This is a genomic window from Chryseobacterium sp. (assembly GCF_041914225.1).
In the GTDB taxonomy this organism is placed as follows: domain Bacteria; phylum Bacteroidota; class Bacteroidia; order Flavobacteriales; family Weeksellaceae; genus Chryseobacterium.
Map to the genome: position 1 here is coordinate 1 of NZ_JAYSDT010000009.1, position 57,671 is coordinate 57,671.

51 protein-coding genes (1 of these 51 running past the window's edge) are annotated in these 57,671 nt (G+C 38.5%); 26 read left to right on the plus strand and 25 right to left on the minus strand.

Going from position 1 to position 57,671, the window contains the following annotated elements:
* The 4 genes from ACE3RB_RS06175 to ACE3RB_RS06190 all read left to right on the plus strand — a co-directional run.
* Window positions 1-151, plus strand: a 151-nt coding sequence (locus tag ACE3RB_RS06175) for a DUF4293 family protein (RefSeq protein ID WP_374463513.1), incomplete at its 5' end; no start/stop codon positions are given.
* A gap of 143 nt (window positions 152-294) precedes the next feature.
* A complete protein-coding gene (locus ACE3RB_RS06180) occupies window positions 295-1,215 on the plus strand; it encodes a M28 family peptidase (protein WP_374463433.1) in 921 nt (306 codons plus the stop codon).
* Window positions 1,216-1,451: 236 nt separating this feature from the next.
* Window positions 1,452-3,290: an ABC transporter ATP-binding protein gene (locus tag ACE3RB_RS06185; protein WP_374463434.1), complete on the plus strand. Its 1,839-nt coding sequence runs from the start codon at window positions 1,452-1,454 to the stop codon at window positions 3,288-3,290.
* Between the two features lie 18 nt (window positions 3,291-3,308).
* Entirely contained in the window at window positions 3,309-3,656 is a 348-nt protein-coding gene (locus ACE3RB_RS06190; protein WP_374463435.1) for a DUF1801 domain-containing protein, read from the plus strand.
* Window positions 3,657-3,729: 73 nt separating this feature from the next.
* Here the strand turns inward: ACE3RB_RS06190 and ACE3RB_RS06195 are convergent, their stop codons facing one another.
* The 5 genes from ACE3RB_RS06195 to rsfS form a co-directional block, all read right to left on the minus strand.
* Window positions 3,730-4,386: a phosphatidylserine decarboxylase family protein gene (locus ACE3RB_RS06195; RefSeq protein ID WP_374463436.1), complete on the minus strand. Its 657-nt coding sequence runs from the start codon at window positions 4,384-4,386 to the stop codon at window positions 3,730-3,732.
* 4 nt (window positions 4,387-4,390) lie between these two features.
* Window positions 4,391-5,263 (minus strand): phosphatidate cytidylyltransferase, encoded by an 873-nt coding sequence (locus ACE3RB_RS06200; protein WP_374463437.1) that lies wholly within the window; start codon window positions 5,261-5,263, stop codon window positions 4,391-4,393.
* 24 nt (window positions 5,264-5,287) lie between these two features.
* Window positions 5,288-5,869, minus strand: coding sequence for an LUD domain-containing protein (locus ACE3RB_RS06205; RefSeq protein WP_374463438.1), 582 nt, complete (start codon window positions 5,867-5,869; stop codon window positions 5,288-5,290).
* A 135-nt stretch (window positions 5,870-6,004) separates the two neighbouring features.
* Window positions 6,005-8,026 carry an ATP-dependent zinc metalloprotease FtsH gene (gene ftsH / locus ACE3RB_RS06210; RefSeq protein WP_374463439.1) on the minus strand — a complete coding sequence of 674 codons (2,022 nt, stop codon included), beginning with the start codon at window positions 8,024-8,026 and terminating at the stop codon, window positions 6,005-6,007.
* Window positions 8,027-8,047: 21 nt separating this feature from the next.
* Entirely contained in the window at window positions 8,048-8,413 is a 366-nt protein-coding gene (gene rsfS / locus ACE3RB_RS06215) for a ribosome silencing factor (protein WP_002982704.1), read from the minus strand.
* Window positions 8,414-8,500: 87 nt separating this feature from the next.
* Between rsfS and ACE3RB_RS06220 the strand changes: the two genes are divergently transcribed.
* Window positions 8,501-9,214: a biotin--[acetyl-CoA-carboxylase] ligase gene (locus ACE3RB_RS06220; RefSeq protein WP_374463440.1), complete on the plus strand. Its 714-nt coding sequence runs from the start codon at window positions 8,501-8,503 to the stop codon at window positions 9,212-9,214.
* On the opposite strand, the gene ACE3RB_RS06225 is transcribed toward ACE3RB_RS06220, so the two are convergent.
* The 4 genes from ACE3RB_RS06225 to ACE3RB_RS06240 all read right to left on the minus strand — a co-directional run bounded on the left by ACE3RB_RS06225 (window position 9,208) and on the right by ACE3RB_RS06240 (window position 12,613).
* The gene (locus ACE3RB_RS06225; RefSeq protein WP_374463441.1) at window positions 9,208-10,320 is read right to left on the minus strand and encodes an LptF/LptG family permease; all 1,113 of its coding nucleotides are present in this window, start codon (window positions 10,318-10,320) and stop codon (window positions 9,208-9,210) included. The genes ACE3RB_RS06220 and ACE3RB_RS06225 overlap by 7 nt on opposite strands.
* A gap of 6 nt (window positions 10,321-10,326) precedes the next feature.
* A complete protein-coding gene (gene tgt / locus ACE3RB_RS06230) occupies window positions 10,327-11,457 on the minus strand; it encodes a tRNA guanosine(34) transglycosylase Tgt (RefSeq protein WP_002982698.1) in 1,131 nt (376 codons plus the stop codon).
* 65 nt (window positions 11,458-11,522) lie between these two features.
* Window positions 11,523-11,924, minus strand: coding sequence for a DUF4296 domain-containing protein (locus ACE3RB_RS06235; protein ID WP_374463442.1), 402 nt, complete (start codon window positions 11,922-11,924; stop codon window positions 11,523-11,525).
* A complete protein-coding gene (locus tag ACE3RB_RS06240) occupies window positions 11,897-12,613 on the minus strand; it encodes a polyprenol monophosphomannose synthase (protein WP_374463443.1) in 717 nt (238 codons plus the stop codon). Before ACE3RB_RS06240 ends, ACE3RB_RS06235 begins: the two co-directional genes overlap by 28 nt.
* Before the next feature lie 242 nt (window positions 12,614-12,855).
* Between ACE3RB_RS06240 and ACE3RB_RS06245 the strand changes: the two genes are divergently transcribed.
* From ACE3RB_RS06245 to ACE3RB_RS06275, 7 genes are all read left to right on the plus strand, one after another.
* On the plus strand, window positions 12,856-13,527 hold the full coding sequence (locus ACE3RB_RS06245; protein WP_374463444.1) for a DUF4271 domain-containing protein: 672 nt from the start codon (window positions 12,856-12,858) through the stop codon (window positions 13,525-13,527).
* A 12-nt stretch (window positions 13,528-13,539) separates the two neighbouring features.
* Window positions 13,540-14,280, plus strand: coding sequence for a uroporphyrinogen-III synthase (locus ACE3RB_RS06250; protein WP_374463514.1), 741 nt, complete (start codon window positions 13,540-13,542; stop codon window positions 14,278-14,280).
* A gap of 168 nt (window positions 14,281-14,448) precedes the next feature.
* The gene (locus tag ACE3RB_RS06255; protein WP_374463445.1) at window positions 14,449-16,491 is read left to right on the plus strand and encodes a S9 family peptidase; all 2,043 of its coding nucleotides are present in this window, start codon (window positions 14,449-14,451) and stop codon (window positions 16,489-16,491) included.
* A 7-nt stretch (window positions 16,492-16,498) separates the two neighbouring features.
* Window positions 16,499-16,840: a hypothetical protein gene (locus ACE3RB_RS06260; RefSeq protein WP_374463446.1), complete on the plus strand. Its 342-nt coding sequence runs from the start codon at window positions 16,499-16,501 to the stop codon at window positions 16,838-16,840.
* Window positions 16,841-17,380: 540 nt separating this feature from the next.
* Window positions 17,381-18,268, plus strand: coding sequence for a hypothetical protein (locus ACE3RB_RS06265; RefSeq protein ID WP_374463447.1), 888 nt, complete (start codon window positions 17,381-17,383; stop codon window positions 18,266-18,268).
* Between the two features lies 1 nt (window position 18,269).
* Window positions 18,270-19,109, plus strand: a complete 840-nt coding sequence (locus ACE3RB_RS06270) for a hypothetical protein (protein WP_374463448.1) — start codon at window positions 18,270-18,272, stop codon at window positions 19,107-19,109.
* A gap of 1 nt (window position 19,110) precedes the next feature.
* Window positions 19,111-19,938: a hypothetical protein gene (locus tag ACE3RB_RS06275; RefSeq protein ID WP_374463449.1), complete on the plus strand. Its 828-nt coding sequence runs from the start codon at window positions 19,111-19,113 to the stop codon at window positions 19,936-19,938.
* 80 nt (window positions 19,939-20,018) lie between these two features.
* On the opposite strand, the gene ACE3RB_RS06280 is transcribed toward ACE3RB_RS06275, so the two are convergent.
* Entirely contained in the window at window positions 20,019-20,504 is a 486-nt protein-coding gene (locus tag ACE3RB_RS06280) for an SRPBCC domain-containing protein (RefSeq protein WP_374463450.1), read from the minus strand.
* 200 nt (window positions 20,505-20,704) lie between these two features.
* Between ACE3RB_RS06280 and ACE3RB_RS06285 the strand changes: the two genes are divergently transcribed.
* The 5 genes from ACE3RB_RS06285 (at window position 20,705) to ACE3RB_RS06305 (ending at window position 26,971) form a co-directional block, all read left to right on the plus strand.
* Complete coding sequence (locus ACE3RB_RS06285) at window positions 20,705-22,249, plus strand: sensor histidine kinase KdpD (RefSeq protein ID WP_131437199.1); 1,545 nt, start codon at window positions 20,705-20,707, stop codon at window positions 22,247-22,249.
* A 154-nt stretch (window positions 22,250-22,403) separates the two neighbouring features.
* On the plus strand, window positions 22,404-23,090 hold the full coding sequence (locus ACE3RB_RS06290) for a response regulator transcription factor (protein WP_002982671.1): 687 nt from the start codon (window positions 22,404-22,406) through the stop codon (window positions 23,088-23,090).
* Between the two features lie 78 nt (window positions 23,091-23,168).
* The gene (locus ACE3RB_RS06295) at window positions 23,169-23,813 is read left to right on the plus strand and encodes a hypothetical protein (RefSeq protein ID WP_374463451.1); all 645 of its coding nucleotides are present in this window, start codon (window positions 23,169-23,171) and stop codon (window positions 23,811-23,813) included.
* Between the two features lie 19 nt (window positions 23,814-23,832).
* Complete coding sequence (locus ACE3RB_RS06300) at window positions 23,833-24,195, plus strand: hypothetical protein (RefSeq protein ID WP_374463452.1); 363 nt, start codon at window positions 23,833-23,835, stop codon at window positions 24,193-24,195.
* Window positions 24,196-24,265: 70 nt separating this feature from the next.
* Entirely contained in the window at window positions 24,266-26,971 is a 2,706-nt protein-coding gene (locus ACE3RB_RS06305) for a TonB-dependent receptor domain-containing protein (RefSeq protein WP_374463453.1), read from the plus strand.
* 248 nt (window positions 26,972-27,219) lie between these two features.
* Here the strand turns inward: ACE3RB_RS06305 and ACE3RB_RS06310 are convergent, their stop codons facing one another.
* The 12 genes from ACE3RB_RS06310 to ACE3RB_RS06365 all read right to left on the minus strand — a co-directional run bounded on the left by ACE3RB_RS06310 (window position 27,220) and on the right by ACE3RB_RS06365 (window position 47,920).
* Window positions 27,220-27,717, minus strand: coding sequence for a phosphoheptose isomerase (locus tag ACE3RB_RS06310; protein WP_374463454.1), 498 nt, complete (start codon window positions 27,715-27,717; stop codon window positions 27,220-27,222).
* 22 nt (window positions 27,718-27,739) lie between these two features.
* On the minus strand, window positions 27,740-30,022 hold the full coding sequence (locus ACE3RB_RS06315) for a GH92 family glycosyl hydrolase (RefSeq protein WP_374463455.1): 2,283 nt from the start codon (window positions 30,020-30,022) through the stop codon (window positions 27,740-27,742).
* Between the two features lie 21 nt (window positions 30,023-30,043).
* Entirely contained in the window at window positions 30,044-30,904 is an 861-nt protein-coding gene (locus ACE3RB_RS06320; RefSeq protein WP_374463456.1) for an ROK family protein, read from the minus strand.
* 122 nt (window positions 30,905-31,026) lie between these two features.
* On the minus strand, window positions 31,027-33,435 hold the full coding sequence (locus ACE3RB_RS06325; RefSeq protein ID WP_374463457.1) for an endo-beta-N-acetylglucosaminidase H: 2,409 nt from the start codon (window positions 33,433-33,435) through the stop codon (window positions 31,027-31,029).
* Window positions 33,436-33,493: 58 nt separating this feature from the next.
* On the minus strand, window positions 33,494-35,647 hold the full coding sequence (locus tag ACE3RB_RS06330) for an endo-beta-N-acetylglucosaminidase H (protein WP_374463458.1): 2,154 nt from the start codon (window positions 35,645-35,647) through the stop codon (window positions 33,494-33,496).
* Window positions 35,648-35,755: 108 nt separating this feature from the next.
* Window positions 35,756-37,183, minus strand: coding sequence for a glycoside hydrolase family 125 protein (locus ACE3RB_RS06335; RefSeq protein WP_374463459.1), 1,428 nt, complete (start codon window positions 37,181-37,183; stop codon window positions 35,756-35,758).
* A gap of 32 nt (window positions 37,184-37,215) precedes the next feature.
* Complete coding sequence (locus ACE3RB_RS06340; RefSeq protein WP_374463515.1) at window positions 37,216-39,450, minus strand: GH92 family glycosyl hydrolase; 2,235 nt, start codon at window positions 39,448-39,450, stop codon at window positions 37,216-37,218.
* 126 nt (window positions 39,451-39,576) lie between these two features.
* Entirely contained in the window at window positions 39,577-40,548 is a 972-nt protein-coding gene (locus tag ACE3RB_RS06345) for a glycoside hydrolase family 130 protein (protein WP_142726383.1), read from the minus strand.
* Between the two features lie 33 nt (window positions 40,549-40,581).
* Complete coding sequence (locus tag ACE3RB_RS06350) at window positions 40,582-41,880, minus strand: MFS transporter (protein WP_374463460.1); 1,299 nt, start codon at window positions 41,878-41,880, stop codon at window positions 40,582-40,584.
* Between the two features lie 173 nt (window positions 41,881-42,053).
* A complete protein-coding gene (locus tag ACE3RB_RS06355) occupies window positions 42,054-43,679 on the minus strand; it encodes a SusD/RagB family nutrient-binding outer membrane lipoprotein (RefSeq protein ID WP_374463461.1) in 1,626 nt (541 codons plus the stop codon).
* Between the two features lie 17 nt (window positions 43,680-43,696).
* Entirely contained in the window at window positions 43,697-46,657 is a 2,961-nt protein-coding gene (locus tag ACE3RB_RS06360) for a SusC/RagA family TonB-linked outer membrane protein (protein ID WP_374463462.1), read from the minus strand.
* Window positions 46,658-47,041: 384 nt separating this feature from the next.
* Window positions 47,042-47,920, minus strand: coding sequence for an AraC family transcriptional regulator (locus ACE3RB_RS06365; RefSeq protein WP_374463463.1), 879 nt, complete (start codon window positions 47,918-47,920; stop codon window positions 47,042-47,044).
* Between the two features lie 201 nt (window positions 47,921-48,121).
* Here ACE3RB_RS06365 and ACE3RB_RS06370 point away from each other — a divergent pair, with 201 nt between their 5' ends.
* The 6 genes from ACE3RB_RS06370 (at window position 48,122) to fabF (ending at window position 53,239) form a co-directional block, all read left to right on the plus strand.
* Window positions 48,122-48,988, plus strand: a complete 867-nt coding sequence (locus tag ACE3RB_RS06370; RefSeq protein WP_374463464.1) for a helix-turn-helix domain-containing protein — start codon at window positions 48,122-48,124, stop codon at window positions 48,986-48,988.
* Window positions 48,989-49,074: 86 nt separating this feature from the next.
* The gene (locus ACE3RB_RS06375) at window positions 49,075-49,494 is read left to right on the plus strand and encodes an OsmC family protein (protein ID WP_002982623.1); all 420 of its coding nucleotides are present in this window, start codon (window positions 49,075-49,077) and stop codon (window positions 49,492-49,494) included.
* 180 nt (window positions 49,495-49,674) lie between these two features.
* Complete coding sequence (locus tag ACE3RB_RS06380; protein ID WP_374463465.1) at window positions 49,675-50,280, plus strand: TetR/AcrR family transcriptional regulator; 606 nt, start codon at window positions 49,675-49,677, stop codon at window positions 50,278-50,280.
* 10 nt (window positions 50,281-50,290) lie between these two features.
* Window positions 50,291-51,559: an acetyl-CoA C-acetyltransferase gene (locus tag ACE3RB_RS06385; protein WP_374463466.1), complete on the plus strand. Its 1,269-nt coding sequence runs from the start codon at window positions 50,291-50,293 to the stop codon at window positions 51,557-51,559.
* Between the two features lie 10 nt (window positions 51,560-51,569).
* Entirely contained in the window at window positions 51,570-51,995 is a 426-nt protein-coding gene (locus ACE3RB_RS06390; RefSeq protein ID WP_047427123.1) for a PaaI family thioesterase, read from the plus strand.
* Between the two features lie 2 nt (window positions 51,996-51,997).
* The gene (gene fabF / locus ACE3RB_RS06395; RefSeq protein ID WP_374463467.1) at window positions 51,998-53,239 is read left to right on the plus strand and encodes a beta-ketoacyl-ACP synthase II; all 1,242 of its coding nucleotides are present in this window, start codon (window positions 51,998-52,000) and stop codon (window positions 53,237-53,239) included.
* A gap of 142 nt (window positions 53,240-53,381) precedes the next feature.
* On the opposite strand, the gene ACE3RB_RS06400 is transcribed toward fabF, so the two are convergent.
* The 3 genes from ACE3RB_RS06400 to ACE3RB_RS06410 are packed head-to-tail and all read right to left on the minus strand — an operon-like array spanning window position 53,382 to window position 55,642.
* Window positions 53,382-53,861: a hypothetical protein gene (locus tag ACE3RB_RS06400; RefSeq protein WP_374463468.1), complete on the minus strand. Its 480-nt coding sequence runs from the start codon at window positions 53,859-53,861 to the stop codon at window positions 53,382-53,384.
* 21 nt (window positions 53,862-53,882) lie between these two features.
* A complete protein-coding gene (locus tag ACE3RB_RS06405) occupies window positions 53,883-54,302 on the minus strand; it encodes a Dabb family protein (protein WP_374463469.1) in 420 nt (139 codons plus the stop codon).
* Window positions 54,303-54,313: 11 nt separating this feature from the next.
* Window positions 54,314-55,642 carry a hypothetical protein gene (locus ACE3RB_RS06410; RefSeq protein ID WP_374463470.1) on the minus strand — a complete coding sequence of 443 codons (1,329 nt, stop codon included), beginning with the start codon at window positions 55,640-55,642 and terminating at the stop codon, window positions 54,314-54,316.
* A 237-nt stretch (window positions 55,643-55,879) separates the two neighbouring features.
* Between ACE3RB_RS06410 and ACE3RB_RS06415 the strand changes: the two genes are divergently transcribed.
* The 3 genes from ACE3RB_RS06415 to ACE3RB_RS06425 form a co-directional block, all read left to right on the plus strand.
* On the plus strand, window positions 55,880-56,566 hold the full coding sequence (locus tag ACE3RB_RS06415; RefSeq protein WP_374463471.1) for a response regulator transcription factor: 687 nt from the start codon (window positions 55,880-55,882) through the stop codon (window positions 56,564-56,566).
* A complete protein-coding gene (locus ACE3RB_RS06420; RefSeq protein ID WP_374463472.1) occupies window positions 56,563-56,784 on the plus strand; it encodes a hypothetical protein in 222 nt (73 codons plus the stop codon). Before ACE3RB_RS06415 ends, ACE3RB_RS06420 begins: the two co-directional genes overlap by 4 nt.
* Window positions 56,785-56,876: 92 nt before the next feature.
* A protein-coding gene (locus tag ACE3RB_RS06425; protein ID WP_374463473.1) for an ATP-binding protein crosses the window boundary here: on the plus strand, window positions 56,877-57,671 show its 5' portion. It continues 264 nt past the right edge of the window; the window shows 795 of its 1,059 coding nt (coding positions 1-795); its start codon is at window positions 56,877-56,879; the stop codon falls past the right edge of the window.

The window sequence follows — 57,671 nt, forward strand, 5'->3', positions numbered from 1 at the left end:
CTGGTTACTAAACTTATCCGGAGGAATTCAGTTTCCTGAGAAGGGTATTGAGCCGATTTTCCCATTGATGGCGGTGGTCTGTCTGCTTATTGCAAACGTTTACATCCGCAAAGATGAGAGGCTCGTAAAATCTGTAGACAGACTTCGATAGCCTTACAACGATTTTTTGAGTGAGAACAGCTTCTTTTAGGAGCTGTTTTTTTATTTTCTATACTTTCTTATTTAATTTATGTAAATTCATTGCAACTTTTTAGTCAGGAACACGACAGATCATATAACTTTTAATAAAAGACAATGAAAAAGCTAACGTATTTTACTTTATCACTATTCTCCGTATTCACCTTTGCACAGGAAGTTTCCAGGGAAAGAGTAAAAACAGTTCTTTCCACTCTCGCTTCAGATGAAATGAAAGGGCGTGAAATCGGAACCCAGGAAAATGAAAATGCAGCCCATTATATCGCTAAACTTTTTAAAGAAAACAACCTGGAATATTGTACGGGAAATTCTTATCTGGTGCCATTTGACTACAATGGGAAAACAGTATACAACGTTTGTGGAATCAAAAAAGGAAAATCTGATCAGTATCTTGGTTTTTCAGGGCATTTCGACCATATCGGGACCAGTGATAAAAGCGGTGATAATATTTACAACGGAGCAGATGATGATGCCAGCGGAATCACTACACTCGTAGGTATTGCCGATTATTTTAAAAATAAAAAGCCGGGATTCTCCATGGTGTTTATGGCATTTAATGGAGAAGAGAAGGGAATGCTGGGTTCAAGAGCTATTTCAACAGATTCTAAACTGGATCACATTTATAATAAAATGACTGCTCTTTTTAATTTTGAAATGGTAGCTACAGAATCCCAATGGGGCAAAAATGCATTATATATGACAGGAGACGGATTCTCAGATCTTGATGAGCTTTTCAATAAAAATGCAGTAAACGGATTAAAAATTAATGCTGATCCTTATGCAAAACAGCAGCTGTTTTACCGTTCGGATAATGTAAGCTTTGTAAAAAAGAAAATTATTGCCCATTCATTCTCTACGGTTGATATGACAAAGGCATCTCATTATCACCATGAAAATGATGATATCAATATTGTTGATTTTGATAATATGACACAGATCATCAATAATTTTGGAAAAACACTGAATAAGCTGAATCCTAAAAACTTTAGCCCAAAATATAACGATCAGGTGAAGTTTTAATTAAACCACTATAAAAAGGAACCGCTGAATAAGCGGTTTTTTTTATTAAACTGCTTTGTTGTTTTACCTTCTGTTCCTGTGTTATATTTCCGTTTATTTATTTTAAAAATAAAGTTTAACAGCCCTGAGTTGTAACAAAAAAACGATTTTTGAAACATATCCGTTAAAGTAAAACAGGATTAAGAACGTCTTATCTTTTAATTTTACGTAATTTTGCTATCCAATTTTTTCATTGAATGAACGAATATAAAAAAATCTTAAAGTTCGCAAGGCCGCATCAAAAATATATCTACGGGAGTTTATTTTTCAATATCCTGTATTCTGTATTTCAGATTGCTTCCTTAGGGACTATTCTACCGGTTCTGGGAATGCTTTTTGGCACCATAAAACCCGAAAAATATGAAAAAGCGCCAGTATACTCCGGTGATATTGTTGATTTTTTCTCCTATGTAAAAGAATATTCCAATTATTATGTACAGACGCTGGTGAGTAATTACGGGGCACTTACTGTCCTTGCCTGGCTGTGCATCATTACTGCATTTATGTTCTTTTTGAGAAATGCATTCCGATATTTCGGTTCTTTATTACTGATCAATTACCGTGTGGGAGTAACCAAAGACCTACGTGGAGCGATGTACAGAAAAATACTTTCTCTTCCTGTTTCATTTTTCACAGAGAGCAGAAAAGGAGACATGATGTCCCGTATGTCCAATGACGTAGGAGAAGTGGAAGGAAATATTTTAGGAAGCCTGATTGAACTGATAAACGCACCTTTTATGCTGATCAGTACATTGGTTACCTTATTTTTCCTGAGTCCTGAAATGACTCTTTTCTCGCTATTGGTTCTTCCTGTGATGGGAACAATGATTGCCTTGATCGGAAAAAGCCTTAAAAAAGACTCACATGAAGCACAAAGTGAGCTGGGAACTATTTTCTCTATTGTGGATGAAACATTGAAGTCTTCAAAGGTCATTAAAATATTCAATGGGGAAAAAATCATGAATAACAGATTCATGTATTCTATGAATAAATGGATCTCAAGTTCTATCAATTTGGGTAAAAAGAAAGAACTGGCGTCTCCAATGAGCGAATTCTTAGGTTCTATTACCTTCCTGATTATTGCCTGGTACGGTGGGAAACAAATTATTGTTGAGCAGAGTATTTCTCCGGCAGATTTTCTTGTATTTTTAGGAATGTTCTTCCAGATCCTTCCTCCTGCAAAAAGCTTATCTACTTCTATTTCCAATGTACAAAAGGGAGAAGCTTCCCTGAAAAGAGTATTGGAAATCCTTGAAGCAGATGTGAAAATTGAGGAAATTGCAGAGCCTGTTTCTATTACAACGCTTCAGAACAATATTGAATTCAAGGATATTGGATTCTATTATGACAAAGCGAATCTTATTCTTAAAAACTTCAACTTAACCATTCCAAAAGGAAAAACAGTTGCTTTGGTAGGGCAAAGCGGAAGTGGTAAAACAACCATTGCCAATCTTTTAGCGAGATTCTATGATGTTTCGGAAGGAGAAATCCTTATTGACGGGACAAATATTAAACATTTAAAATTACAGGAATACCGCCAGCTGCTGGGAATGGTAACACAGGAGTCCGTACTATTCAACGATTCTGTGTATAACAATATTCTGATGGGTAAGCCTGATGCCACCAAAGAGGAGGTAATTGCCGCTGCAAAAATTGCCAATGCGGATTCTTTTATCTCCAACCTTTCTGAAGGGTATGATACCAATATCGGTGATGATGGAAACAAACTTTCCGGAGGTCAGAAACAAAGGGTTTCTATAGCAAGAGCTGTATTGAAAAACCCACCAATTATGATTCTGGATGAAGCTACATCCGCCCTGGATACAGAATCCGAAAGATTCGTTCAGGATGCTCTGGAAAAGATGATGGAAAACAGGACTTCTTTAGTGATTGCCCACCGTCTTTCAACGATTCAGAAAGCAGACTGGATTGTAGTGATGGAAAAAGGTGATATTGTGGAACAGGGAACCCACCACGACCTGATTGCAAAAAGAGGAATGTATCATAAGCTTGTTGAACTACAAAACTTTGACTAATATTTTAATTGAATCAAAATGAACCCCATACAAGAGTATTTCTACAGAATCGAAGAGCCTGAAAGAAGTACTCTTTTGTTTTTACGTGATAAGATCCTGGCTTCAGATCCGGAAAATATTACAGAAACTTTCAGCTTTGGACTTCCGTTCTTCAAATACAAAAAGAAAATGCTGTGTTACTTCTATTACAGCAATAAATATCAAAAGCATTATCTGAGCTTTTATCACGGTGACAGACTTGATTATCCTGAACTGATTCAGGATGGCAGAAAGAAGTTTAAAATCCTCTTAATTGACCCCGAAGAAGACATTCCTGTGGAATTCATATTAAATCTGACAGAAGAGATTAAAACATATATAAAATAGTTTAATTATTAGACTCTCAGGCAAATAAAAAGAGAGCCATAACAGCTCTCTTATATTTTACATTTGATAATGATTAATTTTCTTTCAGTTTGGCAATCACATCCAGACCTCCTTTTGTAATATCTCCGATCTTACAGATAATTTCAGTATCCAGAGGCAGAAAGACATCCATTCTGGACCCGAATTTGATAAATCCGAACTCATGCCCGGCTTTTGCTTTATCTCCTTCATTACAGTAGAAAACAATCCTTCTTGCCACATATCCGGCAATCTGTCTGAAAACCACTTTATGATTGGTTAAAGTTTGTACTGCTACCGTAGTCCTTTCATTCTCTGTAGAAGACTTTTCATGCCATGCTACCAGATATTTTCCCGGATGGTATTTTTTGTAAATCACTTCTCCTGAAACCGGATATCTGCAGATATGAACATTCAGTGGAGACATGAAAATGGAAACCTGGATTGCTTTTCCTTTTATAAATTCATCTTCTTCCACTTCTTTGATAATGACCACTTTTCCGTCCACAGGGGCAATCACGTTTTCTCTGTGGTCAAGAATAGTACGGTCCGGAACTCTGAAAAACCAGAAAACTAAACTGTAAATAACCAGCAAAGGCATAATGATCAGCAGGGACCATATTTTAAGGAAATAAATCGCTAGGGCTCCCAGAATGATGAAAAGTATGGTAGCAACGGTAATCGTTCCTTTTGATTCTCTATGTAATTTCATGAGACTAAATAAATTTTTCTAAAATAAAGTACAAATATACGACAGGAACGCAGATAATAAAACTATCCAGCCTGTCTAAAACTCCTCCGTGCCCCGGAATGATGTTTCCGCTGTCTTTCACACCGAAGTTTCTCTTCAACTGGCTTTCTACAAGATCCCCTAATGGAGCAAAAGCTGCAACCAGAAATCCTACGATCATCCAGTTTCCTCTCAATTCAGGCTGGTAATGTTCAATAAAGTAAGATAAAACCAGTGTTAAAACAACACCGCCTGCATAGCCTTCCCAAGTTTTTTTAGGAGAAATTTTAGGAGCCATTTTATGTTTACCGAAGAATTTCCCTACCAGATAAGCGAAAGTATCGCTGCTCCAGATCAGAATAAACAGAAACAGCACCTCGAGAGAAAAACTTTCATTATAGCTGGAGAACTTTGGCAAACCTAAAGCAAAGCTGAACGGAAGCGCCACGTAAATAACGGTAAAAATAAGTTTCCCGCTGTCGAAGTATAATTCGTTAGGATATTTGAATAAAGTCACCACAGCAATCCCAATCAGGGCGAGTGCCAATATTTCACTAAGCCTGAAATCAAAAAAGAAATCGTGGTTAAAATATCTTTTGGAGAAAATATAAAAGATGAAGATGACCAGTGGATAGACTACCCATTTTTCATAACCGTTTCCAAATTTCATGATTTTGACACATTCCCAGGTTCCTACGATCAGGAGTAAGCTCATCAACCCATGATAAAGATATTGCTGTTTGACCAAACCAGGGGCAATATTGTTCAGCAATTGTGCTCCCAAGGGAGTAGAACAAAGAATAATGATGGCTACATAAACGATACCTGATACGGTTCTTTGAATGAGATTTTTGTCCAAAATTTAAAATTTAGAAGTGGTTGCTTAATCTTCAAGCAGCAATAAAAACAGTTTTGTATTGGAATTGGAAGAACTGTCCATTTTAGACTGGCTTCCGCTGATGGAAGTAAGGTTCTTGATATTTCCGTTTCTTTTTATTTTTCCCATAGCATCATTCAGGTTGTTTACAATCTGAGAAACATTGGCAATAATGATAATTTTATCAGGAAGCATGGAAGAATGATAGTGAAGGATATTATTATGAGAAAGCATGATTCTGCCGTCGTAGGCAATGAGGTATTCACAGGTAATGAATGCAGCATCATTAGACTGCTGCAGTTCTGAGGTATAAGAAGTCTTCACAACGTTCAAAAAGTTCTGGAGTTCTTTATCCCAGCAGAAGAGATTGTGGATGCCTTCTATTTTGATAATTTGATTTAAAGTTTGTAGAGCCTCCGCTTCATCTGCACAATAATTAAAAAATCCCCCCGAATGCGTAAATAATTGCGCAAACTTATAGTCAAGATCCGCATTTTTCAGCGAATCCCCAAGCTTCTCCAGGCTCTGTTTTTCCTCTTCTTCAGGCTGGTTGGTAAGTTTGCTTACAATCCTCTTGAATAAATTCAACTTAATCTATTTTTAGTCAACTTTATACAAAAATAGAAAATAAATTATAATAGTGTTCAAAATATCTCTTGAAATATGAAAAAACCTGGCAATTTTACAGTTGCCAGGTTTTTATTATTTATATTTTTAAGAGTCTTAGAGCTGGGTCGGGCTTTCAGGAGCCTGAATTTCGCTTTCTTCTTCTTTCTCTTTGATCTCAGGTGCTGCCTCTGCTATTGGCTGATCTTTTTCAGGAATAGTATTGGTAACAGGCTTCTCTGTCAATTCCGGATCCCATGCTCTCTTTCCGAAAATTTCTTCCAGATCTTCGCGGAAGATCACTTCTTTTTCCAGCAACTTATTGGCTAAAGCATCCAGCTTATCCTTATTATCTGCAAGGATTCTTACAGCTCTGTCATACTGATTCTCGATAATCGATTTGATCTCTGCATCAATTTTTGTTGCCGTTTCTTCAGAATAAGGTTTTCCGAAATTATATTCAGACTGGCCTGAACTGTCATAGTAAGAAATATTACCGATATTCGGGCTTAATCCATAGATCGTTACCATGGCCTGTGCTCTCTTCGTCACTGTTTCAAGATCAGAAAGTGCCCCTGTGGAAATATTGTTGAAGATTACCTGCTCTGCGGCTCTTCCTCCCAGTGTTGCACACATTTCGTCCAGCATCTGTTCAGTAGTGGTAAGCTGTCTTTCTTCAGGCAGATACCATGCTGCACCTAATGAACGGCCTCTAGGAACAATAGTCACTTTTAAAAGTGGAGATGCATGCTCTACCAGCCAGGAAATTGTTGCATGTCCTGCCTCGTGGTAAGCTACTCTTCTCTTTTCAGAAGGTTTGATTGCTTTATTTTTCTTTTCAAGACCACCAATGATTCTGTCCACAGCATCAAGGAAATCCTGTTTGGTTACTGATGTATGATTATTTCTTGCTGCAATAAGCGCTGCTTCGTTACAAACGTTCGCAATATCTGCTCCACTGAAACCAGGGGTTTGCTTTGCAAGGAATTCTCTGTCTACATTGTCATCAAGCTTGATTTTCTTCAGGTGAACATCAAAGATCTGTCTTCTTTCGTGAAGTTCCGGAAGGTCTACATAGATAGAACGGTCAAAACGTCCTGCTCTCATCAAAGCTTTATCAAGAATATCTGCTCTGTTGGTAGCTGCCATTACGATAACATTCGTATCGGTTCCGAAACCATCCATTTCAGTAAGAAGCTGGTTCAGGGTATTTTCTCTTTCATCATTTCCGCCGGAGAAATTATTTTTTCCTCTTGCACGTCCGATGGCATCAATCTCATCGATGAAGATAATTGCTGGAGATTTTGCTTTAGCCTGAGCAAAAAGATCTCTTACTCTGGAAGCTCCTACCCCAACAAACATTTCAACGAAATCCGAACCTGAAAGTGAGAAAAACGGAACTTTAGCTTCACCTGCAACAGCTTTTACCAACAACGTTTTACCGGTTCCCGGAGGCCCTACCAGCAGGACACCTTTAGGAATTTTACCTCCCAGTTTTGTATATTTCTCAGAGTTTTTAAGGAAATCCACGACTTCCTGAACTTCTTCTTTCGCTCCTTCCAATCCTGCAACATCTTTAAATGTCACCTGAATTCTTTCTTTTTCATCAAAAAGCTTCGCTTTGGATTTTCCGATAGAGAAAATTTGTCCGCCTGGACCTCCGCCGCCGCCCATCTTTCTGAAAAGAAGGAAATAGAATAATCCTAAAATTGAAATCCAAACCAGCGCAGGAACTAAAATATCCATTAAGGCACTTTTACCTGTTCCGTAATCTTTGGTTGTTTTGATTGCCGGGTTGGTCGCTCTGATCTGTTCAAATTTCTGAAGGAAAAGTTGCAGGTCTCCATATTTTACAGAAAAGTCTGCTTTAGGAGCCATTTCGAAGGCAGAAAGCGGGTTGTTTTCTTTTCCGGCTTTGGAAACCATTGCCGATTTCGCTTCTTTTGTCAGGAAAACATCAGCTTTCTCTATGTCTTTGTATATAATTATATTCTGGACTTTCCCCGCCTGCATTTCTCTAAAGAAACCATCTTCATCAATAGATTTTGCACTGTCGCCTCCAAGGAAATTGGAGCCAAAGAATAGCAAAAGAGCTATGATTGCAATAGGAAAGAACCAGTTGAATCCTTTATTATTCATTTAAACTTTTTAAAATTTTTATTATTCATTTTCAATTCTGGTAATGACTGCGTCACCCCAAAGCTCTTCTATGTCGTAGTACTCACGTACCTGTTTCTGGAATATATGAACCACCACTGAAACGTAATCTACCAGTACCCACATCGCATTTTCAGCACCTTCCACATGCCAAGGTCTGTCGTGCAGTTCGTTTCTTACTTTTTTCTCAACACTTCCTGCCAGTGCAGCCACCTGTGTGTTCGAGTTTCCACTACATATTACGAATGTTTCTGCTACGGAATTTTCGATGTTGGAAAGATCAAAGATCATAATGTCTTCACCTTTTACATCCTGGATAGCTTCAACGATTTTATCTATTAATGCTTGTTTTTCTGCTGTTTTATTCATTAAAAAAATACTATAATCTGCAAATTTATTGTTTTTTCTTTACTTTAACCTTACTTTTACCCTCTTAATGTCTTAAAGTTTTCTTAAATGAGCCAACTCTTCTACCTGAAAGAATGTTCTTCTACTAATGACGAAATATCAAAGTTTTTACTTTACGGAAATTCAGATTTTACAGGGCTTCATACTTTTAATCAGACTAAAGGCCGTGGTCAGTACGGAAATACCTGGACTCAGACTGCCGGAAAAAACCTGGCGTATACGCTGGCAGTGAATACTCAGAACATCTTGTGCTCCGACTTTATATTCAATTACTATACCGCAATGATAATCCGGGATTTCCTTGCCAAATTGTCTGACTCAGAGGTAAAAATCAAATGGCCGAATGATATTATCCTTAAAGGTAAAAAAATCGTTGGAATTTTAATAGAAAAGAAAAAGATTAATCAAAATAATTATTTCATCATAGGAGCCGGAATCAATATTCTGCAGGAAAATTTTGATGAAATATCCAACGCAGGATCACTCCTGACGCAAACAGGAGTAGAATTTGACCTTGAAGACCTTGCCCAAAGCCTTCATGAATTCCTGTCTGAAAAACTGAAAAACATTCCATCTGATCAGGAAATATTGGATGGATTCAATACCAACCTTTTCAGAAAAGATCAGATATCAGTTTTTGAAATTGAAAAAGAGCGACAAAATGGCATCATCCGAAAGGCAGACGAAAAAGGTGAGCTCTGGATAGAGCTGGAAGACGGTATGCGTTCCTTTTACCACAAGGAAGTAAAATTACTTTACTGATTGGCTCTTTTGATATAAAGGTAAAGAGTAAGCGGCAGGAAGACAAGATTGGGCAGCCACATTGCCAACGCAGGAGATAAACTTTTATTTTCTGAAACTACTTTTAAAGCTTCAAATGAAAACACGAAAATAAAGGCCAATGAAATCCCTATCGCCAGGTTAATTCCCAATCCTCCCCTTTTCTTTTGCGATGACAGGGAAAGCGCCAGAAATGTCAGAATAATGATTGAAACAGGCATTGACGTTCTTTGATGAAGCTCATTCAGGTAAGAATTCAGGTTACTGTTTCCTCTTTCCTTTTCTCTTTCAATAAACTTTAAGAGTTCCGGAGTGGTCTTATTCTGCCCCAAAAGCTCGTTCGGGAAAAGCTCTTCCGGGGAATGCCCATAGTTTTTCCTTAGTTCTATTCCGTTATTAAGCTTTTCTGAATTGTCTTTATTGATTGTTTTCTCCAAATAATTATTTAAGACAAACTGCTTTTTGTCTTTGTCCCAATACACTTCACTGGCTTTCAGCTCGTAGGTCATTTTCCTGTCTTTATCATATTTCTGATAGACAAAACTTGATCCTCTTTTTTCCCTTTTGTTCCAGGAATCAACGAAGATATATTCTGTTTTACTCAGCTGTGAAGAAGCGGGAGCGGTTCCTAAGATTTTTTCTTTATTGGCCGCATTATAGGTGTAAGCTTCCAGCTCATTTTTCTTGATATTGGCCCAGGGAAGCACCATATGATATACCACCAGGGCAATCAGACCAATAAAAATAGAGGTAAGAAGATATGGTTTTGAAAACCTGTGAAAGCTGGCACCACTACTGATGATGGCAACAATTTCGGTATTATTTGCCATTCTGGAGGTAAAATAAATCACCGAAATAAAAACCAGGATGGAAAGAAAGGTCACCACAAGATTAATAATCCAGAAGGGATAGAAATGGATCAGGAAATACATCAGATCCAGTTTAGGATCAATGGCTTTGGCATTTTCTATCCTTGGGATTTTCTGCTGTACGTCAATTACGAGGACGACTATAGACAACAATACGAGCATGAAACTGAAAGTTCCAAGGTATTTTTTTATGATATATCTGTCTACAATTTTAAGCATATTTTCTTATAGTCTTTGTCTGAGAACCGGTACTACAGAGTTTTTCCATTCATAGAAGTCTCCTGCAATGATATGTTCTCTGGCTACTTTTACCAGATCCAGATAGAATGCAAGATTATGAATTGAAGCAATCTGTTTTGCCAGATATTCTTTAGATACAAACAGGTGACGAAGATACGCTTTTGAATATTCACGATCTACAAAACTTGTCCCGAATTCGTCCAAAGGCGAAAAGTCACGCTTCCATTTTTCATTTTTAAGATTCATCACCCCCTGCCATGTGAAAAGCATTGCATTTCTGGCATTTCTTGTCGGCATCACACAATCCATCATATCAATACCCAGGCCGATAGACTCAAGGATATTCCACGGAGTTCCCACCCCCATCAGATATCTTGGTTTTTCTTTAGGAAGAATGTCTGTTACTTCATCTGTGATTCTGTACATTTCTTCTTCAGGCTCTCCAACGGAAAGTCCTCCGATCGCGTTCCCTTCAGCTCCTGCTTCGGAAATTACTTCTGCAGAAATTTTTCTGAGGTCGGAATAGGTAGATCCCTGAACAATCGGAAAAAGTCTTTGCTTGTGTCCGTATAATTCAGGATTATTGTTTGTCCATTCAATACATCTTTTCAGCCAGCGGTGGGTAAGTTCCATGGATGATTTTGCCTGGTTATAATCGCACGGATAAGGAGTACATTCATCGAAAGCCATGAAAATATCGGCTCCGATCTGTCTTTGAATTTCCATTGATCTCTCCGGGGAAAACATGTGATAACTTCCGTCGATATGAGATTTGAATCTTGCTCCTTCCTCCGTCATCTTTCTGTTACTGGCCAGTGAAAATACCTGAAAACCTCCTGAATCGGTAAGGATAGGAAGGTCCCAGTTCATGAATTTATGTAAACCACCTGCATCCTGCATCGTTTCCATTCCGGGACGAAGGTAAAGGTGATAAGTATTTCCCAGAATGATCTGGGCTTTAATGTCTTCTTTTAATTCTCTCTGATGAACTGTTTTCACACTTGCTACAGTTCCCACAGGCATAAAAATAGGCGTTTGAATCTTCCCGTGATCTGTGGTAATTTCCCCTGCTCTTGCTTTTCCTTCAGAGGTTTTTTCTATATTAAAAAATTTCATCTCTATACTTTTTTAATGCACTGTTTTATCAGTGATTCCTTGCGGACAGAAACCTGTATGCTCATTTACCTTACTAAAGGCATTACAGCACCATTCTGTTTCATTTTATCCTTTACGTATTTATCTGCTTTGGGATCTTTTTTCAGTAATATTTCCTGTGCGTCATTGGCAATCCCATCCATTTCTTCTTTAATTACATAGTATTTGAAACTGTCTACAAAATCATCCGGCTTTACCTTGTATGATTTCAGGACAGCTCTTGTACCTGCTTCCATATTTTTGTCAGGATATACATAGATAGCCTGATCATTGATCGCAAGATCGGCAATTATTTCTGCCATCATACCTTTATCGATCAGGTTTTTAGGCTTATCAATATAATCGCCGCACGAAAACAGCCCCAGCAAAACGAAAATAAAGATCAGCTTTTTCATCAGTTTCATAATCTGTTGATGATTGATTTCCATTTTAAGTTCAATACTCCGAAAACAGCTTCATGGATAATTCCGCCGTTCATTTTGCTTTCTCCTAAAATTCTGTTGGTAAATATGATTGGAACTTCCACAATTCTGAAGCCTTTTTTAAATGCCCTGAATTTCATTTCTATCTGAAACCCGTAGCCTTTTAATTTTACATTATCCAACCCTATTTCTTCCAATACTTTTCTTGAAAAGCAGACAAATCCTGCTGTAGTATCATGAATTGGAAGCCCCAGCACAAACCTTACATATTTTGATGCAAAGTAAGAAAGCAATACTCTTCCCATAGGCCAGTTCACCACATTTACCCCTTTTGAGTAGCGGGAACCGATGGCCATATCTGCATTTAAACAGGCTTCGAAAAGTCTCGGCAGGTCATTCGGGTTATGTGAAAAATCGGCATCCATTTCGAAAATATAGTCATATTTATTTTCAATAGCCCATTTAAACCCATGAATATATGCTTTTCCCAAACCATCTTTCACATGCCTTACTGACAGGTGGAGATAATGCGGATATTTCTTCTGCAATTCTTTTACAATCTCTGCCGTACCATCCGGAGAAGTATCATCTACTACCAGGATATGAAAGTCATCCTCCAATGCAAAAACCGCGGAAATAATATTTTCAATATTTTCCTTTTCGTTGTAGGTTGGGATGATGACGAGTTTTTTCATTTCAGTTTGCAAAGATAGTTTATTTAACCTTTTTATTTTATACAAAATAATCTATAATTTTGCAAAAATATTTCTCGGGGATTAAGCGGATGAAACAGAAACTTTTATTCAACAGATCTGAACAATACGTAAAATCGATGAGAGCAAATATTTTAACTGCAGATACATGGACCAGGTAATAGGAAAATCTATGCCGTACTGTGTAAATCCGGAGTTAAATAATAAATAAAAAAACTTAAATTTTGCCATCATCACAACAACACTTCATTAATCACGTAAGAATACCTGAGAATAATGATTGGGTAATCTTTATCCTTGTGGGCTGTATCTTTTTATATGTTTTTATGATGAACGTCATAGAAAGGGATGCCAGTCTCAAAGATTTTCTGCTTCAGAAATATTTTGATGCGAGTAACAACCTTCCCAGCTGGATTATCACATCCTGTGTAATCACCCTTACCCTTTCTGTATTAATCTCACAGTATGTTCCTGTTGTACCGAAATTTATTGCGGATCTTCAGCTTTTAGGATACCAGCTTAATAAATTCGGGTATACTTTGCTGGCTGTGCTGTTTTTTTATTTAATAAAATCCACATTGGTTTTTTTATTTTATCAAAGTATAGGGGACGGAAAAAAATGGACTATTTTTTATTTTACCTCCACAAAGTTTTATTTCATTCTGTCTTTTTTGCTGATAATTCTTTGTGTAGCCCACTATTACTTCCCGATAGACAGAAATAAAATGTTTTTATATTATTTCTGCTTCTTTTCTTTTGTATTCATTTTCAAGGTTTTTTTCTATTTATTTCACAAGAACAAGATTCTTCCGGAGAAATGGTATTATAAATTTTTGTATATTTGCACCCTCCAAATCGCACCATTATTATTGCTTTGGAAGTTGTTATTTTTTTAATAAAAGTCAATGATGAGAATAAAGTCTATATTGGTTTCTCAACCAGCGCCTAGTGAGTCTTCTCCATATCTGGATATAGCGAAGAAGGAAAAAATAAAGATTGATTTCCGTCCATTTATCCACGTCGAAGGGGTTGACAATAAAGAGCTCAGAACACAGAAAATAGATCTGACGCAGTATACCGGTATTATTTTTACCAGTAAAAATGCGATTGACCATTACTTCAGACTAGCAGAGGAATTGCGTTTTGCCGTTCCGGATACGATGAGATATATCTGCCAGTCCGAAGCAATTGCCAACTATCTTCAAAAGCATATTGTGTACAGAAAAAGAAAAATCAGCTTTGGGGAGAAAAACTTCTCAGACCTGCTTCCTCTTTTCAAAAAATTCCCAACTGAAAAATATCTGCTTCCATCTTCAGATGTTTTAAGTCCGGATATTGTAAAAACCATGGATGCATCTAATGTAGACTGGACAAGAGCAATTATGTACCGTACCGTATGCAGCGACCTTACAGATATCAACGTCAAAGATTATGACATGTTGATTTTCTTCAGTCCGCAGGGAATCAAATCACTGCAACAAAATTTCCCAGACTTCAGGCAGGAAGAAACCAAAATCGGTGTTTTCGGAAATACGACTTTGGCAGCTGCGGAAGAAGCGGGATTAAAAGTAGATTTAATGGCGCCTACGAAGGAAACTCCTTCCATGACAATGGCCCTGGAAAAGTATATTAAAGCACTTCACAAATAGTCTTTACTATAAAAATACAATCAACCATCTTTTCAATAAAGGGAAGATGGTTTTTTTTTACCTAAATTTGAACAAAAATTAATATTGAATGAGATATCTGTGTAAACCACTTGCTTTCAGAAGAAAAGTGAAGACAGATATTGCTCCATAAAAAACCAAAATATCCGGATGAAAGTTCCACAGGCAAAAAAAATAGAAAAAATATTAGAAACCCACGGTGATAAAAGAATCGATAATTACTTCTGGCTGAATGAAAGGGAAAACCCGGAAGTCATCCAATATATTGAAGAAGAAAATGCTTACGCAGAATTTATCATGAAAGATACCGAAGTTCTTCAGGAAGAGCTTTTCGAAGAAATGAAGGCACGCTATAAAAAGGATGACGAATCTCTGCCTTATTTCTTTAATGAATACTGGTATATTGTGCGTTATGAAGAAGGCAAGGAATATCCTATTTTCTGCAGGAAGCATAAAAGCCTTGACAATGAAGAAGAAATTGTGCTTGACGTTAATATTCTTGCGGAAGGCGAAAGCTTCTTTGAGGTAGGAAGTGTAGCTGTGAGTCCCAATAACGAACTGGCTTCTTTTTCATCAGATAATGTAGGAAGAAGAATTTACACGCTGAATTTCAAAAACTTAAAAACCGGAGAAATTCTTCCTGATACAATTCCGAATACTACAGGAAAAGCCGTCTGGGCCAATGACAACCAGCATGTCTTTTATATCAGAAAAGATAAAAATCTTCGTGCATTCCAGGTATATAGACATCAGTTGGGAACAGATTCAGCGGATGATGTTCTGATCTTCCACGAAGAAGATGAAACGTTTGATGTGAATGTATTTAAGACAAAATCCTTACAATATATTTTTATTGCGAGCTCAAGCACTATTTCTGATGAGCACCGCTTTATTCCTTCTGACGATGTGTTTGCAGAATGGACCATAATCCAGCCTAGAATAGACGACCTTGAATATTCAGTAGAGCATTATGAGGATGAATTTTATATCATTACCAATGCTGATGACGCCTTCAATTTCAAGATTGTAAAAACAAAGATTGATAATTGCGGTATGGAAAACTGGGTTGATGTTATTCCACACCGTGCAGAAGTTTTGTTGGAAGGTTTTGAAATCTTTAAAGATTATCTGGTTCTTGAAGAAAGAGAGAAAGGATTGCTTCAGATCAAAATCATTGATGAGACCACACAGGAATCTCATTATCTGCCTTTTTCTGATCCTACATACACGGCTTATATCGGTGTCAATCTGGAATTCGATACAGAAATTTTACGTTACGGCTATACTTCTCTTACCCAGCCAAGCTCCACTTATGAGTATAACATGAAGGATAAGACTACAAAACTGCTGAAGCAGCAGGAAGTCCTGGGCGGAAAATTTGTTCCTGAAAACTATGTTTCGGAAAGAATATGGGCAGATTCAAGGGATGGTAAGACAAAAATTCCTATTTCTTTAGTGTATCATAAAGACACCAAAAAATCAGCTGACACTCCTCTTCTTCTGTATGGATACGGAAGTTATGGACATACCGTGGACGCAAGCTTCTCAAATGTAAGATTATCGATTCTTGATCGGGGATTTATTTATGCTATTGCTCATATCCGCGGTGGAGAATATCTGGGAAGGGAATGGTATGAAGACGGAAAAATGCTGTTCAAGAAAAATACCTTCTTCGATTTTATTGATGCAGGAAAATACCTGATCAAGGAAAATTATACTTCATCAAAACACATGTATGCAATGGGAGGAAGTGCCGGCGGACTGCTGGTAGGTGCTGTGGTAAATTATGAGCCTCAGTTATTCAACGGAATTGTAGCACAGGTTCCTTTTGTAGATGTTGTCACCACCATGCTGGATGATACTATTCCCTTGACAACCGGAGAATATGATGAATGGGGAAACCCTAATGATGAGGAATATTATCACTATATGAAAGACTACTCTCCCTATGACAACGTAGAAGCTAAAGATTATCCACACATGCTGATCACTACAGGGTTCCATGATTCACAGGTGCAGTATTGGGAACCGGCAAAATGGACCGCAAAACTGAGAGAGCTAAAAACAGTTGATAATATTTTAATTTTTAAAACAGATATGAGCTCCGGACATGGAGGAGCCAGCGGAAGATTTGAATCCCTGAAAGAAGACGCGTTGGAATATGCATTTCTTTTAAAAATAAATGGTAATTGATAAAACTATGATTAACGAGTCCGAATATTGGAAAAAAATAGAACAGTTCTTCGAAGATAACTTTCAGACTGAGAAGAACCCGCCCATTGAAACCCTTTTATTTCTGATAGGGTTACAGGAGCTGGGAAGCGGCCAGCAGAAATATACAAAAGACGACAAAGTAAACCTGATTCACATTGCTGTGTGCAGGCTGCTGGAGCCCTTTGGATATTATAAATTCACACACTATGAAGACGGATGGCCGCAGTTTGATAAACTGGAAGAACTTCCGGAATTAAAGCCAAATGAGCAGACCTTGCTGATGAAAAAGGCAATTATTCAGTATTTTCAGGAAGAAGAATTGATTTAAGCAGAAAAATGAATCAATTTAGAGTTTTGATAAAATTTTCATACAATAATTATCAAAACCCATCCAAATAACAATACTTATTAACGAAATAGAGGCGGACCAAGAATCTGTCTCTATTTTTTTTAAACAAAATCAATATTGCAATTTAAAATTTAACAGAAAAATTAAACCATCATTTAAATTTTAAAACAATTCATTCCCAAACCTTTACCAAAATTCTTTCTTATAATTAAAATGTCCTGCACATAATATTTCGCATTTTGATTGGATGGTACCACATTAGAGTTGTATTTTAGTGACACTAAGACCACGTTCTTTTGGCCCTTTTCTGCGGCCAATTTCCCTCAGAATATTATGGTCATTTCTTCAGATGTATAAGTCTGAAAAAAACGACAAAACAAGTGATAAGCACGGTTCGCATGATGAGCCGGGAAGGATAAAATTTGAATAAAAACTACACAAACCAAATAATTGAAAAACGATGTATTTCGAAAAAATTCTTCTGAAAAAACAGATAAAAATTTAAATAGAAATCAAACCATGAAAAAAATTAACACCTCATTGATGTTGGCCATTGTTAATTTAGCTTTTTCACAAGTAGGAGTTTCGAAGAATCCCGCTGTTGAAATTCACAACAAAGCTATATTACAGGTAGACGGAAAATATGGAGACAAAAATTTCGGCATGATGCTTCCTGAAGTATCTTCCCCAGACAATCTTCCACTCTATGCACCAGCTGTTTCTGATGCAGAAATGACAGGGATGATGATGTTTGAAAAAACACACGCCACTTTTTATTCTTATGACGGGGCAAAATGGAACAATGAACCTACTGCTGCAGACTTTAAGATGAAGCAGTCCAGGTTCCTGTCTAATCCTGATGAAGAAACCAGTGTCGTTTGTGTTCTTCTCGGGTGCGGAAGACATGTCGGCCTCGGGTTCAGCGCACCTGTTGACGGGCAAAAATCTTATAACAATCTTGGCATAACAAGAGAAACAGCCGTTGTTCCGGGCGGTGGACTTTACACGGACAAGAGTTTTGACAATGCAAAATTCGTTATTAATCAGGCAGGTGTTTATGACATTTACCTAAATGTACCATCCAAAACCGGAGGCGCAGTTTCCCTGACCAGCGGCCCACAGTATCAGTTAAGAGCTTATCTTAAACAATCTGACGGCAGCTTTAATGAAGTTAAACTGACCACGTTTTCCCCTGATTATTATGGAATCCTGGGAATTGGCGGAGATACGAATACAGCAGCATTTACAACAACCCGGATCCGCTTAAATCCGGGAGATTATATTGTGTCCAGAATCCACTCTCCTCTTGCAACAGTATCTGTAGTTGTTACCTTAACTGCCGCAACCAATACCAATATCGCCTCGTTCTATCCAAGAGAAATAATGTTTACCAAAGTAAGTGATTAAGATGACCAAAAAAGCAATTATCCTCAATATATCTATTCTGACAACACTGGGAAGTCTGGGACATGCTCAGGTGAAAATGGGTGACAATCCTGAAAAAATACATGCAAGAGCTATGTTACAGGTGGAAAGTAAGACAAAAGGAATCATCCTTCCTGTTGTTGAAAACCACACCGAATTACCCAATTACAATGCCTCTCATCCGGATTTGTATGAAAACAATCCAGGTGATAACGGATTGGTGTTTTATAACAAAGAAATAAAAGATGTTGTAAAATATGACGGCTACCGATGGGTGGCAGCTACAGAAAGAAGTATTAAAAATTATAAAAACCTAAGCATCCTGGGGTCAAATGCAGCTGATCTGACTGTTGCCAACGTACTGGGCATTACCGGACGCCCCACCCTGCAGTTCAATATTTTAGATGATATTGACAGAAACAACGTCAATAATCTGGGTGTTACTGTAAATGCCAATGGCGAAATCACTATTCCTTCTGATGGGTTTTACCGAATTAATCCTTCCGTAAAGACAAGCAGTGCCGGTGGCCTTTCAGTTGGAAACGCCGCTACAATTGTATCTCTTCAGGCCCTGTATGTAAATGCTGCAGGAGACGGGTGGCAAAAAATTCATGAAAACAGTTTTCTGCTGTACGGATTAGTGGTTACAGCAGGCAGTGCCAACTCTGTGAACAGTTTTTCCACCATCAAATATCTTCATGCCGGCGACCAGATCCGTCTAAGGGGAGGAATTCAGGCTGACACCGGTTTGAACCTTGGAACCGGAGTAAATTTTAAAATGAATGATAAAGACACTTATATCTATATTGAAAAACTGAACTGATATGACAAAGAAAATATGTATCCTTACACTTTTAGCAGCATCATCAATGTCCTTTTCCCAAGTTGCTGTAGGTAGTGATGCCAGCCCAAGCGCCAATGCTATGTTCAGCGTAGTCAATAAAGAAGACAATGCTGCAAAATCTAAAGGAATGATAATTCCAACAGTAAATGATGAAACCGAACTGCCACTTTACAACGCCAGCCAACCTGACCATTTCAATGACGACCCAAGCATGCAGGGAATGATCCTATACAGAAAGGACATCAAAAGAGTTGTGGTTTATGACGGCGAAAAGTGGAAGCCCACTTTTTATGAAAGCGGAGGAAGAACAACCCGCGCCAGTATGAATCCTGTAATGGCAGAAAGCGACTTCCCATCTGTAGCCTGTATACTTATCGGGTGTGGAGAAAAAGATGTCCCTTTCGGGTTTTATAACAATATCCAGGATACGGATAAACTGGGCATCATTAATCCTCAGGGTATCGTCAATAGCAATTTCAATAACTTTACTTTCAAAGAATCCGGATTCTATAAGGTTTTGATCAGTTTAAAAGTAAAAACTTCAGGAATACATGTCAGCCCGCCGACCATTTCTTTCAGGGCATTAAAAAACGGGAATGTGCTTGCAAGAAATGACGTTGCTTTAAATGAAGCAATCTTAATTACCGCCGGCGCAAACAGAGTGGGAACCATGGAGTTTCTTTCCATCTTTGACAAAGGTGACCAGCTGAAAGTTCAGGTTTCAGGAGGAGTTTCCATTCTTACTGTAGCTGATGTTTATAAAATTGTTCCTACAGACGGCACTTTCATCAGTATAGAAAAATTGTAATTCAGGAATAATAAAGCAGGATGTTCCTATGAACATCCTGCTTCTACAATATAAAATTCCTTGGTATGAAGCTGTTTGTATTAACCGATCAACTCTTCCAGTTGATTCAATCCCATGGTAAATCCCTGCTCAAAGCCCATATCCAGCATCTTTTTCATCACTTCCTGAGACTGGTAATGAATATTAATGGTTACTTTGGTTCCCTCTTCCACTCCTGTAAAACCGATCAGCCATTTTGATTTTGGAAAATCCTCATTGACATTTCCTTCCTCATCACAGAAAGCACTCATCCAGTCAAGGCTCCTGTGTTCTGTAATTTCTCCGTATTCAGAACGGGAATATCCTTTTTCCCCGTTGGGCCCTACCATGGCATAAAACCAGATCCCACCTTCTCTGAAGTCCTGGCTTATTGTCTCACATCTCCAGGGTTTGGGCCCCCACCACTGATCCAATAACTCTGCCTTGGTAAAATGGTTCCATACTGTTGAAACATCAGCCTTATAAATTTTCATGACATAAGTACTGAGCGCATCAAAATCTTTGTTGAAAATGATATTAGATTCCATACATATTAATTTTTAATAAAGTTAGGACTTTATTTATTGAAAGGACTTTCCATATGACAAGTAAAGGATAATTCATAAATAATTGTTAAAAAACACTCTTTTAAGAAAAAAAAAACAATTTTTTGGCTCGTTTTTTGTTTACGTAGTCTTAAAACAATTAATTTTAACATTCATTTTTCCAAAACATATATAATTAAATAATGAATAACAAATTCATCCCAATAATTTCGGTGTTTATGACAATCTCACTGATTGTCTTTGTAACGCTCCAATTTTATTGGTTGAAAGGCTATTATGGCGTACTGGAACAGGATTTTTCAAATAAAGTATATGCAGTTTTGGAAAGTACTTCAAAAAGTATTGAAGAGATTGAAGCTGACAAGTACCTGAATCAGGATTACAAAGATTTCAGAAAAAATATTATTGCCAACAGCAAGCAGCCATCCTTAACTACGATTCAGCAGGTGGAAGACTCCGGCACCCAGAGACAGATCATCTATTCCAAGAATATTATTGAAAAAACACAGCTTCCGATTTCTCAGAAAGGAGATTCTATTAAGCTGACAACCTTATATACAGACGAAGCAGCCTATAAAATAAAAAGAGATACTACCAATCGCGAACTTCTTACCACGGATATTAACCAGGAAATTGAAACCGGCGACTATTCCATGAAAGAATTTGTAAAAGTATATGGAAACAATCTTCCGATTACCAAAAGAGTAGATTCAAAAACACTTGATTCTGTCATTGCGAAGGAACTTAAAATAAGAGGAATTACTGCCAAATTCGGATATGGAGTTCTTGACCGCAACAACAAACTTACAAGTATTGCGAACAAAGCCTACAAAGAGAAAAAAGACAGTAACACTTACAGCTTTCCTCTGTTTGCAGATAAGAAAAATACCTTATACAGCCTTGCATTGGTATTCCCTAAAAAAGAATATTCCCTGGCGATGAACAATTGGCCAATGCTGTTGGGAACATTCCTCTCTCTTCTTACCATTCTTGGAATTTATATTATTTCCATCAATTATATGATGAGACAGAAGAAGCTTGCTGAAGTAAAAACAGACTTCATCAACAATATGTCCCATGAGTTTAAAACACCATTGGCAACCATTTCTGTCGCAACGGATTCATTGGCTAATGACAAAATTGCCACCAATCCGGATAAGGTAAAATACTATTCCGAACTGATCAAGCAGGAGAATCTGAGGATGAAAAAGCAGGTGGAGAACGTGCTTAATATGTCTAAGCTTGAAAGAAATGAAGTAGAGCTGTTCTTAAAAGAAACCAATGTAAGAGAGCTTATCAAAAAAACTACAGAGTCTTTCAATCTGATTGTACAGCAAAGAAACGGAACTCTTACTCAGGAATTCAATGCCACTCATTATAATTTTAAAATAGACGAATTCCATATCTCAAACATGCTGGTCAACTTATTGGACAATGCCAATAAATATTCTCCTGAGGCGCCGGAAATACATGTAAAAACAAGAAATGAAGGACACTGGTATGTGATTGAAATTTCTGATAAGGGAATGGGAATGGATACCCAGAATAAAACCAAAATTTTCGAGAAATTCTTCAGGGAAGAAACCGGAAACATACATAACGTAAAAGGACAGGGATTAGGACTTTCCTACGTTAAAAAAATTGTGGAACTGCACAAAGGACAGATTATCGTGGACTCTCATAAAGGAAAAGGAAGTACGTTTACGATAAAGCTGCCGATGAGCTAGAAAATTAAATGATGAACGATAAATGATAAAAACCTTCTTCACATCAATTATCAATGATCATTCATCAATTATAAAAAGTTAAACCAAATATCAAAATATAGAAGATAGAGTGAGAAAGTTCATTCTTAATTGTTAATTATTAATTATTAAAATTATGAGCAACAGAATATTATTAGTAGAGGACGATCAGAGTTTCGGGGCGGTGCTTAAAGATTATTTGACCATCAATAATTTTGAAGTGACTCTTGCCACTGACGGGGAGCAGGGACTTAAAGAATTTACAGAAAATGAATTCGATATCTGCATATTTGACGTAATGATGCCTAAAAAAGACGGATTTTCATTAGCGGAAGATGTAAAAAAGATTGATAAAAATACACCCATCATATTCCTTACCGCAAGAAATATGAGAGAAGATATCTTAAAGGGATACCAGTTAGGCGCTGATGATTATATTACAAAGCCTTTTGACACTGAGCTTCTTTTATACAAAATCAAAGCAATTCTTCAGAGAAGCTCCACGTTGGAAAATGAAGAGCAGGAGCAGTTCAAGATCAGCAACATTTTCTTCGACTCTATGCTGAGACAGCTGAAAGTAGGTGATAAAGAATACAAGCTTTCTCCTAAGGAAAATGAATTATTGAAGCTTCTTTGCATTCACAGAAATGATTTCATGCCCAGAGATCTTGCTTTAAGAAAGATCTGGAAAAAAGAAAATTACTTTACCGCAAGAAGTATGGACGTTTATATTGCAAAACTTCGTAAACTGTTAAAAGATGATGAAGGATTGGAAATCATCAACGTTCATGGAGAAGGATTTAGACTTTTGGTAAAAAATTAATCCAAAAAACAAATTATAAGTATAAAATTAGCAAAACAATTGAAAATGTTTTGCTAATTTTGTTTCATACCCATGGATATGAAGAATACATTTATTGGTTTGATCGCCGTATCACTATTAGCTGCATCCTGTAAAAAGGATGAAAGAGCTACCTATTTAAAAGAAGAAGCTAACGCCGGACAACCGAACGTAGCCTTTAATACCACCTCAAAAACAGCGCTGATGGATCAGGCAGGCATTCAGTCTAATCCAACCCCGGCTCCTATGGCTACCGCTCCAGGAATGAATCCTCCACACGGACAGCCGGGACACCGATGCGATATCCCCGTAGGACAGCCATTAAATAGTGCTCCTGCAACAACCACTCCTGCTTCACAAAATATAAATACAACGGGAAACAATATTGTCCAGATAGATCCTAATGCTGTATCGCCAGGAAAAATCACCCTGGATAATAACGGAAAACAGGTAAAAACTGCTCCAGGAATGAATCCGCCTCACGGGCAACCTGGACACCGATGTGATATTCCTGTAGGACAACCTTTAAACAGCAAGCCTGCTCCGGCTTCTCAACCCGTTCAAAATGCAGTACAGACAACTCCAGTCCCAGCGCCAGCGCCTGCTGCACAGAATCTCGCGATGGGAGAAAAACCAAAGTTAAATCCTGCTCATGGTGAACCCTGGCACAGCTGTTCTCTGAAAGTTGGTGATCCTTTGCCATAAATTTCTTATTTTTGCAGAGATGAAGCTGTTTCACATACTTGCAATAGTGTTTTGTCTGGGAGTCTTTTTGATTCCCAAGGATAACTTCTATGCACAATCTATGCAGGAAACATGCTGTAAAGCAGAATCTTCCCAAAAAACAGACTGCTGTAAAAATCATTCTTCAAAAAAAGACAGCCAGCATGACAACAAAAAATCATGTAATGATGACTGCTGTTCATCATGTGTTGCCTGCTATACTTTTATTGAAACCCCTTTCTCAAAAAATCTGCGTCTGGAACTGTCTTATTACAAAGCGAATAAGAATGCTCAGTTTCAATATTCAGATCCTTATCTTTCAGACCGTTTAAAGGAGATCTGGCAGCCGCCCAAGATAGGTTAATTAAAATCTCAGAGGGTTCATTATGTCTTATAGTGAACTGTTTTTTAATTAATTTAAACTTTTAAACAAAATGAAATTACCTATTTCCAGGTTGATACTTGGTGCATTATTCCTGTTTACACAATTGATATCTGCTCAGACACTTTCTAAAAACCAGTTCAAAGTAAAAGGGAACTGCGAAATGTGCAAAACAAGAATTGAAAGTGCTGCTAAAAAAGCAGGCGCTAAAACAGCAGTTTACTCTGTTGATCTTCAAACCTTAACGTTAGAAACAGACAAGACATCTGCCGACGATATTTTGAAAAAGGTGGCTGAAGCCGGCCATGATAATGAGAAATTCAAAGCGCCTGATACGACCTATGAAAGCCTTCCGGGATGCTGTCATTACGATTGTGACTTACAACCTTCCCAGGCAGAAACTCCGCATGCACACCATGCAGGAGCTAATATTTCCACTAAAAAAGAAAATGAATTCTACGTAAGAGGAAACTGTGCTTCCTGTAAAGCCAGAATTGAAAAAGCAGCAAAAGATGCGGGCGCGAATACTGCAGAATGGAGTGCAGAGAAACAAACAGTTGCTTTAAACTTTGACGAGTCAAAAACCTCATCAGATAAGATTTTAAAAGCTATTGCTGATGCTGGTCACGACAATGAAAGGTACAAAGCCTCAGATGCTGTTTACAATAGCCTTCCGGGATGCTGCCTGTATGACAGGGATTTTACTTTTGGGGAAGCTAATCCAAAAGCACATTACGAAGAAGAAACAAAGCATGAAGAACATAAAAGCCATGAAACCTCATCAGCTAAAGAAGATCATTCCCAGCATGAAAAAAGTATTGATGGAGTTGTCGTAACCGGTTCTAAAGCGGCAACAGCTTTAAGTAAGAAAGACGCCGGGCTTGTTTTTAATATTGATAAAAAAGAGCTGTTAAAGGCAGCCTGCTGTAATCTGTCAGAGAGTTTCGAAACCAATGCAACAGTGGACGTTTCTTTCAGCAATGCTGTTACCGGAACAAAACAGCTGAAAATGCTTGGTCTGGATCAGAAATATACCAGCTTAACGAAAGAACAGCTGCCTGAAATCAGAGGACTGGCTTCTGCTTATGGCTTAAATTTTATCCCGGGAAGATGGATTGAAAGTATCCAACTTACTAAAGGAGGAAGTACTGTAACAAACGGATATGAAAGTATTACAGGGCAGATCAATACTGAACTTTTGAAGAATGCAAAGACGCCGGAAACATCACTGAATCTTTTTTCCGACTTCAATGGAAGAGCCGAAGTGAATATCACCAACGTTTCTCCCATCAACGATAAATGGTCACAGACCTTCCTTCTTCACGGAAACGGAACTTTTGGGAATACGGATATGAATCATGACAGCTTTCTGGACAGACCGAAAGGAACGCAGATCAACGCAGCCTATTTGCTGAATTATAACGATCTTGAAAAGTCAGGATTCGGATCTCACTTCGGAATTAATTTTATCAGAGATGAAAGAACGGCAGGAGAAATTGGTTTTGATAAAAAACTGGGTCAGGACAAACAGCCTTTTTATGGGGTAGGAATCGATATTTCAAGGTTCCAGGTCTGGAATAAGACGGGTTATGTTTTTAAAGGAAAACCTTATCAAAGTATCGGCTGGATGAACCAGTACGTTTATCACCAACAGGACAGTTTCTTCGGATTGAGAAATTATGCAGGACAGCAGCATACGTACTATTCCAATTTAATTTTTGAAAGCATCATCGGAAATACCAACCATAAGTATAAGGCAGGTGCAAGTTTCTTATATGACGGCTATAAAGAAACGTATTTACTGGATGATATGAGAAGAAATGAAATTGTGCCGGGAATTTTTGCTGAATATACTTTAACAGGTTTAAAATACACTTTAGTAGCTGGTTCCAGAGTAGATTTTCATAACCTGGCAGGGACTCAGTTTACACCAAGACTTAATTTCAAATATGACTTCACGCCTCAGACAATTTTAAGACTTTCTGCAGGACGAGGTTTCAGAACTGCAAATGTATTTGCGGAAAGCCAGCAGTATTTTGCCTCAAACAGAGCGATCAATATTTTACCCAGCGGAGGAAATATTTACGGCTTAAAACCTGAAATTGCCTGGAATTACGGCGCAAGTTTACAACAGGAGTTTAAGCTGTTCGGGAGGAAATCCAGCATTATTGCGGACTTCTTCAGAACGGATTTCCAGGATCAGGTATTGGTAGATCTGGATCAATCTCCTCAACAGCCGACATTCTATAACCTGGATGGTAAATCTTTTGCGAATTCATTCCAGACCCAATGGGACTTCATGCCTGTAAAAAATCTTGAGGTAAGACTGGCTTATAAATACTATGATGTACAGGCAGATTATATCGGTGGAAGAAGAGAAGTTCCTTTTATGGCGAAGCACAGAGGATTTGTAAACTTAGCGTATTCAACCAATAAAAACAATAATGGAGGATTCTGGAGCTTTGATACTACTTTAAACTGGGTGGGAAAACAAAGACTTCCTGATACTTCAACGAATCCCGCAGAGTTTCAGCTGCCAGCCTATTCTGAATCTTATGCTGTTTTGAATGCTCAGATTTCAAGAAATTTCAATAAAAAGATCAGAGCTTATCTGGGAGGTGAAAACCTTACTTCTTATTATCAGAAAAACGCGATTGTTGACTTTAAAAATCCTTTCGGGAGTTATTTTGACGGCGGAATGGTATACGCTCCTATTATGAAGGCGAACTTCTATGTGGGGCTGGATGTGACGTTTTAAGGCGGGAAGCTGGAAGAATGATGCTGGAAGTGCTGTTAGCCGGTAGAGTTCTTATTTGGGAATAAATTACGGATAAATGTTCTCTGAATAAACAAAACCTATAAGGTTTGATTTTTACCATCAGCAGGTAATTCATCAGTAATAACAAAGGAGAATAAAAACTTCTGATACCTCCAGAAACTTCACTCTTCCAGCTTCAGGCTTCCTAACCAATAAAAAAATCCGCTTCAATGAAGCGGATTTTTTTATTATCTCCCAAAGTCATCCTGAACCCTTACGATATCATCTTCGTCTGAAGGATTGGATGCATCGGTATGCTGCCAGATTTCAGCAACAATTCCCCAGCCTGCAAGACCGATTAATCTGTGTCTTTCACCCTGCTGGAGTTTCACCTGATCTTTCGGACCATATTCTTTCAATTCTCCCTCTTCATCAGTATTGCTTCTTTTGATGCCTACGGTTCCTTCAACTACCTGCCAGATTTCTGCTCTTCTGTGGTGGTATTGCCAGCTTAATCTTGCATCCGGAGCCACGATAAGGATTTTCGGGCTTAACTTTCCTCCTATTCTCAGGCTGTCTACATCAATCCCGTCAAAATACTGGTTGGCAAAATCCTGCGCCTGTGTTTCATCAATGACGAAGAAACCTCCCCATGGTCTTGTATCATCTTTTGCCGCAATGTTAAAGCCTTGTGTCTGCAGCATGCTTCCTACTTTATCGAATATTTCTTTTTTTTCTGTACTCATACAGCTATATTTTAATTTAAAATTATTTATTTGATTCTTCTTTTGACATTGAATATGGGAAATCTTTTTCCTGTGAACCTCTTTCTTTATTAGGTTTGTTATCCATTTTAAAGTCTAAAACAGCTCCTTTCATCAGTTCTTTATGACTCAGCCAGTTTTTGGAGTAAGGCTGTTGGTTTACATTCAAAGATTTTACATATAAGTTTTCCGCATTGTTTTCCGGAGCTTTTATTTCAATTTTCTTACCATTTTCAAGATGAATGGTTGCTTCTTTAAATAAAGGTGCTCCCAACACATACTGATCTGTTGCCGGCGTTACCGGGTAAAATCCAAGGGCTGAGAAAATATACCACGCAGAAGTCTGTCCGTTGTCTTCATCTCCGCAATATCCGTCCGGTGTAGCATGATATAACTTATTCATCACCTGTCTTGCCCAATATTGGGTTTTGTAAGGTGCTCCTGCATAATTGTACAGATAGATCATATGCTGTATAGGCTGGTTTCCGTGGGCGTACTGCCCCATATTCATGATCTGCATTTCTCTGATTTCGTGGATAACACCGCCATAATAGCTGTCGTCAAAAACCGGAGGTAATGAAAATACTTCATCCAACTTGGCTTCAAATTTCTTTTTCCCACCCATCAGCTCTGCCAGACCGTCGATATCCTGGAAAACAGACCAAGTGTAATGCCAGCTGTTCCCTTCTGTAAAAGCATCTCCCCATTTGAAAGGATTGAAAGGTTTCTGGAAATTACCGTCTTTATTTTTACCACGCATTAAACCTGTCTCCTTGTCGAATATATTTTTGTAATTATAAGCTCTTTTCTTATAAATATCAATTTCTGAAGCTGGCTTTCCTAATGCTTTCCCTAACTGATAAATTGAAAAATCGTCATAAGCGTACTCCAATGTTCTGGCTGCATTTTCATTAATTTTTACATCGTAAGGAACATAACCCAGTTCATTATAATACTTTACTCCCGCACGGCCCACTGCTTCTATAGGCCCTTCATTATCTGCTCCGTGTTTTACAGCCTGCCAAAGCGCTTCAACATCATACCCGCGAAGTCCTTTGATATAAGCATCTGCTACTACGGATGCAGAATTATTTCCAATCATAATATCAGAATATCCCGGACTGCTCCACTCCGGTAAGAACCCTCCTTCTTTGTAAGCGTTTACCAATCCTTCCTGCATTTCTACATTAATGCTTGGATACACAAGGTTCAGGAAAGGATACAGGGCACGGAAAGTATCCCAGAAACCGGTTCCTGCAAACATTCTTCCGTCCACAATTTTACCGTTGTAAGGGCTCCAGTGTTTTATTTTATTCTGAGCATCTATTTCATATAACTTTTGCGGGAAGAATAAAGTTCTGTATAAAGAAGAGTAAAAGGTTCTCATCTGCTGATCTGTTCCTCCTTTTACGTCTATTTTTCCTAGAGTTTTGTTCCAGATATTTTTCGCATCGGTTTTTACCTGCTCAAAGTTTCTGGTACCGATTTCTCTTTTAAGGTTCAGTTCTGCCTGTTCGAAACTGATGAATGAAGAGGCTACTTTTGCATAAACCGTTTCTTTATTTTTAAGCTTAAAACCTACTACAGCTCCGGTGTGATCACTGGTAATTTCTAATTGGTCATTGACAAGTTTATCATCTTTCCAGGTTTTTGTCAGTTCAAAATCTTTATCAAACTGAACGACGAAATAGTTTTTAAAATTATCATATTTCCCGGTAGAATATTTTGTGGTATACCCAATAATTTTTCTTTCTTTAGGTAAAATTTTGATGTAAGAACCTTTGTTCAAAGCATCTACAACGATGTAAGCGCTGTCTGTTTTGGGAAAATCAAATTTAAAATAGGAAGCTCTTTCTGTAGGTGTAAATTCTGTAGTTACATTGATGTCCGCAAGGTATACACTATAGAAATAAGGAGTTGTAACCTCAGCTTTATGACTGAACCAGCTTGCTCTTTCGTCTTCTTTAAACTTTACTTTTCCTACTCCCGGCATGATGGCAAATGCACCGTAATCATTCATCCATGGAGAAGGCTGATGGGTTTGTTTAAATCCTTTTATTTTATCTGCATCGTAGGTATATGCCCATCCGTCACCCATTTTACCGGTCTGCGGTGTCCAGATATTCATTCCCCATGGGAGTCCGACTGCCGGATAGGTATTTCCATTGGACAAGGAGGGTTTGGACTGGGTTCCCATCAAAGGATTTACATAATCTACGGGAGATACATTCTGACCTAAAGCCCAGGCCTGTAATAACAGTAAGCAAGTGGAAAATATAAACTTCATTGTATCTTTTCGTTTGTTAATTTATATAAGCTTTTTTAAGGCATAGCTGGCAGCTCCAAGAATGGCTGCATCTTCAAATATCGCCGAAATTTTAACCTGCAAGTTAATATTATTCTTTGTTAAATTCTGAATAAATCTTTGTTCAAAATGAGGATAAGCCTTGGCAATATTTCCTCCTATAACTAAAACTTCCGGTTTGTAATGGCTCACATATTTCACAATAAATTCAGAGAAAGAATCTGCATATTCATCAAACATTCTTTTCTGTATTTCCGCAGGTTTATCCAGAAGATCTTTCGTTCCTGAAATTTCCTCACCGGTAAGCTCTTTGTAGTGATTCACGAACCAGCGTGTTGCCAGATAATCTTCACTGATAGAATCTTTAAAAGGAGAATCCCATAAGTCTTCATCGGTAGCAAATTCCCCATTATAGAAAGTTGTTCCCAATCCTGTCCCGAGAGTCACTCCAAAAATCCTGTTGAATCCCTGAGCACACCCTCCGAATACTTCTCCTTCCATGAAAGCTGCCGCATCATTTACAAAATGAATCTGCTCCTGAGAAATATCCAGCCTTTTTGCCAGCTCTTCTTTGATATTAACCTGATAGATATCAATAAATTTTCCATGCTGCATAAGGGATATCCCGTTTTCATAATCGAAAGGTCCCGGCATTGCGATACCGATCAGAAGATCTTCTTTTACCAGATCATGAGCCACCTTATGAATGGCTGAAACCCATGCCCCAAAAATAACTTCCTTGCTATCAAAAGCATTCACATGTTCTCTTACATAAGTGGAAGAAATGATTTCACGTTTTTCCGGATCTACCTGAGCCAGCGTGATGTGCGACCCTCCAATATCAATTCCTACTATATTCTGCATTATTTTTAATTTTTAATTCCCTCTGACTGAAAAACAGACAAACAGGAAGTGCTACCCCTGTCTGTGTGTTGTATTTCAGACTTTATATTTTCAATTCTGATAACTGATTCATTATCTGAATTTTACTTTACAATTACTTTACCCGTTGATATTACTTTACTGTTTGAGGATGTAATTTTGTAAATATAAGTACCACTGATTAAATCCTGCGTATTGACTGCATTATTATTTTGATTAATATTCTGTTTTTTGAACAGTTTTCCTGAAGCATCATACAATGCTATTTCAGTTGCCGAATTATCACTAATAGCAAAGTGAATGTCATTTCCTCTTTTTACAGGATTCGGATACACTGCACTGTTCTCTTTTGAAGATTCAATATCTTTTACCGCAAGAGATGAAGTACAGGCAACGTCTGTTCTCCAGTTCGCATCTGTCATATTGATCAGGGTTGCAAAATGGGTATTTGCCGTAGCATCTAAGGCTCCCATTCCACTTCCTTCATCCATTTTCCAATTGGCCTCAAGACCTGTAGAATTGGCAGGGATATTACAGCTGTTACTTAATATTTCCTGTGGTGTCAGTGCTCGTTTCCAAACTCTGAATTCATCAAGGAAACCGTTGAGTGTACGGGAATTGTCATAGTTTCTTCCCAGATAAAGGATTCCGTTTGCCGTAAAGTTACCTGTCACCGCAAAGCTTGCATCAAGATTACCATTGACATAAATTTTCATGGCTACACCATCGTAAGTGGCTGCTATATGGTACCATGTATTGGTATTGAATGCTGTATTCGTATTCAATTTCACCTGTGATGCACCGAAGCTCAAAATGAATTGAAGCTTATTGTTCGCCAGGTTTCCATCTCCGAAACGAAGCATAGCCGAATTATTATCTCCTACTTCCACTCCTAATACTGATGAAATGTAAGGGAAAGCTGTTTTGAAAGCATTTACTTTTACCCAACCTTCCAATGTCACAGCATTTCCGCTCAGGTTAAATTGTCCTGCGTTAAGATAATGTGTGCTTCCGTTGAAAGAAAGTGATCTTGCTCCAGGACTTGTAACCGGCGCAAAACCGCTGTTAAATAATCCTTCACCAGAATAAGTACTTGTAGTTCCTCCCGTGCATGAAGCCTGTACTTTCCATACATAGTTTGTGTTTGGGACCAAATTTTGTAATGAATAGGAGTTGGTGGTAATATTCGGAATTTCAGACCATGTTGTGGCTGAAGCTGTTTTGTATTGCAGTGTATATGAAGTGGCATTTCCTGCATTCCATGACAGTTGAGCCGTATTTCCAAGGAAACTTCCGGAAGTTAATCCTGATGGCGTAGTGCAGCCACTTCCGGAGTTAAACCTTGGTGCGAAAATATAAGTACTTGTTAATGTCGGTGAGCAGCTGGACTGGATTCTCCAATCATAATCCGTATTCAGGGTAAGGTTATTAATAACAATATTATTTCCTGAATAATTGCTGGCTACATTCGTCCATACTGTTGAGTTGACCGGCTTGTAATCAATATTATAAGATTGGGAAGCATTGGAAGTCCAGTTCAGTTGAGCTGAAGTTCCTGTTACATTGGAAACATCGAGTCCCAATGGAGGATCACAGGTTTGTCCCTGCGACCATGAATATAGCTGGCCGCTTAAGATTGTATTTTCATTGTAAAGTATATTAGACCCTGTGCTCAGATAGCTGGCTACATTGGTTCCGGCCAGATCATACCACATAAAAACGCCGTATTGGTCATTCTTTGTGCTGGTGGCTAAGTTTGCCAATGTTGCTGCAGATGTAGAACTTGGATTCGAGTTTTGTATCCATGTTGCCGCAGCAGAAATTTTGGATTTATCAAGAGGCGGAACAACCGGAGCATTGTAGGTACTGTACATCGCGTTCCATGTATAATTGATATAGTTTCCTGCTAAATCTCCGTTATAACTCTGCCTTGCGGTAGCCGGGCCGTAATAATAAAACGTTATCAGTTTATCCGGCATTGCTGCTTTCAATTCCTGCAAAAGCATTACAAAAGAACTGTTATTAGGTTGTCCTGTTCCGTTATTTCCGTATCCTGCGTATTCATCATCCAGGTCTACACCGTCCAGTCCGTAGGTATAAACAGTATGAGCCACCTGCATTGCGAAATCTTTTGCCGCTGCACGGTCAGGAAAATTAGAAATTCCGGCTCCCTGGTGGTTTCCCAAGAGATCCAGCAATACTTTTATTCCTTTTTGCTGTAAAGGTTTTACGTAGGTATTAACATCATTCAGGACTTTGGTAACGTTGTTATTGTTTGAGATATAAGCTCTGTTTTTGGAAACATCATAATTGATATTGGCTGCAAAAATAATTGCAACATCAAAAAGCTGTCTGTTGGTATTCTGCAGAGTATAGGAACCTGCATTCAGCATATTATTGTTGTTCACTTCCACATAGCAGACTCCCAAGGGATCAAGCTGCTGTGCTTTGAGCAATGGAGCAGATTGAAGCATGAGTGCCATTAAGGGAATAAAAAAGGAATTTTTTCTCATAGTATATTAATTTTGTAGTAGAAAAAATCACTGGGCCGAAGCCCAATGACTGGTTTTGTTATTTTACAATTAGTTTTTCGGATTGTTTTAAACTTCCGTCATGAGATTCAAACTGAACGATGTAGTTTCCTGCTGAAATTCTGCTCAATTCATATTGATGATCTCCGGAATTCAGTGATTGTGTGTCTACAATTCTTCCGTTATAATCATAAACCGTTAATTTTCCTTTACTATATTCTTCCGGAACAGAACCTGTCAGTGATGAAGATTTGCTTACGGGATTCGGATATAATTTGATTTGATTCTTAATGCCGGTCTGGTCTGCATTTACTGCCTTTTGACTCGAAGCATTTCTCGCCAACAGTGAACTTCCTGTTGCACATGGCAGATCTGTTACCCAATTAGAAGCATCAACACCTGTTAAGGTTAAAGTCACTCCGTTTCCTGAAGTATCCTGAACCGTAGAACCACTTCCTTCGTTAAATTTCCAATAGGCAGCCAATGATGTAGCAGGAACCGATACATTACACATATTCTGACTGATTTCCGCCTGGCTTAATGCACGCTTCCAAACTCTCACTTCATCTATTTTACCATTGAAATTCCTTGATGTGTTATATAAATATCCTACGTTGAACGCTCCGGTTGAATTCACGCTTCCGGTTTGAGCCTTAGTCGCATCCAGAACACCGTTGATGTAAATTTTCATGTTAGATCCATCATAAGTAGCTGCTACATGATACCATGTATTGGCATTCAAAGCTGTTGCAGAAGCCAGTTTTTGCTGTACATTATTAATACTTATCACAAACTGAAGTTTATTATTCGCCAGGCTGGCATCCCCTAATCTCAAGAATGCAGAATTGCTGTCGCTTACTTCGGTTCCCATAATTGAAGAAATATATGGAGAAGCTGATTTGAAGGACGAAGGTTTGATCCAGCCCTCAAAAGATAATGCAGTACCGCTCAGATTCATACTGCCGGCAGCTCCTGATTCTGTGCTTCCATCCAGAGATAAGGCATAAGATCCTGTAGGAGTTGTTCCTGAGGCACTGGTAAATCTTGGAGCAAACATATAGGCGCTTTTCACGCTGCAGTTGGTTCTGATTCTCCAGTCGTAATCAGTATTGGCTGTTAATCCGGAAATCGTTACAGAAGTGGAGCTAGTTGCTGTTACCGCATTCGTCCAGGTCGTTGAAGAAGCTGGTTTATAATCAACATCATAGGTATTGGTTCCTACAGCTGACCAGTTCAGTTTCGCGCTCGTTCCTGTAAGATTGCTTGTATATAATCCGATAGGTGCGTCACAGTTTGTACCTTGTGTCCATGACTGTAAAGTACCGCTTAAAACAGTAGGTTCTCCGTACAATGTCTGAGTTCCCGCTGAAAGCTGTGCAGTTTCATTTGTTCCATGCAGATCATACCACATGAATACTCCATATCCTCCGTTTTTGGTCTGGGTAGCCAGGCTGGTGGTGGTAGAATTGGAAGTATTTCCCATCCATACGGCTGCAGGAGAGATCTGTGCTTTGGTAAGAGGAGGTACATTCGGAGCTGAGAAGGTTCCGTACATCGCATTCCAGCTGTAGTTTACATTGTCTCCCACTCTGGCTCCGTTCCAGGAAAGTCTTGAAGCAGCAGGGCCGTAGTAATAGAATGAAATAATCTTACCCGGCAATAATGCTCTGAGCTCCTGAACCAGCATTACAAAAGAGCTGTCATTAGGCTGACCTGTTCCGTTGTTTCCGTATTCTGAATATTCATCATCAAAATCAATTCCATCAAGACCATAGGTATTCACTGTATTGGCAAGCTGTAATGCAAAGTCTTTTGCCGCTTCACGGGTAGGGAAATTACAGATTCCTGCTCCCTGGTGGTTCCCCAAAATAGTGAGCACTACTTTCATTCCCTTTTGCTGAAGGGGCTTTATGTAGGTATCTGCATTCGTAAGAACCTTGGTAACATTATTATTAGAATACAGATAGGCTCTTCCACGGCTGGTATCATAATTAATATTGGCCGCAAAGATGTTTACAACATTGAACAGGTAATTATTCGATGTCTGCAGTTTGTACGCTCCTGCATTCAGGAGATTGTTGTTATTCACTTCCACATAGCATATCCCTGTAGGGCTAAGCTGTTGTGCGTTGATCAGAGAACCTGACTGAAGCATCATGGCAATCAGTGCGGTAAAGATGGATTTTTTTTTCATTGTATAATTTTTTTAAAGTGCTTTGGTGTCTGGATTTTTATATAGCTTTCCCTGATACCTTCTTTTCAGGAAAGTATCTCAGATGAATAAACCATATAAAAGGATAGGCTATGTCAGTAGCTCAGGGTTTTCGTTAAAGGTTTTCCATAACAATTCGCCAAATAGGGTATTTGCCCATGCAAACCATTCTCTGGTGAACTTTTTGTCATTGTCTTTATGGAAGGATTCATGCATAAAGCCTGTTCCTCCGTGCGTTTTCTGTAAGGTATCTATACACCATCTGATCTCACTTTTGTCTTTGGTAGTGAGTGCCTTCATTATGATACTCATTGGCCAGATCATATCCAATCCGATATGCGGACCTCCTATTCCTTCTGCCAGCTTACCTTTGAAGAAGAACGGGTTATTTTCCGACCATACAAATTTTCTTGTATTCAGATAAACAGGGTCATCAGCTTTCACCGCATCCAGATAAGGCAGTCCTAACAAACTTGGACAGTTCGCATCATCCATCAGGTTGTAGCTTCCAAAGCCATTCACTTCAAAAGCATAAATTTTTCCAAATTCAGGATGATTATAAATTCCGTATTTTTTGATGGCTGCATCTACCTCATCAGCAAGGCTGTTCAGTTGCTGAGCCAACGTTTTTTCATTTTTAATCTGAGAAACCATTTCTGCAGCCTGACGTAAGCTTACTACTGCAAATAAGTTAGAAGGGATAAGGAATCCATAAATAGTAGCATCATCACTTGGACGGAACATAGAACTGATAAGACCCACAGGTTTTGTTGGATACCCATATCCTCCCATAGGAACTCCGTCTGTTGCCCAGGCTGTTGTACGCTCGAATTTGTAAGGTCCGAGGTCATGTTTTCTTTGCTGTTCTGTGAAAGTCTGCAGGGTAAGCTTAATTCCTTTCAGCCAGTTGGCATCAAAAGGTTTTGTATCTCCTGTAGTTTTCCAGAAGTGGTAGGCCAGACGGATAGGATAGCAAAGCGAGTCTATCTCCCATTTTCTTTCATGGGTACCCGGTTTCATATCAGTATGGTCATATTCTTTCCATTTACTGATCTTCTGATCATCGTTATAAAAGGCGTTCGCATAAGGATCCTTCAGGATGAAAGCAGTCTGTTTGTGAATGACTCCTGAGATCAGCTTATGCAGTTTTTCATCTTTCTTCGAGAACTGCAGATAAGGAAAAACCTGTGCGGAACTGTCACGAAGCCACATAGCATCAATATCTCCGGTGATTACGTAAGTATCTGGTGTTCCGTTAGTTTCTGTATAATAAACAGTAGTATCTAATGTATTCGGGAAGCAGTTTTCAAAAAGCCAGCTCAGCTCTTTGTTTTTTACTTTCTTCTTAAACGCTGCAATAGCACTTTCTACGGATTCGCTGGTAAAATGTCTTTTATCTTTAGGAACACGGACAACAGGAAAATCATCCAGCACTAAATTTTTGGCAAAAACATTCTGTGTAAACAGCAATCCGGCACCTGCCAGTGCACTTGTTTTAATAAAATTTCTCCTTTCCATTGATACTTTTATTTCGTTTATTTTTATAAGTCTTATTTTACAGGCTTGCTTCCCATTACAAATCTCAGCTCACCGCCGTTCATGATGTCGCTGTGGTTCAGTTCCCAGCTTTTGTATTCTTTTCCGTTCAGGAACATTTTCTGAACGTAGATATTCTTATCAGATATTTTGTCCGCAATCACTGTGAATGTTTTTCCATTCTCTAATTTTAAAGAAGCTTTCGGGAATTGTGGAGCTCCGATAGCATATACAGGTTTTCCTGGTGTCACAGGATAGAATCCTAATGAAGAGAAAATATACCATGCAGACATCTGACCGCAATCTTCGTTATTGACAATCCCATCCGGTTTTGCCGCGTACATATTATCACGGATGTATTTTACCATTTCCTGAGTCTTGTAAGGACTTCCTGCATAATTGTACAGGTATGGAACATGATGTCCCGGCTCATCACCAAATCCTAAAGACCCGATGAATCCTGAAATGTCAACATGCTGTTCTCCTTCCATATGCAGCGCCTCTGTAAAGGTTTTATCCAGTTTTTCTTCAAATCCTTTTTTTCCTCCGTACAGATTCATCATTTCATCAATCTGATGCGGAACAAAGAAATCATACGCCCAGATATTCCCGGAAACCCAGTGTGGCTGAAGCTTTTTCCAGTCGTTAAGAGTGAAATCTGACAAGAATTTTCCGTCTTTCTGTCTTGGCCAGAAGTGATTATTTTCTTTATTGAAGGTATTCAGGAAGTTCATAGAACGTTTTCTGTAAACTTCTGCTTCATCTTTTTTACCTAATTTTTCTGCCAGCTGCTGAATGCACCAGTCATCATATGAATATTCAAGTGTTGCAGACACGGAAGCTCCGTTTTCTGATGGTGTATAGCCTAGCTTGATATAATCATTAAGACCTCCGCCTCCGTCACTGCTGCTCATTTTATCCGTTAAAGAAGCATCTTTCATCGCTGCAAATGCTTTTTCGGCATCAATACCCGGAACTCCTTTTGAAATCGCATCCCAGATTACCGAAGCACTGTGATAGCCCAGCATACAGAAGTTATCATATCCGCAAAGCTCCCAGATCGGCATATGATCTTTACGGTCTGTATATCTGCTGATCAGAGAATTGGCAAATTCTTTTGTGTGCTTTTGGTCCATGATGGTCAATAGCGGGTGCGTTGCTCTGAATCCGTCCCAGTATGAATAAGTACTGTAATTCGTGAACCATTTGGTATTCATGTTTTCCTGGGCGGCAACATAATCTCCGTTCACGTCCATATAAAGGTTGGGTGCAATGAATGTATGGTAAACGCCTGTATAGAAAATTTTTCTCTGACTGTCTGTTCCTCCTGTCACCTGGAATCTTCCGATAAGATCTCTCCAGGTTTTTTGGGCGGTTTCTTTCGCTTTCGCAAAGTCAATATTTTTTGCTTCGGTATCGAAATTTTCCTGTGCATTTTCTGTGCTTACCGGAGATAAAGATACTTTTACTTCAATACTTTCCTGGTCTTCTGTCGAGAATCTTACGAAAGCTTTGGCATCTTTGGCAAGGGCAATTTTTTCATCATTTTTGATTTTTCCTTCAGCGTAAACGCCGTAAGACTTAAACGGTTTGGAAAACTCCATCACGAAGTAAGCAAACCGTTTACCTCCCCAGCCGTTGCTGTAGCAGTAACCTTTGATTTTATTATTGCCTTCCACACTTACTAAAGTATGGTAGATATTTCCGAAAATTTTATTGGTAGGATCAATAATGATGTTTGATTCATTACTCTTTGGGAAAGTATATTTGTGAAACCCTACTCTTGGAGACGCAGTAAGCTCTGCTTTGATTCCGTAGCTGTCCAGCATTACAGAATAATATCCCGGGGATGCTATTTCTTTATCATGGGTAAATGTTGAACGGTAACCTGTTTCCGGGTTTTCTTCTGACCCGGGAACCATTTTTACCTGTCCCACAGTAGGCATAACCAGAATATCCCCAAGGTCTGCCCACCCTGTTCCGCTAAGGTGATTATGGCTGAATCCCATGATCGTTTTGCTGCTGTAATGATATCCTGAACACCAGTCCCAGTCGCCGCTTTTCGTATTCTGATCCGGGCTCAGCTGTATCATCCCGAATGGCGTGGTTGCCCCTGGAAAGGTATGTCCATGGCCTCCTGTCCCTATGAAAGGGTCAACCCAGGATAAAACATCATTTTTATTTTGCTGGGCATTCGCTACAGAAATCAGGGTTGTAAAAAAGCAGATTAGCAGTTCTTTTTTCATGATAAGAGAGGTCTCGGAATTTTTTTATTTTAAAGTTGGTTTAAAAATAGGAAAACCATTATACAATTCCCAGAAAACAAAGGAAAATTAAAATGATTAACCTATTTTTCCTAAACTTATATTACTGTATTAAATTGAATTCTTTTTCATAAAATCTATGATTTCTGAGATGTATCCAAAAGCAATCGCAACTACGGTATCAGCCGCACCGTAATATACTGTAACTTTATCTCCTTCTGTCAATGCCGCACAAGGGAATACCACGTTCGGCACATCTCCGGTCAGTTCATACAGTTCAGCCGGAGCCAATAAATAAGGCTTTGTTCTGTACAATACTTTCGTAGGATCTTCAAGGTCCAGCAAAGCTGCTCCCATAGAATACCTGAATCCTCTGCAGGTATTAATCACCCCATGATAGAAAAGCAGCCAGCCTTCTTCTGTTTTGATAGGAACAGGCCCTCCCCCGATCTTCGTACACTGCCATGCACTGTCTTCAAAAGGGGTTACTTTCATTACACAGCGGTGTTCTCCCCAGTACTTCATATCAGGACTGTAGCTGATGTAAATGTCTCCGAAAGGCGTATGCCCGTTATCACTCGGACGGCTCAACATGGCATATTTACCGTTTATTTTTTCAGGGAACAAAACACCGTTTCTGTTGAATGGAAGAAAGGCATTTTCACACTGGAAAAATTCTTTAAAATCAAAAGTATACCCGATTCCGATGGTTGGACCGTTGTATCCGTTGCACCATGTGATCCAGTAACGGTCTTCAATGAAAGTTACGCGGGGATCATATTTGTAATCGGATTCAATCATATCCGTATTTCCTGCCTGCATTTCAATAGGATCATGGTTGATATCCCAATTGATTCCATCTTTACTGAAACCGGCAAAAATATTCATCTGCACGGCCTTGTTATCACAACGGAATACCCCAGCGAATCCATCTTCAAAAGGGATTACTGCACTGTTGAATATACTGTTGGATGTTGGTATCGCATATCTGTTAATGATCGGGTTTTCGGAAAACCTCCACATGATATCACTGCAACCTTCCGGGCGATCCTGCCAAGGGATCATTACTGATTGAGCTGTCATAAAGTTTTTAACTTTTTATTTAAAATTTGTTTATTAATTGTGTTCTTGTTCTTTCTGATTTTCAGGATAAGGGAAAGGAACAAATAAGGTGACTAAAAATGCGGGAATGGTAGCAATCAATACCCAGATAAAGAACATTTTATATCCGATCCAGTCACTGATCATTCCACTGAACATGCCGGGAATCATCACACCAAGATTCATAATTCCTGTTGCAAATGCATAATGCGCTGTTTTGTGTTTTCCGGGAGCAATCTGCTGCATCATGTAGAGCATTAATCCTACAAAGCCAAATCCATATCCGAAATATTCCACAACTACGGCAATTCCAACAGGTAAGAGGTCAGCCGGCTGATAATAAGCTAATAATGCATATACCACAAACGGAATATTGAATGCACAGCAAAGCCATATCAATGATCTTTTCAGTCCGCGTGCTGAGATAAAATATCCGGCCAGTACAGACCCTAAAATAAATGCTGCTGAGCCATAAGTTCCATAGACAAGTCCTATATCTGACGTGGATAGACCTAACCCTCCGGAAGTTCTTGTAGCTTTAAAAAATAAAGGGGCAATTTTGATCGCAAATCCTTCTGCAAAACGGTACAGAATAATGAAAAGCACGGACCATACAATATTTTTTTTGGTAAAGAAAGAGGTAATGACTTCCAATAATTCTTGACGGACATTTCCGGCTGTTTTTTCTTTTTTCTGCTCTTCTTTATTTTCGCTCGGCAGAATGAAATAGTGATAAATGGCTAAAGCAAAAAACAGTAAGGCATAAATCGCCATAATGATCATCCAGGCATTGGTAACTCCTTTTGTTTTTTCCAAAACTCCGGCAAAATAAACGAGCGCTCCACTGCTTATAATTTTAGCAAGATTATAAAAAGCACCCTGCCAGCCGATATATTTTGCCTGCTCTTTATTGGTAAGAAAGCCAATATATGTTCCGTCTGCTACGACATCATGGGTAGCTCCGCAAAATGCCACTACTGCAAAAAGGGCAATACTGTATTTGAAAAAATCATGCATCGGCAGACTTAAAGCTATCAGAGCAAACAGAATTCCTATGGCAAACTGGGTAAAAACAACAAAGAACTTTTTAGTTTTATAGATCTCCAGAAAAGGGCTCCAAAGCGGCTTCAATGTCCATGCAAACAGGATAAGCGCTGTCCAGAATGTGATCTGCGAATCCGAAACGCCCATATCTTTATACATAATTCCTGAAACCGCATTAATGGTTACAAAGGGTACTCCCATTGCAAAATATAATGTGGATATCCAGAGAATTGGCTGAATCCGACGGGTTCTGGAATTGTTTTTTCCCATATTTAAAAGTAAGATTCTAAAGAAAAAGAGAACATCTCAAAAGATTCATTCAGGCTTAAAAAACGAAACTATAAATTTTTTGGAGGTTCTACTCTATCCTCCCGCCTCAATGCTTGTTTCAGATAAACTGATTTTTGAGATGTCTCTTTATTAATGAGTGATTCTGAATATTTTTATTTCTTATCCCACCAAAGCTTGGTTCCTCCGGTATCAGGGCCGTTCAGCATTTGAGCAGCCTGCTGGTAATTATACAATGACGTTTTGGTATCAATAGTGAAAGGAATTCTTCTGATCATTGCTTCTGTACTGATGGCTCCGCCACTGTCATTCTTTCTTACTTTGAAGAGAATCGGATATCCTGTTCTTCTCTGTTCTGCCCAAGCTTCAGGTCCGTTTGGATAAAGAGAAAGCCATTTCTGGGTAATAATTCTTTCTAATTTTCTTTCGTTCGTGTCAGCGTTATTCCATGCAATCGTAATGGTACTTAACTGTGGATTTCCGACAGGCACATTATTGTCTGCATTTTTTGGATCAACATAAGGAGCTTCAGTAGAAGTTGTATCAGCAAGGTAAGCGGCAACGCTTGCACTTTTTCCCCATTCGCCGAAAGATTGCTGAACCCCTGTGGTATAGTTCGTTTGAATATCACCCGCTCCTGCATATCCTCTCAAAGCAGCTTCTGCTTTAAGGAACCATGTTTCTGCCGCGGTGAATAATTTCATTTTACCATCTGTAGCAGAGAAATAATCTCCGTTGGCAGATTTTGCCTGTGGTTGCGAGAATCCTCCATACGTTGATTTACCATTTAATAAATCAATTCCCTGACGGATTCCTATATATTTCCCCTGTAAGCTTGGATCAGATGCAGGAATAGCATAAGCAGGAAGTCTTGGGTCATTATATCCGTTCATATAAGCCATCAATGGAGCACCAATTAAGCAATCTCCCCATGAGTAAATGATGAAACTCAATTCTGATTGTCCAACGCTGATTAAAGCATTATCCGCATTATCAGTAATCAATCCTGCAGGTGAAGCTAATGCCTCTTCAGCATATTGTTTAGATTTTGCCGGATCTGCATAGCTCATTCTCATCGCTAATCTCAGTTTTAATGAATTGGCAAGCTTAGCCCACTGAGCCATATTTCCTCCGTAAACCAAATCTGCATTTTTCAGAGATGATCTATCTTCTACATTCTTTGTTGCAGGCATTGCAATAACTTTCTGTAAATCTGCAATAGCAGCAGTAAGGTCAGCTATAAAATAATTATAAGCATCCTGCTGAGAGTCGAAATCAGTAACTCCATTAGAGTTTGGAGTTTCGTATTTGCTGTACACTACAGGACCATGGCTGTCTGAAACTCTTGCAGCAGTAATCACTTTCAGGATTTTCTTCACAGCAAAGGTTCCTGTGAAATCTACCCCTTGATAGTTATTTTTGGCAGCATTGTCAATAATAATAGAATAGTTGAAAATATCCTGCTGTCTGGCAATAATTCTATTATTCCATCCGTCCATCATAGAATAAGTAAGGTTATTTACTCCTCCGTTAAATGGTGTTGCTGTACTGAACATTCCACTGTACATATCTGCACTCAGGTTTGGATATAACTGATAATCTTCCTGTAAACCTCTTTGAATAGATTTCATAGGATTAACAATGGCTATAAAATCTGCATAAAAATTTTCAGGGCCTCCCAGTTTTTCCTGATTGTATTGATCAAAGTCATTGGTACATCCTGATGCGGAAAACAGTACTGCTGCTCCGAATACCAATGTTTTAATAGTATTGATTTTCATTTTCGTAATTGTAAGAGTTAGAAGTTAGCTTTTAATGATAATCCTATAGATCTGGTAACCGGCAGGCCGAATGAGTCTACTCCCACTCCACCAGGCGTATTTCCCGATACCTGTTCAGGATCAAACGGTGCTTTTTTGTAGAAGAAAAATAAATTGGTTCCTACTAGGCTTACCGTTGCGTTTTTCAGATATTTTGAATTTACATCAAATGTATATGAAACAGATGCCTGGCGTAAACGTACCGTGGTAGCACTGTAAAGATAAGCCTCGTCCACTCCTTTTCCATATCCTTCAGTAGTTCCTACTCCTTTATAATAATCTTTTGCATTGGTCAAACCTGTATAAGCCTGCCCTGCATTCGGAGTACCCGGAGCATATACCGCATTTGGAATCGCAACACCACCAGCATCTCTGGCATCAGCAGTAGCCTGGCTTACCCCATAAAGATCATTTGCTTTTTCTGTAAGCGATAGAACTTTACCCCCGAATTTACCATCAATAAGGAAAGAAATTCCCAGTTTACCAATATTAAACGCGTTATTGAATCCAAGAATGAATTTAGGGTTCGGGTTACCTAAATAAGAAGGTGTGTTTTCAGCCAAAGGAACTCCTTTTTCATTCACTAAAATACGTCCCTGTTCATCTCTTTTGAATTTAATTCCGTAAAGATCTCCGAAAGAACCTCCAAGCTTAAGTCTTGTATAGTCTCCTCCTCCTGTTAATGAGAAAAGTTGATTTTCCGGAATACTAAGGCTTGGTGGGAATAATTCAACAATTTTGTTCTTGTTAGCAGAAGCATTCACCGTAGCCGTCCATCCGAACTTTTCTGAACCAAAGATTTTATAAGAAAGAGATGATTCAAAACCTGTATTCCTGATTTTCCCGGCATTCAGATAATAGGACCCCGGAGCCAGTCCACCTAAGTTAGAGAAGACTGTTATTTCCAGCAACTGATTGCTTGTGTTGGAATTATAGTAAGTAATATCGAAATTCAATCTGTTATTTAACAACCTCAGCTCTGTTCCAGCCTCGAAAGTCTTATTTAGTTCTGGCCTTGGAAGTAATGCTTCAAACCCAGGTCTTGTTGCAAAAGAACTCTTAGGGTATACAATTGTTCCTGCATCTACTCCATAAGTATATCCTTTGTTGTATTCAACCATTGCGTTGGAAATATTGGTAGGTAGGCCCAATCCTACAGTGGCATAAGAACCTCTTACTTTCCAGAAATTAATAACTTCCGGTAGTTTAAAGATGGTCGATAAGATAGCATTAGCTCCTACAGATTCATAATCAAACCCTGTACGTCCTGTTAATGCTAAAGTAGAATCCCAGTCATTTCTGAAGGTCATATCTACATAGAACATATTTTTGTATCCTACGGAAGCACTTGCAAATACGGATTGTACTTGCTTTTTCATATTCGTATAGGTATTATGATATCCGTCTCCCGGCGATCTGTTGATATTCCACTGAAGATTATTCGCAGCAAAGAGGTTAGGATTTGCCAGGTAGGCATTATCAATCTGTCCTATTTTATTTCTTGTAGTATTGATACTTCCTCCTACTGTAAAATCTAATGAGATAGTCTCACTTATTTTAGGGCTACCAATCAACAAAACATCTCCATAGGTAGATGAATTTTCATAGGTATTTTTAAGCATTCTCCCATTAGTACCGTTAGCCAGCAGGGTTGGTGCGGAAAAAGCTGCAATATCACGCTGGCTGTCTGAAATATTCCAGCTATAATTACCTCTCACTCTCGCTGTTAGCCAGGGATTGATCTGGTAAGACAGGGAAAGGGCTCCATATGTATTTTTATTACTTACAGTAACCGGATTACGGTTTAAAATCCAGTAAGGGTTCTGTGTTGGCGGATTTCCTTTGAAACTTCCATCCGGGTTAACTTCCCACCAGTTCTGAGCTGGCAAGAATCTTGTTTTATCTAAATAAGAATAATTATCAGGTCGGTATTGATCAAAATCTACTCCTCTTGGCAACCAGTACAAACTCGTTAAAGGGGAAAAAGATGCCCCTGGCGTTTGTCTGTTCTTACTTTCCTGTAATGAACCAATGAAGTTGGCATCTAATGTCAGCTTATCATCCAGGAATTTACTTGAATTTCTAAAAGAGACATTATACTGATCAAAATACGACATCGGAACCACTCCCTTGTTAGTTGTATTTCCGATAGAGAAATAACTTGTTGATCTCTCGTTCCCAGATTGAAACGAAAGACTGTTTACCCATGTAGTTCCTGTTTGTAAAAAATCTTTAAGGTAGTCTTTTGAAGAGCCTTTTGCTCCCCAGCTGTCTACAGCCTGACCAGGCTGTGACCCTGAAACTGATGGATCATAAGACAGATAACTGTGCTGCAGTTTTGGAAGACTATAAGCCCTGTCTACGGTAAGGCTGGAGCTGTAAGTAATTGAACTTTTCCCTGCTCGTCCTTTTTTAGTGGTAATCAAAATAGCTCCGTTACCTCCGGCTGAACCGTACAATGCAGATGCAGATGCACCTTTCAGGAAGTTAATGCTTTCAATATCATCAGGATTGATAGAGCTCAGTACATCTCCGGGATCCGGCATATTGGAATACTGTCCAATATCTGCCGATTTTCCTGTTCCATTGATAATAGGGATTCCATCGATAACATATAGCGGCTGTGTATTATTTACAGATTTATTCCCTCTCATAATCACCCTTACGGAACTTCCTACACCATTGGTTCTGTTAATCTGTACATTGGAAACTTTTCCGTTGATCGAATTTAATAGGTTGGGAGTTTTCACTTCTGTAAGCTCATCCCCGCCAATCTGCTGACTGGAATACGTTAAAGAGCGGGCCTGCCTTTTTATCCCCAAAGAGGTGACTACGACCTCCTCAATACTGGTTGTCTTCGTAGTGTCGGCTGATTTTTTCTCCTGCGCATTCGCCGTAAGTGAAAAAACGAACAGAACGGGTATAACTGCTTTTCTCATAAGGTATAGATTCGTTAGATTTAATTGAGAATCAATGACATCACTTTATTTTTCAATACAAAATAAATTATTGGTTTTTCAGCAAAATTTTGCTGTTTATGTATTAAATTATTTAAAGTTTTGTTAAGATTTAATTCACATTCACAAATCTAAATTTTGTAACCAGTCTGATATAATACTATTTTATCATAAAACGATATTATTTTTTCAGCATTTTTATTTTAACGCAATTAACAAGCTATATATCAACACAATGCACCACCTTATAAACAATTAAAAAAAATAGGATTTATCTTGGTTTTCATCAAAATAAAACCGGATATGAATACCCGGCTCTTTTTATGTTTTATGCTGAAATAGTAACGTTCTAAAGCAAATAAAAAATCATTCGATTTTTTTCACTCCTTTAAATTGTTCTTTAAATTCAGTTGGTGTTGTCTTTTTGATGGACTTAAATACCTTGTTGAAGTTCGCAATATTATTAAAACCTGCTTCAAAAGCAATCTCAAAGACAGTAAGGTTCTTCTCCATCAGCCAGCGTGCAGCATAGCTGATCCTTATTTCATTCAGATAATTGATAAAGGTTTTGCCTGTTCTTTTTTTAATAAACCTATTGAATGTCACATTACTCATATTCACCAGCGAAGCAACCTTATCCAGCGTTATTTTATTTTCGAAATTCTTGTGTACAAAGTCGTGTACAATCTTCATCTTGTCGTTATCATCAAAAGTTTCAAGCTCAATACTGTATGATGACAAAAGTGTTTTATTATCAGCAATGGCCAGCTCATTCAGAATCTTCATAATTTCTATGAAAGATTCAAAACTGTTCATCTTCGACAGGTTGAGAAACGAATCTTTTAGTTTTTCAGCTGTTTCCTCAGAAAAAAGAATGCCTCTGATGGAGTCCTTCATCAGATTGTTGATGGGTTTCAGAATATTTTTCTGCATCATGGACTGATTAAAGAAATCCTGATTGAACTGTATGGTGATTTCGTGGGTTTTTCTGTTTTTACACCGGTAATTTGCCCAGCAGTGTGGCAAGTTAGGCCCTACGAGAACTAATTCCAGATTACCAATTTCTCCGGTATGATCACCTATCATCCTGCGATAGCCCTTTCCTTTATAAACAAAATTAATTTCAATCTCAGGATGGTAATGATAAGGAAAGTCAAAAGAAGCTTTAATCCTGTCAAATACAAGAAAGCTATCCTCGGGAGATAGTGGAGTTATTTCTCTCAGAATGTTTTCTAATTTGCTCATACAGGCAGTTTTAAAAAAAGGGGTTACTAATAGGGATCACAGTACAAATCTTTGTAAAAATGATAAAATAATATCAATGTAAAAACTTATTTTCGATTTATTTTATTCCTATTCTGTAGATCAGATATCAGAAATTTGGGTTTCAATAATTTAATACCGTTCAAATCCTGCATTTTTGTATCTTTAAATTAAAGTTAAAGTATGCTGCAACCGCTTATTTTTGAAGATCATTATAAAAGACTCGGTCTGGAAGTCTTTTCAGAGGAAAACCTGAAGAACTTCAGCGGGGATCGGTTCAGAGCAGATATTAAAATATTTTTTATTCCCGCCGGATATGAGCTTATGGTCGATTTTAACCATTACAAGACCCAAAAGCCTTCCCTGTTTTTTCTGACCAACCAACATCTGAGTATACAAAAAGGAAAAAATGAGGCTATTCTCCTTTTTTACAACCGTGATTTTTACTGTATCCAGATTCATGATAAAGAAGTAGCCTGCGATGGCCTTCTCTTTCATAATGTATTTGAAATTCCTTTTGTGGAGCTTGATCATTCTGAAGCTGCTCTCATAAAAGATCTGTTTCAGAATATTAAGGGTGAACTTGAATGGAAGGATTCGTCAGCAGAGGAAATGATAAGAACCTATGTAAAACAGATCATCATCCGGGCTACCCGAAAATGGAAAAAACAAAATTTAGATAATGATACCTTCAGAATTCCTGGCAGTGAACTTGATATTTTCAGGGACTTCAGCAGGCTTCTTGAAATTCATTTCAGGGAAAAGCATAACGTCGCTGATTATGCAGAACTGCTTCATATGGCTCCGAAAACTTTAACCCATAAATTTAAAAATTTAAATCTCGAATCTCCCAATCAGTTTATCATCAACAGAATTTTACTGGAAGCAAAACGATTGCTTTTTTATACAGACAAACCTGTAAAAGAAATTGCCTACGACCTGGGATATGAAGATCCGGCTTATTTCAACCGGCTTTTCACCAACAAAACTGGAAATACACCGGCCAATTTTAAAAAAAATTACACCTCGGGAAAAAAGTACAATATTTAAGTCTTTTTATCTATTGAATACGCCCGGCCACTAACCTACCTTTGTAACATCAAAATCAAACAATATTAAAATAAAAAACAAACATTATGAGACGTAACGCAACAGCCGTTTGGAACGGTACCATCAAAGAAGGAAAAGGACATTTAACTACTCAGAGTACCACTTTAAATCAGACTCAATATTCTTTCAACAGCCGTTTTGCAGATGGTGTGGGGACAAACCCTGAAGAATTGCTGGCAGCTGCCCATGCAGGATGTTTCACCATGAAACTGGATGCAGAGCTTTCACAAGCCGGATATAACCCTGAAGAATTAAAAACAACTTCTGTAATCACTTTAGATCCCAACATTGGAAAGATTACAAAATCTGAACTGACATTAACCGCTAAAGTGCCTGGAATCTCAGAAGAAGAATTCCAGAAATTCGCTAAAATTGCTGAAGAAGGATGTCCTGTAAGTGCCGCATTCAACTTTGAAATTACATTGAATGCTACTTTGGAAAACTAATCCAAGTTTTCATTCAACATCAAATAGGAGCGGGTTTTAGCCCGCTTTTTATTTAAAACAAGAATCCATTGGCTTGAGCCAAAACCTGAAAGCCTAATTATTTATCTGATTAAACTTTTTCAGATAAAATATACCGAATGGTATATTTTTGTATATTTGCATCATATTTAAACATTTATAATGTCGAAGGCAGAAAAAACAAAACAGCATATCATTGAGAAAACAGCAACTCTTTTTAATACCAAGGGTTACATTTCCACATCGCTGTCAGACATTACCCAGGCAACCGGACTGACGAAAGGCAGTATTTACGGAAATTTCGAAAACAAGGATGAAGTAGCCATTGAGGTTTATAAATATAATGCCGGAGTACTTGGTAAAACCCTAAGCCGTTCTTTTGGAGATGAATTCCCGACTTCTTTGGATAAACTTCATGCCTTTGCGGATTTTTACCGGAAAAACTGGAAGTTTGTCTTTGCAAACGGAGGATGTCCTCTGATGAATGCTGCAACAGAAGCAGACGATTCTTTTCCTGCCTTAAGAGCCCAGGTAAAAAGGTCTTTTGAGCAATGGATGACAAAAATATCAGATACCATTGCAGCAGGGCAAAGTAAAGGGGAAATTGATAAAAGTATCAGTGCTGAGCAGTATGCCTCCCTATTCATTATGCTTATTGAAGGTGGAATCCTGCTTTCAAAAACAATGGGTGACCAAAGCTTTCTAAACCACGCTTTAGATAGAGTCTCCCACATGATTGATCATGAACTCAATATTCTTCCATCATAAATTATATAATATGGAAACAAAAAAAGTGGCTATTGTAGGATACAACAGAATTCCTTTTGCCAGAATGAATACCGCTTATTCGGAACAGGGGAACCAGGATCTCCTTCTTGCCTCCCTGAACGGATTGATAGACCGTTATCACCTCAAAGGAAAGCGACTCGGGGAAGTTGCCGGCGGTGCTGTAATTAAACACATTTCTGAAAGCAACCTCATCAGAGAAACCGTAATGAATACAACGCTGGATCCTGCAACTCCTGCATGTGACCTTCAACAGGCATGCGACACGGGAATTGAGGCGGCCATTTATATTGGAAATAAAATTGCTCTGGGCCAGATAGACTGTGGTATTGCATGTGGTGTGGAAGCCATGAGCAATATACCTTTTGAATCTTCACCCCGTTTAAGAAAAGCCCTGCTGAAAGCTAATAAAGAAAAGTCAGCGTTTGGAAAATTAAAACAATTACTGAGTCCGAAACTGAAAGACTGGATGCCTATTCCCTACAAAGGACAGGAGCCCAAGACAGGCCTTGTTATGGGTGAACATACAGAAATCACTGCAAAATATTACAATATATCAAGACAGGAACAGGATGAACTCGCCTTAAAAAGCCATCAGAATATGGCAAAAGCTTATGATGAGGGATTTTTTGACGATATGATTACTCCCGCTTTCGGTCTGGATAAGGATAATAACCTAAGACGTGACAGCAGCATTGAAAAGCTTTCACAGCTGAAACCTGCCTTCGACAAGCAGAACGGAACTTTAACAGCCGGAAATTCAACGCCATTTACAGACGGAGCTTCAGCAGTTTTGCTGGCCAGTGAAGAATGGGCAAAAGCCAATGGCCTTCCTGTTTTAGCTTATATCACCTTTTCAGAATTGGCAGGAATAGAATATGTTGAAAATAAACAGGATCTTCTTCTGGCACCGGTTTTTGCGGCAGAAAGAATGGTGAAAAAAGCAGGAATGAATCTGTCTGATTTTGATTATTATGAAATTCACGAAGCATTCGCTGCACAGGTTTTAGCCACTATAAAAATCTGGGAAAATGACGAGCTGGCCAAAAAATTCGGATTGGAAAAAGCCCTTGGAACGATTGACAGAAGTAAACTGAATGTAAAAGGAGGAAGCCTTGCAGCCGCACATCCTTTTGCCGCAACAGGTGGCAGAATTATCGCAACCCTGGCAAAACTACTTCATGAAAAAGGCAGTGGAAAAGGATTTATATCCATCTGTGCAGCCCGCGGACAGGGAGTAACGATGATTTTAGAAAAATAAAAACTTACGTATGGATAGATTAGCACAATTAAAGCAATTCATCGGAAAAGAATTTGACCAGTCACCCTCTCCTTTTATGAAATGGCTCAATCCTGTTGTTCTTTCTGCAGAAGAAGGCCAGTTGGAATTTCAATATACCATAAGACCGGAATGGCTGAACCCTGTCGGAAACCTTCACGGTGGAGTTACCGCTGCCATTATAGACGATATCATTGGCGCTACGATGTTTTCTTTAAATGAAAATTCTTTCATTACCACGATAAATAATGTCATCGATTATTTTTCAACTGCAAAAGAAAATGATAATATTGTAGCCGAAACTAAAATCATTAAAAGAGGTAAGCAATTCGTCAATGCACAATGCGAAATATGGAACGCAGACAAAACACGATTAATCGCAAGAGGAACCTCCAATTTATTCAAAATCAATAACTAAGTATGAAGAGAGTTGTCATTACAGGTCTGGGCGCAGTGACGCCTTTGGGAAATAATGTCGAAGAATTTTGGCAAAACAGCATTAAGGGAGTCAGCGGCGCAGGACTCATCACCCATTTCGATACAGAAAAATTTAAAGTACATTTTGCCTGTGAGGTAAAAAACTTTGACCCTAAAGTATATCTGAACCACAATGAAATCAAGAGAAGTGACTTGTTTACACAATATGCGATGTACGCTTCAGCAGAAGCAATCCAGGATTCCGGGCTGGAACTTGAAAAAATGGATCCGTTTGATACCGGAGTAATCTGGGGAACAGGACAGGGTGGAATGTGGACCTTCGAAAAAGAAGTGATGGATTTTGCAGCGGGTGATGGTACACCACGTTTCAATCCGTTCTTCGTTCCGAAATTCATTGCCAATATGGCATCAGGAATGATTTCCATGAAATATGGCCTTCAGGGGATTAATTATACTACGGTTTCTGCCTGTGCTACTGGAAATACAGCATTGATGGACGCTTTCAACTATATCCGTCTCGGGAAAGCCAAAGTTATCATCAGTGGTGGTTCTGAAGCAGCTATTACACCGGCTTCCATCGGAGGATTCTCTATTATGAAGGCAATGTCTACAAGAAATGATGATTTTGCAACAGCCAGCCGTCCTTATGATGTAAACAGAGATGGTTTTGTAATGGGTGAAGGTGCAGGAGCTCTGGTTCTTGAGGAATATGAGCATGCTGTTGCCAGAGGAGCAAAAATCTATGCAGAATTAGCGGGAGCAGCAATGACTGCGGATGCTTATCATATGACAGCACCTCATCCTGACGGTGTGGGAGCGATTAAAGCAATGCAGCTTGCAGTGAAAGAAGCAGGAGCCAATATGGAAGATATTGATTACATTAATCCGCACGCTACTTCTACTCCGATTGGAGATACGATTGAATTAACAGCCATCAACAAAGCGTTTAAAGGAAGCAAGAATCTTGATATCAGTGCCACAAAATCCATGACCGGGCATTTGCTGGGGGCTGCCGGCGCGGTAGAAGCCATTCTTTCAATCAAAGCAATTCAGAATGGGATTATTCCTCCAACAATCAATCTTCACAATATTGATGAGAGTATTCCTAAGGATATCAATATTGTATTTGGTGAGGCGAAAGAAAAGAACATCAATTTTGCATTGAGCAACGCCTTCGGATTCGGAGGACATAATGCGACTGTAGTATTTAAGAAATTCAGCTAATCTGATTAGATAATTGGAAATCCCTGCATGGTTTTCATGCAGGGATTTTTTTGCAGTTTAAAACTTAAAAAGCAGTCAAAAACTGACTGCTTCAAAACATAACGAATTATATGTTCCCCTTAAAAAGAGATTGACTTGAAAATTATTGAGCATCCGGGATAAAAAAATCATCCGCATTTTCGGCAATCGGAATATAGAGTCTCTCCCACTCTTTGCTTTTCACCATATCCCAGCTGTGGCCGGTTCCTTTAAGGTCTTCAGCAAGAAGAACTATTCCCGGTTTAATCATAAAAGTGGAGCCATCTGTTACTTTAAATCTTATATTTCCTTTGATGGTAATCACATATTGTCTTCTGGGAGCCGGGTGTGCATTTTTTTCCCACTCTTCCGTTTTATTTCTCATCCAGAATGTTGTGGTATTCATATGTTTAAGAGTAGGTATTTTTCCTTTTTCAAAAGTACATGACCCGTCAGGATTATTAATTAATCTTATGGCAGGAATAAACTCTGTGGAGGCTTCCGCAGTGACGCTCACATGATTGTGCTTTTTATGTTGTGCATTCATAAATCCTACAGTAGTTACTACTAAAACAAGGCTTAAGCCCTTAATGATGTTTTTCATTATAAATTTAATTTTTTATTTTTAATTATAAACAGTATTGTAAACCAGCATTCTGTCAAAGAATGGTTTATATTTCTGAACCAAAGCCAGATGCTCAGGAAGTTTTCCGTACGCTTCAAGCTCTTCCAGGCTATCGAATTCCATAGAAACATTATAAGTAAATGTACTGTCTAAAACGTTTCTCGGACTGGAAGCTGCGGGTTTTCCGTAACGGAGATTCTTCTGATAAGGAAGCTTTTTAAGGCCTTCAAAAAAATTTTCAAATTCTTTTACTTCGGCCTCCGAAAGATCCTTTCTAAGCCAGAACAACAAATAATGGAAGTACACTTTTTTCTTTTTTATAGGGTTAAACATGGGTAAAGCAGAGGCAAACATATTTCCTGAAACCAGCAGCAAGGCAGAAGCCTGAACTGAACGGAATAAAAATTTTCTTCTTTCCATTGTCATTTATTTTAATTAAAATCTATTCTGTATTTAAGGACAAACTGCCATTTCCTGTCAGAAACTACAGCATTGTTTGAAGGGTCATTGGTATAAACAGGTCGGTTTTGAGCGTCAAAGGTTAAACGGGAAGACATTCCATTCATCAAAAGAGAAACTCCGGCATCATAGATCACTGCATTATCATGAAGCCCTTTCAGATCTGACAGCTGCATTCCTACAGCAGGCTGAAGCTGAAGACTTTTCTTTTCTTTATCCAGATAAGGCAGGGTTCCTCCCAGTTGCACATAATACGTATTCCCGGTTCCGATAACAGGCATTGCGTTTCCTGCTCCATTCAGGCTTGCCTGCGTAACATCTACAGAAGTTGCGGGATTGTTGGTTCCCACATACCGGATATAATTGGGTCCATAGTCGTTATGCATTGCCATTCCATAAGCACTTATTGACGTTCCTTTTTCTTTGTTCAGCGGTGCATCATAAAATAAATCTACCGCAAAGCTTTTCATATCATCATTCACTGTATTCTTAACGGAATCCAGATGCCATAATGCATTGTGGATATAATCAAAACCGGCTCCAAGACTTAGCACATTCTTCTTCCCTACATACGTTCCGGAATTAAAAGGGGTGGAAATATTTTCCTTGTCTAAAAAAGCATATCTGAAATATCCTGAGAATTCTTTTCCAGGCGAGTTCTTGCTAAAAGAAGCTACATTCAGTTTCGGGTCAGAGGTTGCCATGGTATAAGGATCGGCCACGACCAGACGATAATCAAATCTTCCAAGCTGTCCTTTAATATAGGCACTCAATTCCCTTACGGTATAATCTGTAGTACCGGCATTGGAGGTTGCGTAAGCCGGCAGGTCGTATAACAGCGTATTCAATGGTCCTGTAGTAAATCTTGAAAGGCCGCGCCACGTGGAACGTCCCGCACCAAAAGCAATTTTATCATTAAAAGCATATTCAGCATAAGCATCCAGAAGGTCAAAATAATTACTCCCTTTGGCATTTACGTTCACGTTGGTAGTTCCACCCTGCAATACAAACATCAGCTTTTCTGTTGGCTTATAAGTCATTTTCACACGAACTCTTCTGAGCGAAAGGTCAGACAGATCTGACTTTGCTTCGTTATTGACAAGGCTTCCCGGATTAAGCTGGGTATATCTGGCCCACAATTCTGCATATCCGCTAAAGGAAATATATCTTGAGTGATCTTCATTGAAATAATGAGTCAATCCGGGATTATTAAAATCATTTTTTTTCTGGGCTTCTAATTTCCCCATCAATCCCAATAAGGAAAACAACGCAATTGCTGTTTTGAAAGAGGTAGTCTTCATAATTTTTCTATTCTTATCTTTTGTTGATTTCAACGGGACAAAATTAGATCGGGAATGTCCGTACAGGTATTAGAAATCTATTAGAAACCTTATAGAAAACTATTAAAAGAGCTAATGTTTTCTGATAAAAGAAAAATATAAAATACCTTTGTACAGTGCTTGGGGAATAAATGAAAGTCAGGCTTTTAAAACCAAAAAAACATTTAAAAAACCAACACACAGCCATAGTATTTCTTTATGAAAATTTTAATTGTAGAAGATAATTCACGTGTTTCAGGGCTTTTAAAAAGAGGGCTGGAAAGCCAGCAATATCAGGTGTATATTTCGGAAGATGCAGAAGATGCAATTGTTCTGCTGAATAAAATAACATTTGATCTCGCCATTACGGATATTATGCTCCCAAAAATGAGTGGAATTGACCTGTGTAAACTGATCAAACAGCAATATCCTGACCTTCCCATCATCATGCTTACCGCTCTGGGGACGATTGATGAAAAAATTGAAGGATTTGACGCCGGAGCAGATGACTATATGGTAAAGCCCTTTGAGATCCGGGAGCTCTATGTGAGAATCAAAGCTATTCTGCAGAGAAGATCAGCTAAAAATAAGGAAGCATATCTGACCGATCTTGAGTATTATGACCTTAAGATTGATAAGAAATTCAACAGGGTTTTCAGAAACGGAGCGGAAATAGAACTCACTCCCAAAGAATTTAAGCTCCTGGTTTTTCTGGTAAACAATGCAGAAAGAATTCTTACCCGTGAGGAAATTGCAGAAAATGTATGGGGAAATCATTTTGACACCGGAACGAATTATATTGATGTTTATATTGCTTATCTGCGGAAAAAGATTGATAAAAATTTTGATCATAAACTGATTCACACCAAACCCGGAGTAGGATTTATTTTTGCTTCACAATTATGAAAATAGCAACCCGAACAGCGCTCATCTATTCCATCCTTACGGCGGGCATTCTTTTTTTGTTTGCCTATGTTCTTTATTTTGTTTCTGAAAAAAACAGGGAAGATGAATTCAATGACCGGCTGGGATACAAAGTGATCTGCGTTCAGAATTTATATTTGATGCCAGAATCAGTGATGAAAAAATCCGTGAACTTCACCAGCGTAACCAAAAACTGCTGAATGAAGCAGACATCAGTGTTTATAACAGTAAAAAAGAGCTCACCTTCACAGATGTTCCTCCTCTCAAAAGCAATGAAAAGTATCTGGATAAAATGATCAGATCCCATAAAAACAGAATATTCTGGCAGCAAGGTGACCGTCAGTACATTGCCATTCAGTTTCAGTCAAACGGAGAAAAATATTATATTATCGGAAGTGCGGTAGACGTCACGGGAAATGCTCATATTTATGAATTTAAAAAAGATATTATCATCATTTATATCAGTTCGATCGTTATTATTTTTATTATAGGATTTCTTTTTTCCTATTACACGCTTAAACCTTTAAAGGATATTATTCTCCAGATCCGCGATATTTCAGAGCATAATCTGAATAAACGGCTGGATATTCCCAAAGCAAAAGATGAGATTTATGAACTGACGGAAACTTTTAACTCTACCTTCAACAGGCTCGAAAAATCCTTTAACAACCATAAACAATTTGTCACCACGATCTCGCATGAGTTCCGGACTCCTCTTTCTACGCTCATTGCAGAACTGGAGCTTGCCAAGGAGCTTAACGTAACATTGGATGATTATAAGCTTTCTATTGACAATGCCCTTCAGGATGCCAATGATGCTTCGGAACTATCTTCTGCTTTGTTGGATTTCGCCAGAGCCAGCTATGATGTATCACAGATCAGTTTTACCAATCTGCGCCTGGATGAAATTCTGGCAGAAGCCAAGCTTGCATTGCTGCAGAAAAATGCCGGTTACAAAATCGGAATCAATTATATGGGCAATGCCTCAGACGATGATGAAAACAATTATGATTTCTATGGCAATCCTTACCTGCTGCAGGTTGCTTTCTCAAATCTGATGGAAAATGCCTGTAAATATTCGGCGGAC

What these genes read in the sequence shown, in the direction of transcription:
- ACE3RB_RS06275 (WP_374463449.1), top strand. Translation starts at nt 19,111, where the DNA reads ATGACAAAGAAAATATGTATCCTTACACTTTTAGCAGCATCATCAATG.
- ACE3RB_RS06315 (WP_374463455.1), bottom strand. Translation starts at nt 30,022, where the DNA reads ATGAAGTTTATATTTTCCACTTGCTTACTGTTATTACAGGCCTGGGCT.
- ACE3RB_RS06410 (WP_374463470.1), bottom strand. Translation starts at nt 55,642, where the DNA reads ATGAAGACTACCTCTTTCAAAACAGCAATTGCGTTGTTTTCCTTATTG.
- ACE3RB_RS06250 (WP_374463514.1), top strand. Translation starts at nt 13,540, where the DNA reads ATGAGAATAAAGTCTATATTGGTTTCTCAACCAGCGCCTAGTGAGTCT.
- ACE3RB_RS06265 (WP_374463447.1), top strand. Translation starts at nt 17,381, where the DNA reads ATGAAAAAAATTAACACCTCATTGATGTTGGCCATTGTTAATTTAGCT.
- rsfS (WP_002982704.1), bottom strand. Translation starts at nt 8,413, where the DNA reads ATGAATAAAACAGCAGAAAAACAAGCATTAATAGATAAAATCGTTGAA.
- ACE3RB_RS06290 (WP_002982671.1), top strand. Translation starts at nt 22,404, where the DNA reads ATGAGCAACAGAATATTATTAGTAGAGGACGATCAGAGTTTCGGGGCG.
- ACE3RB_RS06240 (WP_374463443.1), bottom strand. Translation starts at nt 12,613, where the DNA reads ATGAAAAAACTCGTCATCATCCCAACCTACAACGAAAAGGAAAATATT.
- ACE3RB_RS06260 (WP_374463446.1), top strand. Translation starts at nt 16,499, where the DNA reads ATGATTAACGAGTCCGAATATTGGAAAAAAATAGAACAGTTCTTCGAA.
- ACE3RB_RS06270 (WP_374463448.1), top strand. Translation starts at nt 18,270, where the DNA reads ATGACCAAAAAAGCAATTATCCTCAATATATCTATTCTGACAACACTG.
- ACE3RB_RS06380 (WP_374463465.1), top strand. Translation starts at nt 49,675, where the DNA reads ATGTCGAAGGCAGAAAAAACAAAACAGCATATCATTGAGAAAACAGCA.
- ACE3RB_RS06405 (WP_374463469.1), bottom strand. Translation starts at nt 54,302, where the DNA reads ATGGAAAGAAGAAAATTTTTATTCCGTTCAGTTCAGGCTTCTGCCTTG.
- ACE3RB_RS06325 (WP_374463457.1), bottom strand. Translation starts at nt 33,435, where the DNA reads ATGAGAAAAAATTCCTTTTTTATTCCCTTAATGGCACTCATGCTTCAA.
- ACE3RB_RS06310 (WP_374463454.1), bottom strand. Translation starts at nt 27,717, where the DNA reads ATGAGTACAGAAAAAAAAGAAATATTCGATAAAGTAGGAAGCATGCTG.
- ACE3RB_RS06420 (WP_374463472.1), top strand. Translation starts at nt 56,563, where the DNA reads ATGAAAATAGCAACCCGAACAGCGCTCATCTATTCCATCCTTACGGCG.
- ACE3RB_RS06375 (WP_002982623.1), top strand. Translation starts at nt 49,075, where the DNA reads ATGAGACGTAACGCAACAGCCGTTTGGAACGGTACCATCAAAGAAGGA.
- ACE3RB_RS06390 (WP_047427123.1), top strand. Translation starts at nt 51,570, where the DNA reads ATGGATAGATTAGCACAATTAAAGCAATTCATCGGAAAAGAATTTGAC.
- ACE3RB_RS06180 (WP_374463433.1), top strand. Translation starts at nt 295, where the DNA reads ATGAAAAAGCTAACGTATTTTACTTTATCACTATTCTCCGTATTCACC.
- ACE3RB_RS06350 (WP_374463460.1), bottom strand. Translation starts at nt 41,880, where the DNA reads ATGGGAAAAAACAATTCCAGAACCCGTCGGATTCAGCCAATTCTCTGG.
- ACE3RB_RS06195 (WP_374463436.1), bottom strand. Translation starts at nt 4,386, where the DNA reads ATGAAATTACATAGAGAATCAAAAGGAACGATTACCGTTGCTACCATA.
- ACE3RB_RS06400 (WP_374463468.1), bottom strand. Translation starts at nt 53,861, where the DNA reads ATGAAAAACATCATTAAGGGCTTAAGCCTTGTTTTAGTAGTAACTACT.
- ACE3RB_RS06415 (WP_374463471.1), top strand. Translation starts at nt 55,880, where the DNA reads ATGAAAATTTTAATTGTAGAAGATAATTCACGTGTTTCAGGGCTTTTA.
- ACE3RB_RS06385 (WP_374463466.1), top strand. Translation starts at nt 50,291, where the DNA reads ATGGAAACAAAAAAAGTGGCTATTGTAGGATACAACAGAATTCCTTTT.
- ACE3RB_RS06235 (WP_374463442.1), bottom strand. Translation starts at nt 11,924, where the DNA reads ATGGAAATCAATCATCAACAGATTATGAAACTGATGAAAAAGCTGATC.
- ACE3RB_RS06360 (WP_374463462.1), bottom strand. Translation starts at nt 46,657, where the DNA reads ATGAGAAAAGCAGTTATACCCGTTCTGTTCGTTTTTTCACTTACGGCG.
- ACE3RB_RS06355 (WP_374463461.1), bottom strand. Translation starts at nt 43,679, where the DNA reads ATGAAAATCAATACTATTAAAACATTGGTATTCGGAGCAGCAGTACTG.
- fabF (WP_374463467.1), top strand. Translation starts at nt 51,998, where the DNA reads ATGAAGAGAGTTGTCATTACAGGTCTGGGCGCAGTGACGCCTTTGGGA.
- ACE3RB_RS06280 (WP_374463450.1), bottom strand. Translation starts at nt 20,504, where the DNA reads ATGGAATCTAATATCATTTTCAACAAAGATTTTGATGCGCTCAGTACT.
- ACE3RB_RS06320 (WP_374463456.1), bottom strand. Translation starts at nt 30,904, where the DNA reads ATGCAGAATATAGTAGGAATTGATATTGGAGGGTCGCACATCACGCTG.
- ACE3RB_RS06255 (WP_374463445.1), top strand. Translation starts at nt 14,449, where the DNA reads ATGAAAGTTCCACAGGCAAAAAAAATAGAAAAAATATTAGAAACCCAC.
- ACE3RB_RS06330 (WP_374463458.1), bottom strand. Translation starts at nt 35,647, where the DNA reads ATGAAAAAAAAATCCATCTTTACCGCACTGATTGCCATGATGCTTCAG.
- ACE3RB_RS06305 (WP_374463453.1), top strand. Translation starts at nt 24,266, where the DNA reads ATGAAATTACCTATTTCCAGGTTGATACTTGGTGCATTATTCCTGTTT.
- ACE3RB_RS06370 (WP_374463464.1), top strand. Translation starts at nt 48,122, where the DNA reads ATGCTGCAACCGCTTATTTTTGAAGATCATTATAAAAGACTCGGTCTG.
- ACE3RB_RS06295 (WP_374463451.1), top strand. Translation starts at nt 23,169, where the DNA reads ATGAAGAATACATTTATTGGTTTGATCGCCGTATCACTATTAGCTGCA.
- ACE3RB_RS06220 (WP_374463440.1), top strand. Translation starts at nt 8,501, where the DNA reads ATGAGCCAACTCTTCTACCTGAAAGAATGTTCTTCTACTAATGACGAA.
- ACE3RB_RS06300 (WP_374463452.1), top strand. Translation starts at nt 23,833, where the DNA reads ATGAAGCTGTTTCACATACTTGCAATAGTGTTTTGTCTGGGAGTCTTT.
- ACE3RB_RS06185 (WP_374463434.1), top strand. Translation starts at nt 1,452, where the DNA reads ATGAACGAATATAAAAAAATCTTAAAGTTCGCAAGGCCGCATCAAAAA.
- ACE3RB_RS06285 (WP_131437199.1), top strand. Translation starts at nt 20,705, where the DNA reads ATGAATAACAAATTCATCCCAATAATTTCGGTGTTTATGACAATCTCA.
- tgt (WP_002982698.1), bottom strand. Translation starts at nt 11,457, where the DNA reads ATGAAATTTTTTAATATAGAAAAAACCTCTGAAGGAAAAGCAAGAGCA.
- ACE3RB_RS06225 (WP_374463441.1), bottom strand. Translation starts at nt 10,320, where the DNA reads ATGCTTAAAATTGTAGACAGATATATCATAAAAAAATACCTTGGAACT.
- ACE3RB_RS06365 (WP_374463463.1), bottom strand. Translation starts at nt 47,920, where the DNA reads ATGAGCAAATTAGAAAACATTCTGAGAGAAATAACTCCACTATCTCCC.
- ACE3RB_RS06345 (WP_142726383.1), bottom strand. Translation starts at nt 40,548, where the DNA reads ATGACAGCTCAATCAGTAATGATCCCTTGGCAGGATCGCCCGGAAGGT.
- ftsH (WP_374463439.1), bottom strand. Translation starts at nt 8,026, where the DNA reads ATGAATAATAAAGGATTCAACTGGTTCTTTCCTATTGCAATCATAGCT.
- ACE3RB_RS06190 (WP_374463435.1), top strand. Translation starts at nt 3,309, where the DNA reads ATGAACCCCATACAAGAGTATTTCTACAGAATCGAAGAGCCTGAAAGA.
- ACE3RB_RS06335 (WP_374463459.1), bottom strand. Translation starts at nt 37,183, where the DNA reads ATGGAAAGGAGAAATTTTATTAAAACAAGTGCACTGGCAGGTGCCGGA.